This is a genomic window from Frankia alni ACN14a (assembly GCF_000058485.1).
GTDB lineage: Bacteria > Actinomycetota > Actinomycetes > Frankiales > Frankiaceae > Frankia > Frankia alni.
On the sequence record NC_008278.1, the window covers coordinates 5,339,165 to 5,396,835 of the forward strand.

A 57,671-nucleotide genomic window follows, 5' to 3' on the forward strand; every position below is an offset into this window, starting at 1 on the left:
ATAGCCTAGCGAGGCACCCGGACCAGACAGACCGCGGAAGCGACACGCAGGAAGTCGATGTGGCCGCGGATGACCAGAGCGGTCGACCGTCGCGCCGGATGAGGCATGGTCGGATTCTGGCGGTACTCTGATCGGATGTCAACATATTTAATACTGACTACCGTAATGTTTCCGTCGGCCGCCGGCGAGGCCCAGCTTGTCCGCCTGGGCCCCGCAGGATGACGATTCGATGTTCGAACGCGGCTCTGGCAGACGGCGAGACCGGCCTGGGGCACGCTGGCCCAGGTACCCGCAGGCCGGCGACGGACCCGCGGACAGGTCAGGCAGCGGCACCCGCCATCGCGTTGCAGCTGTCCAGGCAGGCCCGGCAGGCCCGGGCGAGACGGGCAAGCTGGGCGTCGCGCGGCATCTTCTCGCACATCTCGGCGCAGGCACGACAGACCCGTGCGCACATGGCACACATCTCGGCGTGGAACGGCGACATCCGGCACATCAGATCGGCGCAGGTCCTGGTGACCGCCGCACAGTCCATCATGAGCCGCATGTCCGCCGCGTCCATCATCGTGCCGGGCATATCCATGCAGTAGGAGATCGTCTCCTCACTCAGTGCCGAGCACGACATGCACTCCTCGATAGCTTTCCGCATGTTCTCGTTGATCGTTTCGACGTGCTGCATCGGACACCTCCGAGGTGTGGGCGACGGCTTTTCCGCCATACCGGGAAGCCCGCCGCAGACGATTGTTTCCGCCTGGCCGGGCTCCTCCGACGATAGCTTTCGCAAGCGGATCCGCATCTCGACGGACAGCCGCCGCCACATACTTCGGAAATACCGGAAAACACTCCGGGAAAACGCCTCCGAAGAGGGCCTGTCGGCCTGCCGACACCGGTGGGTGGAGGCACACCGCTACCGGCGTGCCGGCCTCGGCGCACACCGGTCAGCCGGCGGCGGGCCCCGACGGGAGCACCCGCGAAGCGGCGGCGGCGCGGTCCGCGCCGTCCGGCACCGGGCGCCCGGGCAGCGCGACCGAGGCCAGCATCGAGGCGGGCAGTCGCGGATGTGCCAGTACCGGGCGGCCGGCGAGGAAGACGCCGCTGACCGCGTCCGGGTGCTCGAAGATCCGCAGATCCGCCGGATCCTCGTCGAGCAGGATCGCGTCGAACGTGTAGCCGACGGCGATCCGTCCCAGCCGATCCCCCACCCCGCACAGCCTGGCCCCGGTGGCGGTCGCCGCGAGCAACGCCTCGGGGGCGGTGAGTCCCGCCCGTCGCAACTGGCTGATCTCGGCGAGGTTGGCGCCGTGGCGGGTGCGATGACGGGCGTCGCTGCCCAGCGCGATGGGAACCCCCGCCGCGCGGGCCACCGCGACCGTCTCGGCGAGCGAGGCGGCGGTCGCCTCGGCTCGGTCCACCGCCCAGCCCGGCAGCATGCCGGTGGTCGCCAGCGCGGCCAGGTCACGGTAGGGCGTCAGGGTCGGCACCAGTGTGACCCCGCGGGTGGCCATCGCCGCGGCCGCCCGCTCGCTGAGCCCGAGACCGTGTTCGACGGAACGTGCGCCGGCGGCGACCGCCGCCTCGACCGCCCGCTCGCCCAGAGCGTGCATCATCACCGGACGGCCGTAGCGGGCCGCCTCGGCGGCCGCGGCGGCCAGTTCCGACCGGCCGAACTGGAAGTCCGGGCTACCCGGGCGCGCGGACATCACCCCACCGCTGGCGTAGATCATCACCCAGTCGGCGCCGGCCCGCAGGACGCCACGCACCGCGGCGGGCAGGCCGCCGGCCTCGACGACCGAGTGCGGCGGGCGGCCCGGGTAGTCGGGTCCGAGGACGTCGTCGGCGGACTCCAGCCCGGGGCCGAGGATGCCGCCGTCGCCGTGGCGCCCGGAACGGCTCAGCGCGACGACGCAGATCGCGAGCCGTGGACCCGGCACGCTGCCCGCCACGAGTGCGTCGCGGACGCCCGCATCGGCGCCGCCGGCGTCGCGCAGATAGGTGACGCCCGCCTGCAACGAGGCCCGCAGCGCATCGGCGGTCTGCAGGTACCGCGCGGACAGCGGGGTCGTCACCAGCTCGAACTGGTCATAGGTCGCCTGGGTCACGTGCGCGTGGCAGTCGACGACGCCGGGCATCAGCCACAGCCCGCGGGCGTCGACGTCGACGACGTCCGGGTCGACTGCAAGCCGCGATCCCAGAGCCCGCACGATACCGTCACGCACCGTCACGTCACGCGGTTCGGTGAAGCGGCCGGTCGCGTCGAGGACGTGCGCCTCACGCAGCGTGAAGCTGGTCGCCGCGAGCCCTCGCGGCGAGGCGAGCCGCGCGGGTCCCGCAGTCCGGGCGACCGACACGCGTCCAGCGGGCCCGGGACGGCTCGCAGGCTCGGTCCGGCCCGGCGGATCCGGGTGTTCGGATGATGCAAGGGGATCGGTCATGACCAACGCCGTTCCTGCCGGTGTCGACGACCTCCCGCCGCCGGTTCACGGATCGGGGCCGAGTTCGGATCCGGCGACGCTGCGGCCCGAGGGGCAGGCGGCGCCGGCGGACCCGGGGCGCGGGAAGGCCAGGGAGGCTGGGGGACGTCAGCGGGGACAGGCGGCCGCGTTGACCCGACAGGTGTCGATGTGGCGACGGTGCGTGAGCTCGTGCATCCCACCACCGGATCGAGGACGCGGCGCCGCCGCGCTCCTGGACCAGTCGTCGGACACGATGCCTCCTCCGTCACCCGCGCGGGCCGGACAGCCGCCGACGGCGATCGCCGCCGGCCGTGTCACGCGCCGAGCTCCACGGTAACCAGCGGTCAGGAACGACGCAAAGCGATGCCGGCTCAGGCCCCGAGGCCGGCGGTTCTCCGGACGATCAGTGCCACACGCCGGCGAGGAGCTCGTACGAGCGCACCCGGTCCACGTGATCATGCGCGATCGTCGTGATGATCAACTCGTCGGCCCCGGTCACGTTCCGCAACGTCTCCAGCTTGCGCGCGACGGTGGCGGGGCCGCCGACGAACTGGGTCTCGACCCGGTCCGCGACGAGGGTGCGTTCCTCCTCGGTCCACGGGTGGGCCGCCGCCTGCGCCGGGCTCGGGAAGGGCCGGGCTCCCTGCCCGGACCGGATGCTCAGCACCCACAGTCCGTAGGGCGAGGCGAGCTCGGCGGCCGTGTCGTCGTCCGGACCGACCACCACGTCCGCCGAGACCATCACGTAGGGCCGGTCGAACGACTCCGACGGGACGAAGGCATCCCGGTAGGCCTGCACCGCCTCGAGCACCGAGGACGGCGAGACGTGGTAGTTCGCCACGAACGGCAGTCCCAGTTCGCCGGCCGTCCGGGCGCTTGCGCCCGGACTGGAGCCGAGGACCCAGATCTGCAGATCGGCCCCCTCGGCAGCAGGCACCGTCAGGTGCTCGCCCTCGGCGGTGCGGTAGTCGCCCCGCACGAACGCCTGGATGTCGCGGACCTGCTGGCCGTACTCGTCCCCGGCGCCCGGCCGGTAGCCGACGAGCGCGAACTGGCGACGCAGCCGGTCGGCGTTCAGCCGCATCCGGGGCGGCACCGGCAACAACAACCCGTCGACGACGGTCGCCGCACGGCCAGGAGCGGCGCCACCGGACGCGGCGACCGGCTGCTGCGACCCGGACGGCGGCCCACCGCCGTTCGCCGGGGCGAACAGCCGGTCGACGGCGGGACGCCCCAGCCCGAGGTCGATCCGGCCCGGATGGATCTGGGCGAGGGTGCCGAACTCCTCGGCGACGGTCACCGCCGTGTGATGACCCATCTGGACCGCTCCCGAGCCGACCCGGATCCGGGTCGTGGCGTCGGCCACGAGCGCGATGACGACCGCCGGCGCCGAGGAGACGACGCCGGGCACCAGATGGTGCTCGGCGAGCCAGTAGCGATGGAAGCCGAGCTCCTCGGTGCGACGGGCGAGGTCGAGAGTGTTACGCAACGCGTCGCCCGCGGACGCGCCCTCCGACCGGGGAGACAGATCGAGTACGGACAAGGGCACGCGATCGGCCTGGGACACACGATCGGCCTGGGACATGAGCACGCCACCTCCGCACGGCGACCCGGTCCCGACAGGGACGACCGACCGACGAGGCGGGACGCCACATGACAGTGAGTAGGAATGCGACGGACGCCGACCCGCTCACACCCGGCGCCCGGTCGCGGCTGGTTGGCGGCGCGGCGCCACGAACCAGCGAAGGGTCAGCGACAGAGGCGACTGGCCACCTGCATGAGGTCGACCGACCGACGGCGCACGAGCGGGATCCGGCGGCGCATCGTCACCACCGGCCGGCCGTGACCCGGGACGTCGGGTCGTCCGGGCTCGGCATGATCCCACTCTGGCATGACGGCCTCGGCGAGACAAGGCACGCCCACGGCCGGGCACTGTTGACGACGCCGCGGCGCCCGTGGTGGGATCACCGCGTGCAGCGCTCGGCCGTCCTCGTCACGCGTGGTCACGTCGACTTCGCCCTCGTGAGCTCCGCCATCTGTACCGCGCGCTGAGCCGCGCGGGGGTCTCCCCGCCCCGGGCGCTCCGGGCGGTGCACTCAGCGCGTTCCTGAGGTCCGTCGGCGCCCGGACGCCCCGCCGTTGCCACGCGGGATCGGTCACGCCATCACCTCTTCCTCGGCCAGCCCCGGCTGCACGTGAGCACCTCGCGCCGGGCCGTGGCCGGCCTGCGTGCCTCGCCTCGCCGGGGCCAGCCGGAGGCGTCACCCGGGGCGAGGTTCGCCGGGCTGTCCGTTCACCCGCACGGTCGGGCCGGCCGCCGGTTCCGTCGACGCGGCCCGGCCACGCTCCACCGATCTGCCCGAGGCGGGCCGGGCGGTCCACCGGTTCCGGCCCCAGCCACGGCCAACTCCTTCTTCCCGCGATGCATCGAAACGAGGTCCCACATGTCCCGCCGCCTGTTCACGTCGGAGTCCGTGACCGAGGGTCATCCCGACAAGCTGGCCGACCAGATCAGCGACGCCCTGCTCGATGCCTACCTGGCTGCCGATCCGAGCTCCCGGGTCGCGGTCGAGACCCTGCTGACCACGGGGCACGTCCACGTGGCCGGCGAGGTCACCAGCTCCGCCCACGTGGACGTGACCTCGGTGGTGCGGCGCACCCTCACCGAGATCGGCTACGACGCCGCGACGGGCTTCGACGGGGCCACGGTCGGCGTTCTGGTCTCGATCGGCGCGCAGTCCCCCGACATCGCCCAGGGAGTCGACCGGGCCTACGAGGCCCGGGTCGAGGGCGGCGAGGACGTCCTCGCCCAGCAGGGCGCCGGCGACCAGGGAATCATGTTCGGCTACGCCAGCGACGAGACGCCCGACCTGCTCCCGCTGCCGATCACCCTGGCGCACCGGCTCGCCCAGCGGCTGTCCCAGGTTCGTCACGAGGGTGTGCTGCCCTACCTGCGCCCGGACGGCAAGACCCAGGTGACGATCGAGTACGACGACGACCGGCCGGTGCGGCTGGACACCGTCGTCGTCTCGGCGCACCACGCCGCGGACGTCGACCTCGCGACCCGCCTCATCCCGGACATCCGCGACCAGGTCATCGCGCCGGAGCTCAAGCGGCTGGCCGAGGAGAACCTCGGCCTGGAGGTCGACGGCTACCGGCTGCTGGTCAACCCGACCGGCCGGTTCGAGATCGGCGGGCCGATCGGCGACGCCGGCCTGACCGGCCGAAAGATCATCATCGACACCTACGGCGGGTACGCCCGCCACGGCGGCGGCGCGTTCTCCGGCAAGGACCCGTCCAAGGTCGACCGGTCGGCCGCCTACGCGCTGCGCTGGGTGGCCAAGAACGTCGTCGCGGCGGGCCTGGCCCGCCGGGCCGAGCTGCAGGTCGCCTACGCGATCGGGAAGGCGGAGCCGGTGGGCCTGTTCGTCGAGACCTTCGGCACCGAGACGGTGCCGGTGGCCGAGATCACCCGGGCCGTCACCGAGGTGTTCGACCTGCGGCCCGCGGCGATCATCCGCGATCTCGACCTGCTGCGACCGATCTACCGCCAGACCGCGGCCTACGGTCACTTCGGCCGGCCGCTGCCCGAGTTCGCCTGGGAGCGCACCGACCGCGCCGACGCGCTGCGCGCCGCCGCCGGCCGCTGACGCCGAAACCGCGACCGAAACCGAGCGGCGGATCCGTCGCCGCCCGCACCCGCAACCCGGAGGGCAGCACCCCTCGTCCCGTAGGGCATCACCCCTCGTCGTGGCCCGTCCCGGCTCCCCCGCCGGGACGGGCCACGGCTGTGGCGGCACCGGGCGGACGCGTGGTGACCGCCACCCCGGACCATCGCGGGCGACAGAGTCCCCTCACCTGGTCACACTGACGAAGATGACCAGACCACGACGCCCCGGACCGGCGCCCGCCGGAGCAGACTCCACCGGGTCCACGCAGGAAGGGCCCCGCCCGACCGGACCAGACGGGTCCTCGGGCGAACGCGGCGGCGGTGCACCGCAACCACCGTCCACGCGATCCGCCGAGCGGCCCCGCGACGCTCTCGGCCGGCCCCTGCCGCGCGGAGCGGCCGGCGTGGCGCCCCTGAGTCTGCCGAGCCCGCTGCCCCCTGGCGCCGCGCTCGCCGCCGCCCAGCATCTCCTCGACACCGGCCACCCCTTTCAGGCTCATGAGGCTCTCGAGGCCGCCTGGAAGGCCGCCGCAGAAGACGAGCGCGGCCTGTGGCGCGGGCTGACCCAACTGGCCGTGGGGATCACTCATCTTGCCCGCGGCAACCTCAGAGGCGGCGTGGCCGTACTTGGCCGAGCGTCGGACAACCTGGCGCCCTACGCCGAGAACCCGCCGCACGACGTGGACGTCACCGGCCTGCGCGGGTGGATCGCCGATCGTGTCGCCGCCATCGAAGGTGCGCATCCCCAGCCACCCTGCGTCACAGCCGCCTCGGCCGCCTCGGCCGCCTCGGCCGACCGTCCCGCCGACGCGGACGCATGGCCCCGGACCGCCGCCGGTGGCCGTCCGCCGCGGCTGGTCCGCTGAAAGCTCACGCCGATGGCCGCGGGTGGGCCCGGCTCACGGCAGCCGACTCGGTGCGCCCGGCTCGCAGCACGCCCTCGGCTCACCGCATGCCCGCGGCCACAGCACGCCCGGCTCACAGCACGCCCGGCTCACAGCGCATCCGGCTCACAGCGCATCCGGCTCACCATGCGGCCCGGGCCGGTGCCCGGCGGCGGACCGGTCGCTCGCGCCGCGACCCCAGGTATGGAATTGTCACTCCAATCTGCTTGTTGACCCATCAAGAGCAGCCTCGTAGCGTCAACTCGAACGATCGCCAAGCGGAACACGGCACGACCCGACCGGCGCGATCCCGGCCCTGACGGCCGGATCGCGCATGTCAGGGCAGGCCGTGGCAGTGTCTACTTAGCGAGCGCTAGACAACCAAGCGAGCGCTGGACATCGGGTGGGCGACACGGGCAGCGTGGCGGATCGGTCCGCCACGCTGGTGACGAGGGAGATCCCATGGAAAACGCAGTCATCGTCGATGCGGTCCGGACGGCGTCGGGTCGCGGCAAGCCCGGCGGGGCACTGTCCGAGACCCACCCGGTGGAACTGCTGGCCACCGTGCTCAAGGCGCTGGTCACGCGCAACGACCTCGACCCGGCGCTGGTCGACGACGTGATCGCGGGCTGTGTCGGTCAGGTCGGCGAGCAGTCGCTGAACATCGGACGCACCGCGTTGCTGTCCGCGGGCTTCCCCGAGTCGGTGCCCGCCACGACCATCGACCGTCAGTGCGGGTCGAGCCAGCAGGCCGCCCACTTCGCCGCGCAGGGCGTCATCGCGGGGGCGTACGACATCGTCATCGCCGGCGGAGTGGAGTCGATGAGCCGGGTGCCGATGGGCTCCGCGGTCATCGGCCAGGACCCCAACGGCCCGGGCTTCCGCGCCCGCTACCCGGAGGGTCTGGCCAACCAGGGCATCGGCGCCGAACTGATCGCCGCACGCTGGAAGATCAGCCGCGAGGACCTGGACACCTTCTCCGCCCGTTCGCACCAGCTCGCCGCGGCCTCGGCGGCGGCCGGCGACTTCGCAAACGAGATCGTCCCGGTGGAGATCACCCTGCCGGATGGTACGAAGACCCAGCACCTCGCCGACCAGACCGTCCGGCCCACGACCACCTTCGAGGGCCTGCAGCAGCTCAAGCCGTCCTTCTACACCGAGCAGTGGGCGGCCCGCTTCCCGGAGATCGCGTGGAGCATCACGCCGGGTAACTCCTCGCCGCTGACCGACGGCGCCTCCGCCGTGCTGATCATGAGCGAGACGAAGGCCAACGAGCTCGGCCTGCGCCCGCGGGCCCGGTTCCACACCTTCGCCCTGGCCGGCGACGACCCGCTGCTCATGCTGACCGCCCCCATTCCGGCGACCCGCAAGGCCCTCCAGCGGTCCGGGCTGTCCATCGACGACATCGACGCCTTCGAGGTGAACGAGGCGTTCGCGCCGGTGCCCCTGGCCTGGGCTCGCGACACCGGGGCCGACCCGGCCAGGCTCAACCCGCGCGGCGGGGCGATCGCGCTCGGCCACGCCCTGGGCGGGTCCGGGACCCGGCTGCTGACCACCATGGTCAACTACCTGGAGGCGACCGGCGGTCGCTACGGCCTGCAGACGATGTGCGAGGGCGGCGGCATGGCCAACGCCACCATCATCGAGCGGCTCTGACGATCGAGACGGCTCTGACGATCGAGACGGCTCTGACGAGCGAGACGGCTCTGACGACCTGGTGATGCGGTGCCGTCGACGACCTGGCCCGTCGGCGGCACCGGCACGTCGATCGATCCGCCCGGAGCCCGCGGCCCGTGGCGGTTCGTCACCCTGAGCGTGGTCCGGATCCACGCGTGGGACGGCCGGTCCACACTGGGTCAGGACCAGCCACACCCGGGAGGCCATCGTGACGGCAGGACCCGCGCTGGCGGCGACGAACTGGCGCGAGTTCGCCCCGCCCCAGCTCACCCCGATCCTGCAGGGCGCGATGGAGGCCCTCTACGAGCACGGCTACCACGGCACGACGGTGCGGGACATCGCGCGCCGCGCCGGCGTCACCGTGCCCGCGCTCTACTACCACTACGCCAACAAGCAGGGCATCCTGGTGGCGCTGCTGGATCTTGGGATCGAGGATGCGCTCGGTCGGGCCCGCGCCGCCCTCGCCGAGGTGGGCGAGAGCGCCCCGGCCCGCGCCCGCTTCGTCGCGTTCGTCGAGTCGATGACGCTGTTCATGGCGCACCGTGTGCGGATGGCCGTCCTCGACTCCGAGCTGCGCTACCTGGAGCCGGCCAACCGCCGCGGATACGCCGCGAAGCGCAAGGAGCTCGAGACCCTGCTGCTCGACATCCTCGTCGACGGCACCAGCAGCGGGGTGTTCCAGATGACCAGCCCCGCCGACACCTCCCGAGCGCTGCTCGGCATGCTGCGATCGATCACCGGCTGGTACCAGCCGGCCGGGCCGCTCACGCCGACGGAGATCAGCAGGCGTTACGTCGGCATCGCCCTGAGCACCGTCGGAGCGGCCGACCCGGCCGCCGGCTGACCGCCGCCGCCGATCGGTGCGGCGCCGGTCGGCCGGTGAGGCGTCGGCCAGGGAGGTCAGCAGGTGAGGCGTCAGCGGGTGAGGCATCAGCGGGTGAAGGCGGTCACCGACAACTGCTGCACGGCCGGACTGCTGCACGCCGAGACATCGGACAACGCCAGCCGCAGGGCCGTCGTGTTCGCCGGGGGAAAGACCCGCAAGGAAGCGACCGGTGTGCTCTGCGCCGGCTCCTCGCAGCCCACCTGGATGCCGGGGTGCACGGTGCGCAGGGTCGCGCTGGCCGAGGCACCGGGGGCCAGCCGGACGGCCTGGCCAGCGGGACCCGACCGGACCGCGGCCGCGCCGACCTGACGGCCGGCGGCGTCGAGGTAGGAGACGCCGGGGAAGCCGCGCAACACGCAGGACGTGGTGCCGGTATTGGTCAACACCAGGTGTTCGTAGGTGCTGCCGGCCGCGCCCTCACCGTCGGCCGAGCGCACCGCCAGCCGAGCGGTGGGGCACAGCCCCCCGGCCGGCGCGGTGACAGTCCTGCCCGGGACGCTCGGCGTCGAGGCTGCCGTCCCCGGCGTTGCCAGGGCAGGCGCCGTCGAGGCGAGCGTCGTCGGGGCTAGCGTCGTCGGGGCGAGCGTCGTCGGGGCGGCCGACCATCCGGCGGGTGGGCCGCCGCGAGGCGCGGTCACCGTGGCGGGGGCCTTCCCACCCGCGGAGCTCGCAGCGCAGCCAGCGGCCAGCAGCAGGGTGGCCGCCGCCACGAGGAGCGCCGCCCGTGACGCGGGCGTCGGCGCCGGCCGCGAACCCGCTCCCACCGGGCGGGGAGGCCGGGACGCCATGGGGTCGACCGGGGGCGCGGGCGCCCGATCGGGCCAGACGGGTATCGGCACGGATCGTGTCTGAAGTCGATGCATGGCGACCTCCTCGTCCGACGGCTGGGCAGCGGCACCCGGCGACGACACCCACCTTCTTCCCGCTGTCACCCTCCGTGACACTCGAGCACTTCGTGCGTGTCGGACCCAAGGCGCTTCCTCCCATCCTGGCCCTCGCCCGGGCCCGCGACCGGCCTTCCGGGACCGTCGTCCGCGGTCGGCCGCGCGTGGATGTGACGACGATCGTCGCGGATCGTGGCCGGACGGTGAGGCGTCGGCCGACTCCCGGCCCGCGGGACCACACAGTGATCTTCTACCGAACGCCGCCCGAGGTCTGGACCGTCCGGCGACGACAGGTCATCGTGAAACGGACGGGCTGCCCGGCGCGTTGAACCCGCGTGACGCGGGTAAGGCCAGCGCACGGGCCGACCCGGACCGACCGGAAGGGATCATGAAGGACTCCGACGACGCCGGATGTAGTTCCGGCCGGCCCACGCGTGCAGAAGCGCCCGCGGGGGTCGACCGATGATCGAGGCGCTTCTCCTGGTACTGGGCCTGGCCCTCGTCGCCACCTGCGGGATCTTCGTGGCCGCCGAGTTCGCCCTCGTCACCGCCGACCGGCCGTCGGTGCAGCGGGCCGCCGACCGGGGTGAGCGGGGCGCCCGGGGCGTGCTCGCCGCGCTGCGCGGCCTGTCCACCCAGCTGTCCGGCGCCCAGCTCGGGATCACGGTGACGAACCTGGCGATCGGTTTCCTGACCGAGCCTGCCATCGCCGACCTGCTGCGCGGGCCGCTGACCTCGCTCGGCGCCTCCGACGGGCTGGCCGGCGCGCTGTCCGTGGTGGTCGCGATGGTGCTCGCCACCACCGTAACGATGGTGTTCGGCGAACTCGTCCCGAAGAACCTGGCGTTGGCCCATCCACTCGCCACGGCCAAGGCCGTGCAGGGGCCGCAGCGGATGTTCACCCGGGCCACGGGGCTGCTGATTCGCTTCCTGAACGCGACCGCGAACGCCGTGCTGCGCCGCCTCGGCATCGAACCGCAGGAGGAGCTGGCCTCGGCCCGCTCCGCCCAGGAACTGTTCTCGCTGGTGGGGCGGTCCGCGGAGCACGGCACCCTGTCGCAGGAGACGGCGACGCTGGTGCAGCGCTCGCTGCTGTTCGGGGACCGGACCGCCGAGGACGTCATGACTCCGCGGATGCGGATGCGCACGGTGCACGCCGACGAGCCGATCAGCGAGGTCATCACCCTCACCCGGCGAACCGGCCACTCCCGGTTCCCGGTGCTCGGCGCGGACAGCGACGACGTCGTGGGAGTGATCCACATCAAGAACGCGGTCGGCGTCCCCGAGGACGACCGCGAGCGCACCCCGGTGCGTGAGGCCATGGTCGCGCCGGTCACGGTCCCCTCCACGCTGTTGCTGGAGCCGCTGCTGGAGACGCTGCGGGCCGGCGGGCTGCAGATGGCCATCGTCGTCGACGAGTTCGGCGGCACGGACGGTCTGGTCACCGCCGAGGATCTGATCGAGGAGATCGTCGGCGACGTCGTCGACGAGCACGACCGGGTCTCCCCCCGGGCCCTGCGCCGGCACGACGGTAGCTGGCTGCTGTCCGGCCTGCTGCGTCCGGAGGAGGCGAGCAACGTCACCGGGATCGCGATCCCGACCGACGACACGTACCAGACGCTCGGCGGTCTGGTGGCCCGCGCGCTGGGCCGCATCCCCCGGGCGGGGGACGCGGCGGCGGTCGAGGGGGTCCGCTACACCGTCGAGCGGATGGACGGCCGGCGGGTGGACCGCATCCGGCTGGAGCCGGTGGCGCCGAGGGGGGTCACCATGGCGGACGACCCGGTCACGGCGCACCGGCCGGCCGGGACCCGGGATCGTGAGCGGTCCGGGGGGCAGCGCGAGCGGTCCACCGGCCCGCGCGAGCGTGGCGGCGGCTCCGGCTCTCGGACGCCCGGCGGCGGGCCACGCCAGCCGGCCGGGGGCGGCGCACCCGAGGCGGTCGGACGGACGGCGCAACGATGAACGGCCTGCTGGCGATCGCCGCCACGATCCTGCTGCTGGTGCTCAACGCGCTGTTCGTCGGCGCCGAGTTCGCACTGATCTCCGCCCGGAGGACGAGTATCGAGCCGATGGCGCAGGCCGGTTCCCGGCTGGCGAGGATCACCCTCGGCGCGATGGAGAACGTCTCGCTGATGCTCGCCGGCGCGCAGCTCGGTGTCACCGTCTGCACCCTCGGGCTGGGCGCACTCGGCGAACCGGCGATCGCGGACCTCCTGCACGGCCCCTTCTCGGCGGCCGGGCTGCCCTCGGCGCTGCTGCACCCGGTGTCCTTCGCGATCGCGCTCGCCCTCGTGACCTTCCTGCACGTGGTCGTCGGCGAGATGGTGCCCAAGAACATCGCGCTCGCCCTGCCGGATCGGGCCGTGCTGCTGCTGGCTCCGCTGCTGGTCGGCGTCGTCCGGCTGGGCAAGCCGGTGATCATGCTGCTGAACGCGGTGGCGGGCATGTCGCTGCGCGTCGTCGGCGTCGAGCCGAAGGACGAGGTGGCCAGCGTCTTCACCCGTGACGAGGTGGCCGGCCTCATCGAGGAGTCGCATCGGGAGGGCCTGCTCGCCGAGGACGAGCACGAGCTGCTGACGGGCGCCCTGTCGTTCGAGGAGCGCACGGCGCGCGCCGTGCTGCTCGCACCGGACGGACTGGTCACGGTTCCGCCGACGATCACTCCTCGTGAGGTCGAACGGCTCGCCGCGCGCACCGGGTTCACTCGTTTCCCCGTGCAGGACGGTGGCGGGATGACCGGCTACCTGCATCTGAAGGACGTGCTGGAGACCCGCCCCGAGCGGCGGTCGAGCCCGGTGGCGGCGAAGTGGATCCGGCCGCTCGCCCATGTCGGCGCCGAGGACAGCCTGCGCACGGCGCTCGCGACGATGCAGCAGTCGGGCGCCCATCTCGCCCGGGTCACCGACGCGCAGGGCTCGGTGCTGGGACTCGTCGCGCTGGAGGACATCCTCGAGGAACTGGTCGGCAAGATCCGCGACGACGCGGTCCGCGGCGGTCACCGGCCGGAACACCAGCCCGCCTGACGGCACGCGGCGCGGATCAGGACCGGCGCGGATCAGGACCGGCGCGGGCCACGGGCCACGATGACGGCCATCGAGGGCGCCCACCAGTAGCTGCAGTCCTCGGGTGGGCGCAGGCCGTCGACGATCTCGACCGCGAACGTGCGGAAGTGGCGCAGCAGCGCGCGCTGGTGTCGCCGGGAGACCGAGTCGATCTCGTTGGAGTAGTAGGTGAACGCGCCGCCGCCGGTCAGGGCCGACGCGGCCGGTGCGAAGAAGTGCTCGGCGAAGGTCGCGTCGCGCATGACGTACTCGTCGACCTCGGCCTCGTCCATGGGATAGGTGTCGAACAGGACGCCGTCGAACCGGCCGAGCTCGGCGAGGGCGTCCTGCCAGCGCCCGGTGACGATCTCCACGCCACGCCGGCCGGCGGCCCGCGCCCACTGCTCGGCGACCGCGGCGGTCTGCGGGTTCGCCTCCACGATGACGTGACGGGCGGGCCCGACCTCCTGCACGAACCCGGCGGACAGCCCGAGACCGAACCCGATCTCCAGCACCGTTCCCCCCGGCGTCGTGACCGCCTGGGCCAGCGCCCGCATCAGCGGTGCCTCCCAGGTCTGCATCACCTCCTGGCCGGAGACGAGCAGGGTGCCGTCGACCACCGCGGGCGCGGCCGCGTCGATGGCGGTGTCGATGCGCGGGCGGGCGGCGCCCGGCACCATGGCCTCGGCCGCCTCGTCCAGCGCGCCGAGGTCCGCGACGAACTCGTCCAGGGCCCGGTCCAGCAGGAACTGGCGAGGCTCGGCGGACATCGGAGCGAGCAGGGACTGCGCGGTGGGGTTCAGCGTCACCTCGAACTTCGCGGCACGGCGGAGCACGCGGCCTCCCGGGTCAGGGCGCGCCGGGCGCGGCCCGGCATCCAGTTCGTATCGTAGAGCGATCAGTCCCGTGCTACCGGCGATCCGCCGGGTGTGGACGGTTATGATCGTGCCACGCTTCGGCGCAGACGGGGGATTGGGCCGGGGTAAGCAGAACGGCACCTCGGGGGAACGCGTGCGATACCAGCTCGGCATCAGTCCCGGAGTCGACGTCTCGACGGCCGCCATCGCGGAGAACGGCTGGCCGTCCGCCCTCGCCCTCGAAGGCGAGCCGCAGATTCCGACCGTGCTCCATCTCGCCGCCGACGGCGCGGTGCGCGTGGGGCGCTCGGCCGTCCGGCTGCGGGCCGGCCAGCCGGAGCGGACCGCCGACGGCTTCGTGCACTGGCTCGGCGACTCGACGCCGATCCTCGTCGGCGGCATCGGCTACACCGCCGCTGCACTGCTCGCCCGCTTCCTCGATGCGGTGATCCGCACGGCCACCGCCCAGCGGGGTGAACCGCCGGAGCTGGTCGTCGTGACCAGCCCGGCGTCCTGGCCGGCGCGCCGGCAGGAGGGGCTCGCGGACGCGCTCGCCCGCCTGGAGACCACCGCGCCCGTCCTCGCCCGCAGCTCCACGGAGGCGACGGCCGCCCTGTTCTCCCAGACCACTCCCGTGGCCGACGGGCGCGGTGCGGCGACCTACCAGCTCGGCTCGCACTGGTTCGAGGCGGCGGTCTTCACCGCGACGGCCGGCGGCCACGTGGCCGTCGGTTCGCCGGTCGGGCTTGCCGACGTGTCGACCTCGATGCTCGACGATCTGCTCTACGCCCACGTCGCCCGGCTGGTCGGCGACGCGGGCGAGCGACTGCGCGGCGGCCCGCGGGCCTCGGCCGACGGCGCCCGCCTCGGCGCGGCCTGCGCCGAGGCCCGGGAGGTCCTGACCGAGGAGACGTTCGTCGACGTCTCCGTGCCCACCGGCGACACGACCACCGTCGTTCAGGTCAGTCGGGAGGAGTACGAGTCGCTCGTCCGGCCGTTGCTCGACGACTCGGTCCGCGCGCTGGCCCGGGCGGTGCGCGCCGCGACGAACGACGCCGGCCCGCTCGGCCTGCTCGCCGTCTACGGACCGGGGGCGCGCATCCCGCTGGTCGGCCGGTTGCTCGGCGAGCAGTTCCCGGACGTGGGCCGACTGGAGATCCGCCACGACGGCGAGTTCGCCCTCGGCGCGGCGCTGCTTGCCGCTCGCGACGCCGTGGCCGAGCCGGCGAGCTCGGAGACGGTCCTGCTCGGCCCGGCCGCCTTCGCGACGACCCCGCCGCCGAGCGTGCCGCCCGTCGGGCACACCCCGCCGCCGACGCTGGAGTCGTCGGGGCAGGCTGACTCGCGGGCCGTCGGCGATGGCGCGTCCCGCGGGTCGGTGCCCGGGGGTGCGTCGGTGCCCGGGGGTGCGTCGCTGGGCGGGGGTGCGTCGCTGGGTGGGGGTGCCGTCGTCGGGGGTGCGGCCGGGACTGCGAACGGTCCCGGTTCACCGGATCCGGCCACGCCGGGCGGCTGGGCGGGATCCGGCGGCCCGACGGCGTCGGCCGGCCCGCGCGGGATCGCGGCACCGGCGTCGGGCGAGGGCGCCGCCGCCTCCCCGGCCGGCGTGCGTCGGCGCTGGTCGGCGGGCGGCCGGCCGAGGCGACGACTCCTGGCGGGCGTGCTGGCGCTGGCCGTGTTCATCGCCGGAAGCGTCACGCTCGGCCTGGTGCTGACCGGCGGGGGCGACGACACCTCGGTGACCGCCGCCACGCTGCCCCGCTCGACGGTCGATCAACATCCCCACCTACCCGCCGACTCCATGCGCGCGGCCGAACGGGCAGCCGGAATCGTCGGCGGGAAGGGCTCCACCGGGGCAGGTGCCGGCGGGGCTCTTCCCGGCGGGACGGGCGCCGGCGGGACGGGCGCCGGCGGCGGAGCCGTCGACCCCAATGCGGTGATCACGACGGGGTCGGCGGAGGTGGCCGCGATCACCGGGACTGCGTACACCCTGTTCCGCGAGTCGACGAAGGGCGTCACCGTCCGCGTCGGCAGCACCGACACGGACGACGGGTTCCAGCAGGTCTGCGCCGGCCGGGCGGACATCGTCGGAGCCTCCTACGCGCTGCCCGACAAGGCCTGCGGGGCCCGGGTCGCCGGCTTCGAGATCGCCCACCACCTGCTGCCCATCGTGGTGAGCAGGCAGAACACCTGGGTGCAGTGCCTGACCACGGCGCAGGTCGGCCGCATCTGGGCGCGGGACTCGACGGTCACCAGCTGGAACCAGGTCGATCCCAGCTTCCCGAACGTCCCGCTGTCACCCATCGGTCCCGCGGCATCGACCGTCCATGCCAAGGTGTTCCTCGCCAGCATGACCGGCAGTTCGACGAACACCCGCGCCTACGAGACCCGGGAACTCGACGAGATCCCGGCCCGGGTCGACGGCGACCGCGGCGCCATCGCCTTCATGGACTACTCGAACTTCCTGACGACGAACCGGGCCGTGCGCGCCATCAAGCTCGACTCCGGCGGCGGCTGCGTCGAGCCGAACGCGCTCACCGCCGGCACCGGCATGTACATGCCGCTGTGCAAGCCGCTGTACCTCTACGCGAACAGGGCGTCGCTGCGCAAGCCGGCGGTGGCCGCCTTCCTGCGGTACTACCTGGAGAACCAGAAGGAGATCACGTCCCAGGCGCACTACATCGCCCGCGACGACGCCACGGTGCGTGACAACATCGCCATCGTGCAGAACCTGACAGCCGGCGTTCCGCCCGTGAAACCGGCCTAACCGTCCCGATCGCGGCCCGGCGTCGTGAAGACGCCAATGTTGGTCTGATCCGGAGACGCTGCACTTACATCATCACCTGGTATGAACATGGGGTCAGACGGACGCCGAGGCCGGCGTGCCGTGATTGCGGGGCGGGGCATGCGGGGCCGAGGCGGCCCCGCGGGAGTGGGGCACGGTGACGGGGACGACACCACCGCCGTTGTCCGGGAACACGGCGCGCCCGCTGCAGCCCGAGGATCCCCGCCGCCTCGGCACCTACCAGGTGGTCGGTCGGCTCGGCCAGGGTGGGATGGGCACGGTGTTCCTCGGCCGGGCCCCCGACGGAACCGCGGTGGCCATCAAGGTGATCCGGCCGGAACTCGCGCAGCGCCCCGAGTTCCGTGCCCGGTTCGCCCGGGAGGCCGAAAGCGCGCGCCGGGTGCGCCGGTTCACCACCGCGGCCGTGCTCGACGCCGACCCCCACGGCCCGCAGCCGTACCTCGTGACCGAGTTCGTCGAGGGCCCGACGCTGTCCCGGCACGTGTCGGTCCGGGGCCCGATGCGGCCCGCCGACCTCGAGCAGCTCGCCGTCAGCGTCACCACCGCGCTCAGCGCGATCCACGCCGCCGGAATCGTGCACAGGGACCTCACCCCCGGCAACGTGCTGCTGTCCCCGGTCGGCCCGAAGGTGATCGACTTCGGGCTGGCCCGCGAGTTCAACGCGGACACCGAGCTCAGCCGGAACGTGCGCCAGGCCATCGGTACGCCCGGATACATGTCGCCCGAGCAGATCCTCGACGCGCCGATCACCTCGGCCGTCGACATCTTCTCCTGGGGCGCGGTCATGGTCTTCGCCGCGACCGGGCAGCCGCCGTTCGGCACCGGCCGGATGGAGGCGATCCTCTACCGGATCATCAACGAGCCGCCCCGGCTCGACGGCGTCAGCGGGGAACTGCGCGGCCTCATCGAGGTCGCGATGGCGAAGGAGGCCGGCGCCCGACCGAGCGCCGAGGAGCTGCGCACGGCGCTGATCGGCGGCGGGGCGCTGCCCGCCCGGCCGACGCCGGTGACGACGCCGGACGAGCCGGCCGACGCCGCTGCCGCTCAGCCCCGACGGTGGGGCCGGCGTGGCCGGGACACCGCGACCTCCACGCCGCCGGTGCAGCCACCCGGCACCGCCGGTGCCGGCAGCGTGACCGGCTCCGAGGGCGCGGCGGGACGCAGCGCGCCGGGACGGTTCACCGGCTCTGCCGGCGCATCCGGATCTGGCAGGTCGGTCGCGCCCCACGCGGCACCGGGCGGGGCAGCCACGGATGCCCCGGCCGGCTCGTTCGGCGGACGACCCGCGACGGCGGTGCCGCCGCCCACTGCCGGCGGCGGTCCGCCGGCCGGGGCGATGCCGGCGACCCAGATGTCGCCGGCGCCGCTGGCCTCCCCGCCTCCGGTCCCGTCCCGCACCCCACCGCCCGGCAACCCACCGCCCGGTGGCCTACCCCCAGGCGCAGTGTCGCCCGGCGCAGTGTCGGGTTCGGTGCCGTCGGCGGCGCCGTCCGCCTCCTCGCCCGGGTCGGTTCCGCCTCGGGCGCAGGGGCCGGGCGACGCCTACGCGCCACCGGGGGGTGCGGCGGGTGACGCGCAGCCCGGTCCGCGCCGGCGCCGTCCCCGCACGCTCGTGCTCGCCGCCGCCTTCGTGGTCCTGCTCGCTGCGGCGGTCGCGATTCCGGTCCTCGTCCTGGGAGGCGGCGACGGGCCCGGCGCGCCGAACCCGGCCGAGCGGGCGGCCGCGTCGGCACGGCTGGCCACCGACGCCGCCGCGCGTCGCGCCCAGGATCCGCAACTCGCCGCCCGGCTCAGCCTCGCGGCGTACGCGGTCGCTCCGACTGCCGCCGCCCGTGACTCGCTGATCGCCTCGTTCGGCCAGTCGACCGCGGTGCGGGTACCCGCCGGCGCGGCGGCGTACTCCGATCTCGCCCTCAGCGCGGACGGCACGGCGCTCGCCGGTACCGACGACGCCGGCCGCCTGCACCTGTGGCGCCTCGACGGCGAGGGTCGGCCGACCGTCGCCGCGCAGGGCTCGGCCGACGACCACGCCAGCGGGGTGGTCTTCGACGGCGGCGGCCGGACACTGGCCACCGGAGGGGCCACCGACGCCGGCCGGCTGTGGGACGTCAGCGACCCGGCGAGGCCGCGCCCGCTCGGCGCGCTCGGTACCCAGTCAACGCCGGTGCACCGCCTGGCCCTGTCCACCAGGGCTCATCTGCTCGCCACGGCCGGCGTCGACTGGTCGGTCGGGCTGTGGGACGTCACCGACCCCTCCCGGCCCACCTCTCTGCAACTGCTGATCGGGCGGTCCGGGCCGGTCACCGGGGTGGCGCTGCGACCCGACGGGGCCGTGCTCGCCATCGCCGGAGTGGGTGGCACAGTCCAGCTGTGGAACGTGCGCGACCCGCGCAGTCCCACGCAGATGGGCTCGGTGCCGGGCCACACCGGGGCCGTCAACACGGTGGCGTTCAGCCCGGACGGCACGCTGCTGGCGACCGGGGGCGACGACCGGAACCTGCAGGTGTCGGACGTCACCGATCCGAACCGTCCGCGCGTCGTGCATCGCCTGCCCGGGCACGCCGCGCCCGTGACCACCGTCGCCTTCGCCACCGACGACCAGCTCCTGAGCGCGGACAGCGCCGGCAGCGTCGCCTACTCGAACCTCGCCGCCACCGGGCCCGCCCTGATCCCGGTGGGCACGCTGGACTCGCCGGTGCGGGCGATGAGCACGAGCACCACCGGGACCGTCGCGCTCACCACCGACAGGGGCACGATCCTGCTCGGGACGGTGGACCCGCAGCGGCTGCGGCAACGCGCCTGCGCGAAGCCGGGGGCAGCGCCGAGTCGGACCGAGTGGAGCCGGCTCGTCCCCGGCATCCCCTGGTCCGACGCCTGCGCGAGCTGATCACCTGCCGACCGCGGATCAGGAGGCAGACCGGCGTCGGCGCCACCGCCGCGCGAGCATGACCAACGTCCCGACGCCGACCAGCGACCCGCCGGTGACGATCGCGGAGGTGACCGCGACCTGGCGGGTGGAGGCGCCACTCACGCGGACCCGTTCGGAGGCGCCGCGACGGTCGGGAAAGCGGATCACCGCCGTGGCGGTCCGCTCGACCAGCCCGCTGTGCAGCTTCACCGTGGCGGTCCACGGCCCGGCCGGTATCTGCCCGTCGAGGGCGAACGAGACCGGGCTGACCTCCCCGGGGGCGATCGTCGTCCCGAGGTTCGCCGGGAACGGTCCGGCCCGCAGGCCGCCGGGACCCTTGGTCAACATGAGATCGCCGGACATGTCCAGGGCCCGACCACCGGTGTTGTGGATCTCGGTACCGACCGCCAGTCGCCCGTCGAGCAGGCGGCTCGCGGTGAGTGCGGCGATGGTGAAGCCGGCGGCGGGCGGCCCGCCGGGGCCGATGTCCAGGTACATCCGGATCCCGACCCGGTTGACCATCTGGAAGCCACTGCCCTCCGGCGCCCCGCTGCCCGCCTGCGCCCAGAGCACGCCGTAGTGCTCGCCCGGCGAGGCGTCGCGGGGGACGGCGACGGTGACCTCAGCCTTCTGCCGAGAGTGCGCGCCGACCTCGATCGCACTGCGGTCCAGGCTGACCCAGGTGGTCAGCTCGTTGGGCTTGCGCCCCTCGGCGAAGTGGAACGAGCTCCCGCCGAGGCTCGCGGCGCCCGGGTAGAGCTCGATCCGCATCGGCCCGTCAGTGTTGTTCACGACCTCCACCTGGCGGCGCATCGTGGCACCCGGGTTGAGGTGGTCGACGATGTACTGCCTGGCCCGGGGGTCCTTCCACAGCGACGCGGTGACCTCGCCCAGCCTGATCCCGAACGTCCCGTCGGAGTTGACGGTCCCACTGCGGGGCGCGGCTGACACGGCAGGAGCGGTGATGGTCGGAACGAGCATCCCGACCATCACCGCCATGGCACCGAGAAGGGTGCCTCTGTTCATCCCGAAGCCCCGATCACGGCACCGTGGAGTGGGTGATCGTGGCGGTGTAGTTGGTGCCGGCGACGGCGGTGGGCGGGATGTCCACCGTCAGCGTCGGGTTCCATGACGCCGAGTTGATGCCGGGACCGCCGGTGCCCGTCACCGTCTCCACCGGAGTGCCGGCGGTGACGAAGTCGACGTCGGTCGCGGTCCCCGCGTTGTTCACGCGGGTCACCGTTCCCGGCGCGTAGTGGATGTTCGTGACCGGGATCGCGGCGATGCCTCCCGCCGCGGTGAAGTCGGTGGCGGCGACACTAGCCACCCAGGAGGGCGCTTCGATGCCCTGGGTGTCGGTGACCGTGACGACCCCGAGGGATCCGGTGACAGGCGTCGTGCCGATCGTTCCGCTGAGGGTGGCGGTGGCCGGGGCCGTGATGTTCACGGCCCCTCCGGTGAGGGTCAGGGTCACCACAGTGTCGGCGGTCGCGGCACTGGCCGGTAGCGCGGTGCCGAGAAGCGCGGCCGCCGCGGCGGCTGCGCTCAGAAGAAACAGCGATGACTTACGCAATGGAACTACTCCCCTGGTGTGAGGCCGGAGCGCCCCAGCAGCGGAACCGCGACGGATGATCCGCGGGGGCACGTCGCGCAAGCTATCACTCTGAGTAGCTACTTAATGACGTACAGCAACGACAGCGTGTCTCGAGGGCCTACCCCGCGCACCGCTCGCCCGCCCCGACGGCCGGACTCGTCCCGGCAGGCCAGGGATCCAGCCCCACCCTCATCCCCCGTGGTATGAAGTCGGCCTCGCGCCGAGGGCCTGCTCAGGAGTCCCCGAGAGCGAGAAGTCGCCGAGATGCGGCGCAGCCTCCCGCCAGACCGCCCCAGGGCGTCGCCGACCTACTGGTCCGTCCTCGCCACCGCCGGTGATCGAAGGCCCTGGTTTCGAGGCGGACCGGACCACTGCCCCACCAAGGCTGGATTGCCACACAGCCGCAGCGCTCGGTCGGCTCGATCCGACACCGCACCACAGTCACGCAACGTGCTTGCCCTGCTCCTCGCCGCGCGATACCAAGACGGTGTTCGCGCCCTCCGTGGTCAGGAGCAATCGATGCGGCTCAGTCCTGGGGACTCTCACCATCACGAGCACCACGCTGACCGGAGGCTGACCGTCACCCACTCAGTCGCCTGACGCCGCCGGGCGCCGTCAGGCGGGCACCCTCAGGCGGGCACCGGTCCCACCCCCGTCGTCAGCTTCTCCAGCCTGGCGACGTTCTCCCCGACCGTGTCGTCGCTGCGGGGCACGTAGTGCGCGTCGAAGGCGATCTTGCGACCGTTCTCGAGGAAGTAGCGCAGGAAGGCGGCGGTCGCCGGCTGGCGCAGCGCGTCGGTGCGAGCGTAGACGAACAGCGGCTTGCACAGCGGCAGGTAAAGCCCCGTGCCGACGGCCACCGCGGTCGGCGCCACGCACCCCTCACCATTGTTGATCTCCACCCCGCGCAGCCTGGCGCCGAACGTCTCGTAGGTGGGGTAGTCCAGGAAACCGATGGCCGACCGGTCACCGGCCACGTCGTTGGCGACCCCGCTCAGGTCCGCCTGCTTGTAGGCGCGAGAGCGGTCGCTGGCGTCACTGATGGTCGCGTTGAAGACCTCCGCCTGCACCGAGTTGTGGGGCGGGCCGACGAACGCGATCGGTTCATCCGGGAACGAGCTGTCGATCTGGTTCCACCGGGTCACCGACGAGTCGGCGCCCCAGATCTGCTTGACCTGCTTGAGGTTGAGGCAGTGCAGCCAGGTGTTCTGCGGGTTGACCACGATCGGCAGGGTGTGGTGCGCGACCTCGAACCCGACGACCTTCTTCGCGCAGCCGGGATCCTTGGCGGTTTGCGGGGTGAGCTCGAAGGAGGCGTCGGCGAGTTCGGCCTTACCGCTGCACAGGGCCGCGAAACCGTCCTCGGTGCTGGTCGCCTCGATGCTGACGGTGACGTTGCGCTGGGTCTGACGGAACTCGTTGTAGGCGGTCTCGGTGATGGGAGCGACCTCGGAGGAGCCCGCGACCCGGACGAGGTTCGCGGCGGGCGGCGGCGCGGCGGAGGGGCTGGACGACGGCGGAATCGGATCCGTGGTCGGGAAGGCCCCGACCGCGGCGACGGAGGCCCCGCCCGAACCCGAGTCGCGCCCCGTGAGCACGACTCCGGCGGTCGTCCCGATGGCGACGAACAGGACGACGATGATCGCCGCGGCCACCATGACCCGACGGGACCCGAAGATCCCGCCGCCTCCCCCGGCAGCGCCGTCTCCCCCGCCGCCCCCGGCGGCACGGCCACCCCCGGCGGCACGGCCTCCCCCGGCGGCACGGTGCGACCCCCCGGCATCCGCGACGCCACCCGCGGGCGGACCTGCCGCGCCGGCGGGAAGCAGACCGATGTCGGCGGTGCTCGCGGCGGCGGCATAGGCACCGGGGTCATAGGCACCAGGGTCATAGGCATCGGGGGCATGGGCATCGGCGCCCGCCCGAGCCGGCGCACCGCTGCCGCCCGCGCCCAGCGGGCCGGCGGCGACCGTCACTCCGCTCACGTCGGGGGACCCGCCGCTCCCGGCGGCGGCTCCCGGCGGCGGCGTCCCGACCCCGGAGAGGAACGGCGGCAACGACGTGAGGCTGGACGCATCCGGCGGACGAATGACCGCGGTGACGTCGTACGGCTCCTCGACGGCCCCGGCTGCGGCAGCCGCGCCGAACAACGCCCCACCGGCCCGCGCGGAACGATCCGCCAGGTCGGCGGCGATCAGCGCCGCGCCCATCGCCACGTCCGCGTCCGAGCGGTGCTCGATCCGGCCGATCTCCGGGAAGGCGGCACGCAGCCGGCGCAGCACCAGCGGCAGGTGCGCCACCCCACCGGAGAGCAGGATGCGGGAGAGGTCGGCGGGACCCGCCGGCACCGAGCGCAACGCCCGACGGAAGGTCTCGACGGTGTCGTCGACGGTCGGGCCGGCGAGCGTCTCCAGCTCGCCGCGGGTCAGCGTGACCGTGGCGTCGATGCCGGGCAGCTCCACCGCCAGGTCGACCTCGTCCTCCTCGGCGAGGATCTCCTTGGCCTGCGCGGCCTCGCGGCGCAGGCGGGCGAGCGCGGTGCGGGTGGCGGCGTCGGCCCGGTCGAGGCGCGCGGGCGCGGCACCGGCCGCGGCGAGCACCCGGTCCACCAGCAGCTCGTCGAGGTCGAGCCCGGCGCCGTGACGCAGCCCCGCCGGCGCACCGACGACCTGGAACCCGAACGGGGAGAAGGAGAGGATCGCGGCGTCGAGGAAGCCCGCGCCGAGGTCGTACCAGCCGACGAGGTCGACCGTCTGGGTCACCGAACTGCGGGCGAGCAGCGTCCCCATCGCGTCGGCGGCGGGCAGGGCCACGACCGGCAGTTCCAGCCCGGAGAGCTGGGTGATCGCCTCGGTGAAGGTCTCCCGCCGGCCCGGGGACCAGAACGACGGGAAGGTCACCACCACCTGGTTCGGGGGCCCGCCGAGCTGATCGACCGCCAGGGCGACGAGATGGGCGACCAGGCGGGCGAGCAGACCCTCGCGGCTGTAGGCGGCGCCGCCGAGCAGGACCGGACCACCGTCACCGAGCCGGCGCAGCAGGTCGGTCGCGGACCGGTCCGGATCGCCCTGGGCGCGCCGGGCCGCCGCGCGGGCGAACTGCAGGCCGCCTCCCGGCGGCGCGAACACCACCGACGGCAACCGCCGCTGCCCGCCGAGTTCGAGCACGCGGGGCCAGCCGCCGTCCGCGACCGCAACGATCGTGTTCGCGGATCCAATATCGATGCCTAGCTGATAACCCACCGCGACTCCTGAAACCCACACGATCACCGAGGCGCTCCGGGACGCACGAGCCGCCCCCAACCGCCGGAGCTCTCGCCCTTCTAGCTGGTGCGATCATCGTAGACGCTTGACCAGGCAATTTTCGTGTCCGGTGCAAGACAGTCAAGACAATAAGGAACCGGGACCAAAGCGAACCGCGAGGCGGCGGGAGAATGCGGGAGGAGTTATTGCCCAGTGCCGGAGGGTGGCGCGGGTTCGCCGAAGGCGGTGAGGATCGCGTCGGCGGCGAGGGCGGGGGTGAGCGTGCCGTCGCGGACGCGGCGTTCGAGGTCAGGCGTGATCTCCCGGACGCGCGGGTGCGCCCGCAGCTCGGCGAGCAGCCGGTCGTGGACCATCGCCCAGGTCCAGTCCACCTGCTGGCGCCGGCGGCGGGCGGCGAGCTCACCGGAGGCGTCGAGGGTGTCCTGGTGCTTGACCACCTGCGCCCAGACGGTGTCCAGGCCGGTGCGCTCGGCGGCGCTGCAGGTGAGCACCGGGGTGTTCCAGTCGCGCGGCCCCGAGGAGCCCTGCAGCATCCGCAGCGCCCCGGCCAGCTCGCGGGCCGCGCGGCGGGCGTCGAGCTCGTGCGGGCCGTCGGCCTTGTTCACCGCGATGACGTCGGCGAGTTCCAGCACACCCTTCTTGATTCCCTGGAGCTGGTCGCCGGTGCGGGCCAGGGTCAGGAACAGGAAGGTGTCGACCATGTCGGCCACCGTCGTCTCCGACTGGCCGACGCCGACCGTCTCGACCATGACGACGTCGTAGCCGGCCGCCTCCATGACCACCATCGCCTCCCGGGTGGCCTTCGCGACCCCGCCGAGGGTGCCCGCGGTCGGCGACGGCCGGATGAACGCCGCCGGGTCCACCGACAGCGCGGCCATCCGGGTCTTGTCGCCGAGAATGCTGCCGCCCGTCCGCGTCGACGACGGGTCGACGGCGAGCACCGCCACCTGGTGGCCCCGCCCGGTCAGGGTGGTGCCCAGCGCGTCGATGAACGTCGACTTGCCGACACCCGGCACGCCGGTGATCCCGACGCGGCGCGCCTTGCCGGCGTGCGGGAGCAGCGTCACCAGCAGCTGCTGGGCGAGCTCCCGGTGGTCCGGCCGGCTGGACTCGACCAGCGTGATGGCCCGCGCGATCCAGGTCCGCGACGAGGCCAGCACGCCGTCCGCGTACTCGGTCAGATCAATGCGCCGGTTCACGATGCCGGCGATGCCGTTGCCTGGGATGCCACAGCTCGGGCCGCCTAGGCGGCGGAGTGGCCGAGCTGCGCCGACAGGGTGGCGAGCAGCTCCAGCGCCGCGTCCGCGATGACCGTCCCCGGCGGGAAGATCGCCGCCGCCCCGGCGGCCCGCAGCTCGTCGAAGTCGCCGGGGGGGATGACCCCGCCGACCACGATGAGGATGTCGGACCGGTCGAGCGCGGCGAGCTCCTCGCGCAGCGCCGGCACCAGGGTGAGGTGCCCGGCGGCCAGCGAGGACACGCCGACGATCTGGACGTCCGCCTCGATCGCCTGGCGGGCGACCTCGGCGGGCGTCTGGAACAGCGGGCCGACGTCGACGTCGAAGCCGATGTCGGCGAAGGCGCTGGCGATGACCTTCTGGCCGCGGTCGTGGCCGTCCTGGCCCATCTTCGCGACGAGGATGCGCGGACGGCGGCCCTCGGCACGCTCGAACTCGGCGGCGGCCTCGCGGGCGGCGGCGACGTTTCCGGCGGGTCCCGCCTCGTCCCGGTACACCCCGGAAATGGTACGGATCTGGCCGGAGTGGCGCCCGTAGACCTTCTCCAGGGCGTCGGAGATCTCGCCGACCGTCGCCTTGGCACGCGCCGCGTCGACGGCCAGCGCCAGCAGGTTCTGCTCCAGGCCCGGACCGCGACGACCGTCGCGGGCGGCGTCGGCGGCGGCGGTGAGCGCGTGCAGCGCCGCCTCGACCGCCGCCGGATCACGCTCGGCACGCAGCCGGCGCAGCTTGTCGATCTGCTCGGTGCGCACCGCCGAGTTGTCGACCTTGAGCACCTCGATCGCCTCGTCGGCGTCGACGCGGTACTTGTTCACCCCGATGAGCGGCTGGCGGCCGGCGTCGATGCGCGCCTGGGTGCGCGCGGCGGCCTCCTCGATGCGCATCTTGGGGATGCCGGCGTCGATGGCCTGCGCCATGCCACCGGAGGCCTCGACCTCGCTGATGTGCCCCCACGCCTTGCGGGCCAGATCGTAGGTGAGCCGCTCGACGTAGTGGCTGCCGCCCCACGGGTCGATCACCCGGGTGGTGCCGGACTCCTGCTGCAGCAGCAGCTGGGTGTTGCGGGCGATGCGGGCGGAGAAGTCGGTGGGCAGCGCGAGCGCCTCGTCGAGGGCGTTGGTGTGCAGCGACTGGGTGTGGCCCTGGGTGGCGGCCATCGCCTCGACGCAGGTGCGCACCACGTTGTTGAACACGTCCTGGGCGGTCAGCGACCAGCCGGAGGTCTGCGAGTGGGTGCGCAGCGACAGCGACTTCGCACTCGTCGGCGAGAACTGGTTGACCAGCCGCGCCCACAGCAGCCGGGCCGCCCGCAGCTTCGCGACCTCCATGAAGAAGTTCATGCCGATCGCCCAGAAGAACGACAGTCGCGGGGCGAACGCGTCGATCGCCAGGCCCGCGCCCAGGCCGGCGCGGATGTACTCGACGCCGTCGGCGAGGGTGTAGGCGAGCTCCAGGTCGGCCGTCGCGCCGGCCTCCTGCATGTGGTAGCCGGAGATGGAGATCGAGTTGAACTTCGGCATCTTCTGCGAGGTGTACGAGAAGATGTCCGAGATGATCTGCATCGACGGCTGCGGCGGGTAGATGTAGGTGTTGCGGACCATGAACTCCTTGAGGATGTCGTTCTGGATGGTCCCGGCGAGCTGCTCCGGGGCCACCCCCTGCTCCTCGGCCGCGACGATGTAGAGCGCGAGCACCGGCAGCACCGCGCCGTTCATGGTCATCGACACGCTCATCCGGTCCAGCGGGATGCCGTCGAACAGCTGGCGCATGTCGAGAATGGAGTCGATGGCCACGCCGGCCATGCCGACGTCGCCGGTGACCCGCGGGTGGTCGGAGTCGTAGCCGCGGTGGGTCGGCAGGTCGAAGGCGACCGACAGGCCCTTCTGGCCGGCGGCGAGGTTGCGCCGGTAGAACGCGTTCGACGCCGCCGCGGTGGAGAACCCGGCGTACTGGCGGATCGTCCACGGCTGGGTGACGTACATCGCCGGGTACGGCCCGCGCAGGAACGGCGCGATGCCCGGGTAGGTGCGCAGGAAGTCGAGCTGCGCGGTGTCGCCGGCGGTGTAGAGCGGCTTGACCGCGATGCCCTCGGGGGTGTCCCAGGTCAGGGCGTCGACGTCCTTGCCGGTCGCCGACTCCAGCGCGGTGCGCCACTCGGCCTCGGGCGTGTCCGCGCCGGCGGGCGGGTCGCCGAGCTCCACCTGGGAGAAGTCCGGGATGGCGCCGGCGCGCCGGTTCGAGCTGTCCACGGACATCAGCGCACTCCCGCCTCGGCCTGCGTCGCCTGCAGCACGGCGACCGCATTGCATCCTGTGAAGACGTACCCGTCGATCCCCGCCTCGGCGTCGGCCTGGGCGCGCGAGCCGGGCTGACCGGCGAGCCACACCTGGCGGGCGCCCGCGTCGCGCAGCGCCCGGGCCACCGGTGCGGCGTGCTCGGCGTACACCTTGTCGCCCGAGCAGAGGCAGGCCACCGCGGCGCCGGACGCGGCGAAGGCCGCCGCGATGGCGGCCGGGTCGGTGCCCGGGCCGGACGTCGGGGTCTCGAAGCCGCCCGCCTGGAACAGGTTCGCGGCGAACGTGGCGCGGGCGGTCGACGCCGCGGCGCTGCCGAGGGCGGCCAGGAACACCACCGGGCGGGCGGCCGCCTCGGCGTGGGTGTCGGCACGCGAGCGCAGCGCCTCGAAGTCGGCGTCGTAGTGGATTTCGGGCAGGCCGGGCGTCCCGTCGACGGTGGGACGCTCCTCGGCCGGGGCCGCGGCGCGCTCGGGCAGGATCTCGGCCAGGTTCGGGAACTCGCTGACGCCGGTGAGGGGGTCGCGCCGGTGGGCGATCGCCTCGGCGCGCTTCGCCCAGGTGGCCGCGATCCGCTCGGCGACGAGACCGGAGCCCAGGGCGGCGACGATCCCGCCGGCCCGCTCGATCTCGGTGAACCAGGCCCAGGCGGCCTCGGCGAGCTCGGCGGTCAGCGACTCCACGAACCACGAGCCGCCGGCCGGATCGATCACGCGGATCAGGCTCGACTCCTCCTGCAGGAGGGTCTGGGTGTTGCGGGCGATCCGCCGGGAGAAGTCGTCGGGCACGCCGAGGCGGGTGTCGAACGGCAGGACCGTCACCGCGTCCGCGCCGCCGACGCCGGCGCCGAAGCAGGCCAGGGTCGTGCGCAGCATGTTCACCCAGGGATCGCGGCGGGTCATCATCGCCGCCGAGGTGACCGCGTGCTGGCGCTGGGCGCGCTCGGCCGGCTCGGCCCCACACACCTGCGCGACCCGGGACCACAACCGGCGCGCCGCGCGCAGCTTCGCGATGGAGGAGAACTGGTCGGCGGTGACCGCGTAGCGGAACTCGAGCTGCCCGAGGGCCTCGGGCAGGCTCAGCCCCGCGTCGGTGAGCGCGCGCAGGTAGGCGACGCCGGTCGCCAGCGACGCGCCGAGCTCCTCGGCGTCACTGCCGCCCGCGCGGTGGTAGGGCTGGGCGTCGACGACGAGCGCGCGCACGTTCGGGAACTCGGCCACGCAGCGCGCCGCGAGGGCCGCCGCCTCGGCCAGCCCCGCCGGCCCGTCCGCCGGCAGGCCCGCCCGCGCGGCCAGGCCGATCGGATCGGCGCCGAGGCTGCCGGCGAGCTGCGAGCCGGGCACGCCGCGGGCGGCGGCGAGACGGAAGAGCTCCTCCGCCGCGGACCGGGTCTGCGCGCCGGCGTCGAGGACCACGGGGGCGAGGTCGAGGTAGACCTCGCCGAGCACCGTGGCCAGGGCGTCGATCGCCAGCCCGCCGGAGCCGAGGCGCAGCCACAGCGACGTGACGCCGTTCTCCAGGTCGGCGAGAACGGCGTCGGCGGCGGGCTTCGCGTCGGGACCGGCGTGCAGGGCGCGGACGTCCCAGCCGGTGGGGCCCGCACCCTGGGGCCGACCGCCCCGCACGAACGGCGCGAGGCCCGGCAGGCCCACCCCGCCGGCAGGCAGGTCGTCGGCGGTGTAGAGCGGGCGGATCAGCGGGCCGTCATAGGTCCGCGTGGCCAGTAGTTCCTCGACTTCGCCGGCGGCGCTCGACTCGGTCGCCACGCCGGACTTGCGCAGGACGCCCAGGACGAGCTGCTGCCACTCGGCGCGGGTGGCCTCCGGAAAGTCTGCGGCCAGCGACAGCCCGGCCGGGGGAACGCTCATGTTCCGGATCGTAGGCGTGGGAGGCCCGGACGGCTTGGAATGTACTTCCTGTCACAAGTCCTTGCACGCCTTTGTCCGGATGGTGGCGATGCTCACGAGGCGCGGCGTTGCTCCAGGTCCCACGCCGCGGGCGAGTCGAGGAACCGGTCGACGGCGGCGACGATCCGCTCCGGGTACCAGGCGACGTCCAGTTCACTGAACCGCAGCACCGCCCACCGCCGGGCGGCGAGCAGGTTGCCGCGCAGCCGCTCCAGGTGGAAAACCTCGGCGGAGCTCGCCGCGGTGGCGGTGTCGGCCTCGACGTCGAGCCGGTGCTCCGGCCAGGCGAGGTCGAGCTTCGCGATCGACTGGCCGCCGTCCTGGACCGGCCACTGCAGCTGGGGCGGCGCGAGCCCCGCGTCGGCGAGCAGCAGCCGCAGCCGGGTCTCGAGGGCCGACTCCGCCCTCCCGTCGGCCAGGTCCCACCAGCCCTGCGTCTGCCGGAAGCCCCGGCGCCCGGCCGCCGCCTCGCGGGCCGCCCGCAGGTTCCGCACGACCCCGCTGCGCAGGGCGGCGTCCATCTCGGTGACGGCGGCCTCCCGGTTGGGCGCGGCGAGCACGAGATCGGCGACGGTGCGCGCCGGCGAGGTGACGGGAATCCCGGCCACGTCGATCTGCTCACCGGCGCCGAGTTCGGTGAAATGCAGCCGGATTCCCCGCGGCTGCGCCCGCGTGAGCCGGGGCGGCAGCAGCAGGTGCACGGGCTCGGCGGGACTCTCCGGCTCCGCACCGGAAAGACCGAGCAGCCGGGCGGCGGTGATGTTGCAGACGACCGCGTGCGGACGGCCGACGAGTGCCGCCCGCACGCGCGCCGACAGCGGAAAGGGAGGCGGCGCGAACACCCCCGGGACCGCGCCGCCGGGCACCGGCTGCGGCACCCAACCCGAGCACGGCCGCTCGTCGCCGGGGCCGGCGACGTCCTCCCACAGGGGGGCGACCGGGACGACGAAGGCGCCGCGAACGGGGTGGCTCCACTGATCGGACTGGACGAGCTGGCGGAGCTGACCGCGGGTCAGGCCGGCGGACATCGCCTGCCGGAAGGTGATCACCCCGCCCTGCCGGCGGGCCAGCGCGACGGCGGGGTCGAGCCCGGCGTAGCGGCGGACGACGGGTCGGGTCGGCGGGGTCGAGGCCGAGTGGGAGAAGGTCATGAACCGAGAATCCAACAGAATCGACCCGCCAGCCAGTGTCACCAGGAAGGCTGTGGATAACCGCCGGGACGATGGACGGAGAGCAGATCACGAATCCCCCGAACGGCGACAACCATTTCCCATAATCGCCGCGGGGCGCTTCGAAGAAATGGTCGAAGAATGGCGTCCGGCGACGTGCGGCGCGCGATGATGTGCGGCGGTGTACAGCGGTGTAGGGCGGTGCACGGGTCAGCAGTTCCCGCGCGTCGGGAGGCCGGCGAAGCGGTCGGCGAGGAACCGCAGCGCGTCCTGCGTGCGCCCCACGCCGTCGATGTGGTCGCCGGGGAAGGGAGCCCAGGTCACCGCGACCCGCCGGGCGCAGTACTGCGTCCGCAGGCGCGCCGCCTGGTCGAACGCCACCAGGCTGTCCGAGGTGGCGTGGTAGAGGTAGGCCGGGACCCGGGGCGCCACCCGTCCCAGGGTGTTCTCGGCCAGCCGGGCCCGCCAGCGCGGCAGCGTCATCGGATCGGCGGTCGTCAGGTCGGCGATCCGCCTGCCGGCGAACCCGGTGACCAGGGCGAGCGAGCAGGCGGTGCGGACGGCGGCGAACACGCCGCGCCCGGACGCGGTCAGCAGCGCGTCCAGCCGCAGCTCCGGGTAGGCCGCGTCGAGGCCGACCGCGGCCGCGAGACCGAGCCCGGCGGCGCCCCGGCCGTCCAGGGCGCGTCCGACCGCCACCAGGTCGGCCGGCACGCCACCGGCGGCGACCCCGCGCAGGTCCAGGTCAGGCGCATAGGCGGGAGCGAGCTGCGCCGCCCACACCGCGGCTCCCCCGCCCTGCGAGTAGCCGGTCAGCCCGACGCGCCGGGGTACCGCGGCGGCGACCCCCACGACCCGGGGGGTGGCCCGCACGATGTCGAGCAGCGCGTGTCCCTCGGCCGGTCCGACGACGTAGGTGTGCTCGCCCGGGGTGCCGAGGCCCTCGTAGTCGGGCACGGCGACGATCCAGCCCCGGGCCAGTGCCTGGGTGATCGCCCCGACGGCGAGGTTGACGCCCACGGCGAGTCCCTTCGACGCCGCGCAGTCGTCGCCGAGCCCCTGGGTGCCGGGGGCGTAGCCGAGGATCGGCGCGTCACCGGCCGGGTGGGCGGGGACGAGCACGGTGCCGCTGACCGCGATCGGCCTGCCGAGCGCCCCGGCGGACAGGTACAGCACCTGGGTCACCCGCGCCCCGGCCGTGGCGAACGACCCCGCCGCCGGCACGGGACGCGACCACAGGACGTCCCCGGGGCGCCCGGCGGGCAGTGGCGCGGGCGGGCGGTAGAACCCCTCCCCCGCCGGCGCCGCCACCGGACCGACGTAGGGCGGCCGGCCGGCCGCGTCCTCGACGCCCGCCCTCGCCGCGCCTTCGGCGGCCGACGAGGAAGCCTGACCACCACCCGGCGCCCCGCCACCCGGGGCACAGCCGGCCAGCGCGAGCGCCAGACTCAGTGCCAGATTCAGTGCCAGTGCCACGAGCACGCTCGCTGGAGGCGGCCGACGGCCCGGACAGCGACGACGACTCCGGGACGCGCGCGCCCGAGTGCAGTCGGGCATGCGGGCCGCTCCCCTCGCCACCGTCGCGGGGCGCCGGGCGGTCGGGCCCCGCGCTCAGCTCTCTCCCGCGAGCAGCAGCGGGATGTCGTGGGCGTAGTCGGCGACGGCGGTGCCGGCGAGATAGCCGACTCGGGCGACGCCGTCCGGGCCGATCGCCGTGACCTGGCTGCCGTGCGGCACCACGATCGTGCCATCCGCGGCCGGCGTCGGCGTGCTGAAGGTGACGCCGGCCGTGTCGGCGAGTCGGGTCACCGCCGTCGCCGGCCCGGTCAGGCCGACGAACGACCGGTCGAACTGATCGAGCCAGTGGCGCAGGACCGGGCCCGTGTCGCGGGCCGGGTCGGTCGTCGCGACGACCACCCGGACCCGGTCGCGCTGCGCGGGGGTGAGCAGACCCACCGCGGCGGCGAGGTCGGCGACCGTCGTGGGGCAGATGTCCGGGCAGGAGGTGTAGCCGAAGAACAGCAGGGTGAGCCGGCCGTCGGCGGCAGCCGGCAGGGTCCACGGCCGGCCGGCGGTGTCGGTGAGGGTCGCGCCGGGCAGGCGTACCGGGGGGTCGAGGCGCACGCCGCGCACCCCGGTGGCGCCGCTGACGTCGTCGAGGTGCACCGGTCCCCCGGCCGGCGACCCCGAGCCGCCGGCGGGCCCGCAGGCGGCGAGCAGACCGAGCAGCGCGACGAGGCAACCGACCAGAACCGCCGCGCGGCCCCACCGCGGCGGCCTGCCGCGCAGGGTCACGCGGCCCTGCTCGCCAGGCCCAGGGCGTAGTCGAGCCACCATCCGCCGGCGGCCGGGCCGCCGTTGCACGCGCCGTCGGACTCGCCGGGCACCTTGATCCAGAGGTAGGCGTCGGCGCGCGGGTTGCCCGTCCGGCCGCTGGGAGCCACGCCCAGGCCTCGGCCGGGTGGGTTGCACCAGGCGTTGTCGGCCGCCGGCCCCCGACCGTTGCGGGAGGTGTCGACGACGTAGTGGGCGGTGCCGCCGAGGGCGGCGACGACCGCGTCGCCGTAGGCCGTCTCGTCGGCGGTCTCGTCGAAGTTCGACACGTTGAGGGCGAAGCCCCGGGCCCGGGCGACGCCGGCCTGGCGCAGCCGGGCGGCGGTGTCGGCGACCGAATGCCAGGAGGCGTTGCCGGCGTCGAGGTAAACCTCGGCCCCGACCGCGGCGAGCTGGTCGACGGCGTAGCCGAGCATGGCGTACCGGGCGGTGGCGGCGGCCGGCGCCAGGCAGTCGATCTGGGCCAGGGCGTCCGGCTCCAGGATGACCGCGGCGGGGCCGGAGCCGATGCCGGCGGCGAAGGCGGCGATCCAGGCCCGGTAGGCGGACTCGCCGCCGACCCCGCCCGCCGACTGGCCACCGCCGCAGTCGCGCTGCGGGATCGCGTAGGCGACGAGCACGGGCAGCGCGCCGGCCGCCCGCACCACCCGGACCCGGTCGGCGACGCGGGTGCGCACGGTGGCGGGATCCGGATCGCCGAACCAGTCCGCGTGGGAGCGGTCGGCCAGTCGGGACAGCGTCTGCGCGCCGGCGGGATCGCTCTGGCGCAATGTGCGCACCGCCTGGGCCGCGTCACCGGCGGGATCGACGTAGAGGGTCGCGGCGGCGAACGGGTCGCCGGCCGTCGCAGCGACGACCGCCGGCAGCGCCGCGGCGCCGGTCGGCGTGCCGGAACCCCCGGCGCCCGCGACGGTGGGCCCGACCACCGTGACCGCCGGGCTGGCCGACGCCACCGGCCGGGTGGCACGGGCGGCGGGCGCGAGGGCCACGCCGACCTTCGCCCCCGGGACCGGGCCCGACGAGGCGAGTGTCGGCTCCGCCGGCGCCGGGGCGGGGGTGAGGGTGATGATGCCGGGCTGCGCGGCGACCGTGCTCGATCCGCCCGAGGACCCGTAGGCCGGCTCGATGACGAGTTGTTCCAGCCCGAAGCCGGCGCACACCATGAGCGCCGCGAACGGCCAGAGCAACGCGAAGAACCGGCCGTGGTGACCTCGCGCGGCGCCCGCGGCCGCCGGGACCCGGCCCACCGCCGGGGTGGGACGACGATGACGGCGGTGCCCCGAGGCGTCCGACACACGACCTCCGAATGCACGCGACCGCGCGGCGTTGACGCGCAGTGCCCCGATGTCGGGAAAGAGCATATCGACCGCCACAATGGCGACACACCGGCGGGTACCGGGGAATCTGCCGTACCGGGAGACTTCCCTCCCCCGTCCGGGGGGCGCGGATAACCGGTCGGCGTTCAGCCGGGCGTTCAGTCGGGCGTTCAGTCGGACGTTCAGTCGGACGTTCAGTCGGACGTTCAGCCCGCGGCGTTGCGCACGAGCTCCGCGGCCTGTTGCGGCCACCATGCGCCCGCCGTCGGATCGCCCCGGCCGCATTCCCCGTCGCTGGCGCCGGGCGTCTTCACCCAGAGGAACGCGTCGGCATGCGGATATCCCGTGCTGGTCGTGGGTTTCTCGCCGAGGCCGCGACCCGGCGGGTTGCACCACGGGTTCGTCAGCCCCACCGCCGGTCCGCGGCCGTTGCGGGAGGTGTCGACGACGTAGTGCGCCCCCCCGACGAACCGGGAGAGGACCTCGGCGCGGGCGGCCTCGTCCTCGGTGCGGTAGTAGTTCGCCACGTTGACGGCGAAGCCGCGGGCGTGCGCGATCCCGGCCTGCGCCAACCGCCCGGCCATGACCGCCGGGGCGATCCAGCCGCAGTTCGCGCCGTCCAGGTAGACGCTGGTCGCCGGCAGCGCGCCGTACACGTCGACCGCGTCACGCAGCAGCGCGTAGCGTTCCGCCGCCTGGGCGGCGTCGAGCCGGTCGATCTGCCCGAGCGCGTCGGGTTCGAGCACGATGACCGCCGCCGCGCCGCCGATACCCGCGGCGACCTGACGGGTGAACTGGCGGTAGGCGGCGGCGTCGGGCAGCCCGCCGGCGGAGTAGACGCCCCCGGTGTCCCGGTGCGGGATGGCGTAGACCATGTACACGGCGGTGGCGCCGGTCGCCTCCGCCGCGGCGGCCCGGCTGTGGACCTCACCGACGACGTCGGTCACCCAGTCGCCGACCGGGAAGGCGCTCGAGGTCTGCACGAGCGGGGCGATGGCCGCGGCCTCGGCCGGGTGTGCCTGGGCCTGCTGCGCCGCCTGGCCGGCCGGGTCGACCAGGAACGGACCCCGGGGCGCGCGGCCCCGCGCGGCGGCGCCGTCGGCCGACCCGGCGGCGGCCTCGCCGCCGGCAAGGGACGGACCGCCCCCGGCACCGCCGCCCGCGGGGCAGCGGGTCGGGTCCGGGGCGGGCACCGCAGTCGTGGCACCGGCCGCGCCCACGGCCCCGCCGGCCCCGCCGGCGCCGCCGGCCGACTTCCCCCCGCCCGGGCCGCACCCGACCAGCGTGACGACCAGCGCCGCGACCAGGGCGAGGACGGCGGCGACCCCGCGGGGTCGCCCGCCGGCGCGCGGGCGCCAGGCCCGCCCTGCCCGGCCACGCGGGGCCGGGGCCCGGCGCGGCCAGGCCGGCCGCACCCGGTCGCCGCCCGGCGGCGTGGGCGCGGCGACCCGGGACCTGGACGTCGGCACGAAGTCACTCCTCTCGACGGTGGCCTCGCCGACCCCGGCGTCGGGCGGCCGTCAGGGGGTCACGTGCACCCAGGTCGCGACCGACGGCACGTTCGCACCGTTGTCGACGAAGAGCATGTACCAGTCACCCGGCAGGACGTTCGGATTGTCCGGCACGCTCACGGTGACCGTACCGTCCGCCTGTGCCGTGATCGGCAACGCTACCGACCGTTGCTCGGTGTCGGTCACGTGGGTGTAGGCACCGGGCCGCATCAGCCGGACCTTGCCGATCTTCTGTGAGGCGTGCAGGGTGATCGTCGTGCCTCGGGTGATCGTGCCCGGGGCGCCGCTGATCACCGGGCGTTCCCCGGCGTACAGGTAGGGCGGGGAGTAGACCTCGACGCGGGTGTCGAACGTGTTGTCGTCGCTGAGCGGGTTCGAGCCGAAGACCGCGACCCGGCCGTCGGGCAGCAGCAGGTACTCGGAGTGGTAGTCGCGGCCGACATGCGGGTCGGCCACCGGGCGGAACGCCTTCGTCGCCGGGTCGTAGATCTCGGCGGTGAGGGTGTCCTTCGCCCGGTAGCGCCGCGACCCGCCGGAGACCAGCACGGTGTCGTCGGGCAGCAGCACGGCGCCCGGGTACCGCTTCGGCGAGCTGAGGTCCGGACCGCGCTGCCAGGCGGGCTGCGGCGCGGCCAGGTCGACGATGGCGGTGCGGTCGGTCGCCACCTGGGTGTCGCCGACGCCCCCGCCGCCGATGAACATGACCTTCTGGTCCTGCGCCGGGGCGAGCAGCACGGTGCCGGCCGTCTCGTTGACCTCGGGCAGCGGCAGCCCGGGAACGGCCTGGAACTGGTTGTTCGTGAGATTCCACAGGCCCGACTGGCGCGCCTCCAGCGACGCCGGTCCGTAGCCGGAGTTGGCGCCGGAGAAGAACAGTCGCCCGTCGGCGGCGAGCAGCAGCGACGGGTAGGTCGGGAACTCCTTGACCAGCTCCGGATGCTCGATCCAGGCCGAGCTCGCGATGTCGTAGGACTCGGTGTTGCCCGGGTCGATGTCGCCGTTCTCGTTGAGCCCGGAGACGGCGACGACCGCGCCGTTGGCGAGCGTGACCAGCGTCGGATACCAGCGGGCGTGCTGCAGGAACCCGGTCTTGACGTACCGCTCGCTGATCGGATCGAACACGTAGGAGTCCTTCAGGCCCTCGTATTCCTTCTTCTTGCCGTCGGGGGCGTCCTGCGCCAGCACCTCGTAGGCCTTCGTCCCGCCGGCGATCAGCAGATCGCCGTTGGGCAGGAAGGCGTGACCGGCGCAGAAGACGTCCCACGGCGTGTAGATCTTCTGGAAGCTGTTCGCCGTCGGATCCCACAGGACGGTCTCGAACCGCTTGGCGTCGAAGTTGTTCTTGTCGTTGCCGGAACCGGACATCAACAGAACCTTGCCGGTGCGCAGCAGCGCGGCATGGATGGACCGCGAGCCGCTGTCCGCGACGATGTCCCAGCGCCCGTTGTCCCGCATGTACGCGGGCTGGTGGGAGCGCCACTCGTCGTACCGGTCGGACGCCCAGGAGTCCATGTACGGGAAGTTGCCGGCGAGGACGACGAGCACGATGACCGTCGCCTGCAGGAGCCGACGGCGCCGCCGGGAGGTCGTCGGCGCGGCGACGACGGGGGCCATCCGGGGGTCGTCGAGTGGCCGCGGTCCGCCCGGCGGCGGCAGGTCGGAGACGGTCGGCGGGTCGGGGTCCGGCGTCGGGCCGGAACGCCGGGGACGGTCGGCCATCAGTGCAGCTCCTCGAGCGTGCCATCGAGGGTGACGCGGCGGCGGCGCGGGGTGAGCCGCATCGTGACGTCCTCGACGTAGGCGGGCTGCTCGCCCGCGGCGGACACCCCGGCCAGGTCCTTGCCGCGCCGGGTCAGGACGGTCTGCTGTTCCGTGAACGCCGGTTCGACCTGGGCAGGCTCGTCGTCGGCGTAGGCGGGCTCGGCGTAGGGGAGCTCGGTGAAGGGGAGCTCGTCGTCGGCGTAGGCGGGCAGGTCGGCCGGCCGCTCGGCAGCCCGGCGCTCCCGGCGCCACTCGCGCCCGTCCGCGGCGGGCCGATCGCCTTCCCGCGGCGGCCGGCCCCCGCTGGAGGGCAGTGTGCGGGTGATGACGGTGTCCTGGTCGGCACCGCCCGCGCCGGCGATCCCACCACCACCACCACCACCACCACCACCGGCACCGCCGGCACCGCCACCGCCAGCGCCACCGGCTGCGGCTCGGGCCGCGGCCGCGGCCGCCGCGGGGGCGGACAGCAGGATGGTGGGCCCGTCCACGCCCGTGGAATCGCCCGCCCGGCCCGCGGACTTCGCCGACGCGGCGGCGGGAACCCTCGGTCCGACGATCGTCTCGGCGCCGGCACCGGACGCGCCGGCGCCGGCCAGCACCGCGGGAATCGGCACGTGCACGTGCTCCGTCGCCGGCTCGGCGAACGTCGCGACGACGGCGGCCGGCACCTCCTCGGTGACCGGGTCGAGGGCGGACGGGTACCCGGCCGCGGCCGCGCGGACGGGTGCGTGCCCGCCCGACCCGACGGTCCGCGGCGCGCTACGCGGCGCCGGCACGTGCGCGGCGGGCAGCGGGTTCGGCGCCGCCGCACGCCGCGGCGCGAGGATCGGCTCGAGGCCCCAGAGCCCGATCGGCAGCAGACAGGTCACCAGCGACAGCGAGACCCAGACCATGTTCGCCGGGTACAGGTGGCCGAGCGCGGCGGCGGCCGCGATCGACCCCGCCGACCAGGCCGCCCAGAACAGGTGCTTGCGGAAGGTCAGCAGCCGGTCCGGGCTCGCCTGGTCGCCCTTCGGCGTCACGACGAAACCGAGCTTGCGCCGGAAGATCGCCCCGACGAACGCCGTCGAGTAGAACGGCGTGCACAGCACCGACACGAAGATGCCGGACATCCCGGCGCTGCCCGCCTCCTCGTGCGGGCTGGTGTTGAACCGGCGCAGCCAGAAGTAGAGCAGCAGCCGGGCGGCGAACACGTCGATGTAGAGCGCCAGCCACGCCGAGACGTGCACGACCACCCCGGTGGAGCCCAGCGCCATGTACGTCGTGGTGAGGATCATGCCGAGGATCCAGGTCAGCGCGACCGTCGGGTAGTGCAGCATGAGCGTGGCGTAGTGCAGCCGCGGGCCCCAGCTGAGCTTGCGCATCCGGCCGGCGGCCTCGGTGACGAGGACCTCGTTGGCGCCCCGCGCCCAGCGCAGCTGCTGGCTGAAGAAGTCCGTCCAGGTGGCCGGGCCCTCACCGACGGCGATGACGTCCGGGGTGTAGACCGAGGTCCAGCGGTGGTTCGTTCGCGGGTTGCGGGCGCCGTGCACGGCGAACGACGTCGCGAGGTCCTCGGTGATCGAGTCCTGGAAGCCGCCGATCTGCCGCCAGGTCTCGACCCGGTAGGCGTGGTTCGTGCCCACGAACATGCCGGCGGCGAACCGGTTCGCGGCCCGCTGGATGACCGAATGGAACATGTAGTTCTGCGCCTCGGCGCCACGGGTCAGGTAATGGCGGAAGTTTCCGTAGACCTGCGGGCCGACGACGAAAGCGACGTTCGGATCCCGGAAATAGCCGAGCATGCGTTCCGCGAAGTTCGGCAGCGGGATATGGTCCGGGTCGACGGAGAGCACCACGTCGTAGGTGTCGCCGTGCGCGTCGAGCCACGAGTTGTGGTTGCCGTGCTTGGTCTTCGCCCGGAACCGGCCGCGGCCGGTGTTCCAGCGCTCCACACCCTTGCGGGAGAAGTGGTTGACCCCGATCTCGGCGCACATCGCACGCACCGCAGGGTCGTCACCCTCGTCGAGCAGCCAGACGTCGATCGTCGAGTCGTGGCGGATGTTGCGCGCCGCGATGAGGGTGTCCCGGACGACGTCGAGGGGCTCCTTCGCCGGCACGATCGTCGTCGTGAAGGCGACGCGCAGCCCCTTCGGTGGTCGCACGGGCACCGGATTGCGCATGATGTAGGCCGACCAGCACAGGGTGATCGAGTTCAGTAGCCGGATACCCTCCGTGACCACGATCAGCCAGAACATCACGGCGTTGCCGACCTGCACGGCGGTCGGCAGGTACTTCGCATGCGGGTAGTGCTGCGGCTGAAGCAGCCACACGAAGAACAACGACGACAGGCCTACCGTGGCGATGAGCTGCGGCAACACCTGGTAGAGCGCCCGCCCGACCATGATCTTGCGGTAGGCGACGTGGTACTCCCCGCGGGCGGGGGGCTCCTGGAGCGGTCCGGCGAGCGTCGAGAACGACGCATAGTCATAGGCCATGGTCGACTCCGCGTTCCGCGGCTCCGTCGCCGCCCTGGATCCCACCGCGCCCCGCCGACCCGGCACCCGACCCGGCCGCTCCTGACCCGACCGTTCCTGACCCAGCCGGCCCCGACACCCCGGCTCCGGACACCACGGCTCCGGACGCCACGGCTCCGGACGCCACGGCTCCCGGCGTCTCGGCGGGGGCGGGCCCGGCGACAGGAGCGAAGCCGGCCTGCGCCGCTCCGGCCGGGCCGGCCCATCCGCCGGCCGTCGACGCGTGGGACTCCGCCGCGGCGCGGCGGGAGAGCCGCAGCCAGCCCACGGCCGTCAGCACCATCACGATTCCGGCCACGACCGCGGTCCACAGGCCCGCGCCGGCGGTGCCCGCCGCGACCGGTTCGTCGGTCTGGAAGGTGCCGATACGCAGCCGGCCGATCGTGTGCACGAGCGGATCGGCGGCGTGCAGCCGGCTCAGCGCGAGGCCGGTGACGGCGGCGCCGAGCAGGGCCAGCAGCGCGCCGAACGCGGCCCGGCCGCGGCGGTGCGCCAGCGGGCAGACCAGGGCCGTGACCAGGCCGAACGCGACGACCAGCGGCCCGGCCGGCCGCAACTGCCAGCCCGATCGGGTGACCACCAGCAACGCCGAGCCGCGGTCCGACAGGGTCGCGCGCGCCCAGGTGCGCGTCACGGCGGCCGCGGCGATCAGCCCGGCCAACGCGCACAGCGCCAGCGCCCGGTCCGACCAGCGCGCGGCCCCCGCCGACGGGCGGCTCAGGCCCCGCCCGCCCGCCCGCTGCGCCCCCGGCCGCGCCGCGCCGGACCGCCCGTCTGCACTCGGTTCATCGTCGAACACAAGACCCCTCCCAGCGGACGGCCACGCGCGTCGGCACTCCGACCGACCGCACGGGCATGCCGCGATACCGCGCCACCCCCTGGCGCGACAGGACCCACCGACCCCGCGCGGATCACGCTGGCAGCAGCCCCGCTGATAGACGCTCAGCGGGGCGAGATTGTTGCGCCATCCGCACAGGATTACCGTTACGTGAGCGTTCCTCGGGAACACTGCGTACACAGATTATGCGGGCGCGCCGAATACGGCTCCGCCGGGCCCGGCTCGTCGGGCTGCCATTGTGACACTGACGTGAGCGTCATTCGAGGCGCGGACCGGCAAAATTACCCGACGTAGGTCGGAGCGTTGTCCGGCCGGTTGTCCCGCGATGAGATGGCCGGCCGCGCGATGGCCTCCGGTGAGATCGTCCTCGATGCGACGGCCCCTGGTGAGATGGCCCGCGCGGCGCCGATCAGTTCCGGATGATGAGCACGATCGCCACGACGACACCCAGCGTGATGACCGCCGCACGCAGGAGGGTCGGGCGCAGCCGCCGGGCGATCCGGGCGCCGAGCAGGCCGCCGAGCAGCGAGGCGACCACGAGGATGCCCGCGAATCCCCAGGAGACCTTCGCGGTGATGAGGAACACGGCGACGCCCACCGCGTTCACGCCGAAGGCAAGCAGCGTCTTGAGCGCATTCGTGCGTTGGAGGTCGTCGACGAGCAGGATCCCCAGCACGCCGAGCAACAGCACCCCGAGGCCGGCGCCGAAGTACGAGCCGTACACGCCGGCGACGAAGATCCCGATTCGGGTGGGCCAGGTGACCGCGGTCGGTGAGCCGCCGATCCCCGCCGCAGACGCAGCCGGAACCGTCGAGGCGACCGGAACCGTCGAGGCGACCGGAACCGCTGAGGCGACCGGAACCGACGGGGCGGCCGGAACCGACGGGGCGGCCGTTGCCACGGCGGCCGCGGCCCGACGGCGCGCCACGACCGCGGCCAGCCGGGTCTGCGCCGCCAGCAGCAGGCAGGAGACCAGGACGAGGTACGGGACCAGGGCCCGAAAGCTGTCCGACGGGGTGGCCAGCAGCACGACCGCGCCGACGATCCCGCCGAGCATCGCGGGCGGTCCGAGCGCCCGCAGCCGGTCGACCTGGTCGGCGAGCTCGCGGCGGTAGCCCAGCGCACCGCCGGCGTAGCCGGTGAGCAGGCCCACCGACGAGGTGATGTTCGCGGTCAGCGCGGGCATGCCCGTGGTGAGCAGAGCGGGGAAGGCGATCAGGGTCCCTCCGCCGGCGATGGCGTTGACCGCTCCCGCCAGCAGACCCGCCCCGGCCGTCAGCAGGGCATCGGCTGGACCCACGCGTCCTCCCTCGTCACACGCCGTCGCCGCGGGGATCCACCCGGACGGCCATGGGCGCCGCAGTCCGCACCCGCCTGCCGCCCGGCTCCCCCGGGCAACGCGTTGACCTGCAGGTCAACCCGTTCGGGCGATCTGCCCGAGCATCCAGCTCCGGCGGCGAACATGGGAGAAAGTGTGACGAGGTAGGCGCTCGGCGGCCACCGTACCCCGGAGCGGAGCTACAGATCGAACTCCTCGGGGCTGATCCCGACCGCGAAACACGCCTCGCGCACGACGGCCTGCTCGCTCTTGTCGAAGGTGCCGTCCGCCCCGCCGATGACGATGCCGATCTGGATGACGGCGCGCGCCTCAGCCGGCTTCTTCTTCGTCTTGCCGATGTCCTGCAGGACGGACACCTTGCCGAACTCGAAGTCCGCCTGGAGCTTGCCGACGTAGTCGTTGAAGCGTCGCTGGAGGTCGTCGGCCGGGAAGTTGTTGAGCACGTCATTCGAGATGATCAGTGACGCGACCCGCTGACGCTCGGCCGGGTCGATCGTCCCGTCCGCCGCCGCGACCAACGCGCAGATCGCCATGCTGGCATCGCGGAAGGCGCCGCTTTTGAGGTCGTTCTTCTTCGCGGCGAGCTGGCCCTGCATCGTCTGGGCGGACTGCCGAAGCTGGTTCCAGATGGGCACCTGGACTCCCTTGCGCGGGTGTGGGGTCGACGGAGGCGTCTTCTCGCTGGTTGCAACGCACGATGGCCGACCCATGCTCCCACCGGCTACCCCCGCCACCCCGTCAACCTCCGCCACCCCGTCGACCTCCGGCGCCGTCATCAGCCTCCGGTGGCGTCAGCAGCCTCCAGTGGCGTCATCAGCCTCCGGTAGCGGAGGCCGCCGATGCGGGGAGGCGGTTGAGGCGGTCGACCGCGGCCTGCGCCGAACCGATCGTCGAGAAGTCGACCGCGACGAACGTCGGCGTCCGGCCCTGCTCCGCACGGCAGCGCTCGGCTCTGCCGACGATGGTGTCGGCGGCGTTGGAGGTCAGCGCGGCCCGCCGGCTGGGCGCGGCGTCGGTCAGCCAGTGGTTCATCAGCAGCAGGCCCGCACCGGCCGCGCCCCGGTTGCGCACGCAGCCGCGCAGGTCCTCGGGCCGCTTTGCGGCGAACGGCGTGTCGGCGGCGTACCGGTAGAAGCCGCGCAGGAACGTGCCCGGCAGGTCCTGGCGCTCGGTGAAGACCACCAGCCGCCGACCCGAATCGATCATGGCGCGCAGCGTCGGCCAGCGTCCATGGGGATCGTCGGGCGGCGTCGCGACCATGCCGGCGAGCCCCGCCGCCGCAACCCCGCCGGCGATCTCGCTGGCCGGGACGTCGTCATCCTGAATGATCAGTGTCACCACCTCGGTCGGGTTGCGGGCCATCCAGTCCCGCACCCGGCCGAGCTCCGTGACGAGGTCCAGCGAGCCGAGCTGGCACAGGTTGTGGCACAGCCAGACGCCGGGCCGCGTCGACACGGCACCCCGGGTCAGCGGGGCCAGCGCCGCGCGGGTCGCCGGCGGCAGCGTGGCCAGGTACGCCTCGACCTGCGCGGGTGGCGTCCAGTGATGGACGTCGATCAGCAGCGTCCGCACCCCGGAGTCGAGCTGGTGGACGATCGTCGGGTCCTGGGACGGGCCGAGGAACCGGTCCTCGCTGTTCGCCATCGCGTTGTGGGTCGCGAGGTAGGTCACCTGGTCGTAGCGCCGATCGCACAGCGAGGGGCTGCTCTCGCACAGCTCGCGCGGCTCGGCGGCGGCGCCGGGGAACGCGGTCCAGGTCACGGTGACCATCACGGGCACGGCCAGGGCGAACGCGGTGGCGACCCGGCGGCGGCGACCCGTCCGGCTCCACCGCGCCGACACCGCGACCAGCAATGACAGCCCGGCGGCGGCCAGGCCGACGACGAGCGTCCAGGCCACGACCCGCAGGTAGTCGCCCTCCACCGTCCCGTAGGCGTGCCGGGAGAAGTCGACGAGCACCGCGCTCGCCCTGGGGGGCAACGGCGAGCGCGGCCCGGCGAGCGAGGTCAGCGGATTGGGCAGGGTCAGGCGCAGCACCGCCCCGAGCAGGGCCGCGCCGAGCCCGGCCGCGATCACCGCCCCGGCCGCCGCGCGGACCCGCGAGACCCCCCGCCGCCCGGCCAGCACGACGATGCCGGCCAGCGCGCCGGCCATGATCAGGCTCAGCAGCACGGTCACCCAGGTCAGGGTGGCGGCGACGTCGTGCAGGCGGTCGATCGCGGTGATCGCCGGGGAGTCGCGCAGGTCCGACAGGCGTAGGCCGAGGTCGAGGGTGGAGCCGTGCAGCGACGCCTGCAGCCGCGCGGTGGCCCGCTCGTCGCCCTGGAAGACCTGCGGCCCGATGAGGGCCAGCGCCCCGGCGACGTCGCCCGAGCGCAGCAACGCCCGCAGTTCGGGACCGACGCGCGCGCGGGTCGCCGGATCCACCCGGTCGAGCACGAGCGGCAGGATCCGGTCGGTGTCCTGCGGGGTCAGCTCGATGCTGGGCAGCGACGCCGGGGGGCGGCCCGCCGCGATGTCGTCCAGCGCGGTCAGCACGCCGTGGGTGAAGTCCTGCACGGACGCGACCCGGTAGCTGGTGCCGGCGCCGAGCTCGCCGGCGATGTAGCGGTTGGCCAGGCCGGAGATGTTGCCGAAGATGGGCCGCAGGTCGACGGCGAGCTCCACGTCGCCGGTGCGGGCGCGCAGGTAGTCGACGATCCGGGTGATCTGCTCGTCGGTCATCTCCTGCACCGTCGCCGGCGGCAGCACCGTACGCAGGTTCGCGGTGACCAGTGAGCTGTCGATCGGCAGACCGGCGAGCAGCGTGTCGACCGCCGGGTCGGGCAGGACCTCGGTGTAGATGCGGTCGTAGGCGTGCGCTCGGGCCAGCGACTGGGAGTAGAAGGCCGGGTTCAGCACGGTCCGCGACGCGGTGAGGATGACCACCAGCGGCAGCCAGCAGACCACGACGAGGGCAACCAGACCGAGGTGCGTGGCGCGCCGGCGGCCCGTGTGCGGCGGACCGGCGGCGGGCTGGGCGCCGCCCGTGGCCCGACCGGTCCGTACCGACGGCTCCCGCTCATCCGCGCCCTGGCTCACCGCGTTCAAGATATCGCGACTCGACGCGGTCCCACGCGGGCGGCAGCGACCGGGGACCCCTCGGGCTCCCCCGCCGCAGCGGTCAGCCGGGCAGGTGCAGCTCGGGGTGGGCGGTGTCCGCCAGCACGCGCTCGATGCGGGCGGCCACCTCGTCGGGGGTGCCCGCGCCGTCGACGGTGCGCAGCAGTCCGCTGCGGCGGTAGTAGCGGCGCAGCGGCGCGGTCTCCTCCGCGAAGACCTTCAGCCGGCGACGCGCGGTGTCGTCGCCGTCGTCGACGCGGTCCTCGGTGTGCGCACGGCGGCGGATACGGTCGAGCACCTCGTCGATGTCGACGTCGAGGTCGATGACCGCGTCGAGCGGGCCACAGCTCGCGGCGAGCATCCGGTCCAGCGCCTCCGCCTGCGGGTAGGTGCGGGGGAAGCCGTCGAGCAGGAAGCCGACGGCGCAGTCGACGCTGCCGTCGAGCCGCTCGGCGACCATGTCCAGGACGATCTCGTCGGGCACGAGCTCGCCGGCGCGGACATACCGCTCGGCGCGGCGGCCCAGGTCCGTCCCCGCGGCGATCTGCCGGTCGAAGAGCTGGCCGGTGGAGATCGCGGGAATGCCGTGGCGGGCGCTGATGCGCGCGCCCTGCGTTCCCTTGCCGGAGCCCGGGGGGCCGAGCAGCACGAGCCTCATAGGACAGGACGGTACCGCCACCAGCGCCGATGCCCCTAGCAGATCTCGGTCAATCGGGGCAGATCCGGCAGGGAGCAAGGCACATCACAGCGCTGTGTCACCGAACGCGAACAGCTGACCGTCGCGGCCGCACGCGGCCACACCGGTGACGCCGGCGGGGACCGGCCGTGACGGCCGCCCCTGCGGGAGGGCGGCCGTCATCGTCAGCGACGGGTCGGGGTGATCGGCTCGGGCAGGTCGGTGCGGCCCATGAGGTGGCGATCGACCGCGGCGGCCGCCGCGCGCCCCTCCGAGATCGCCCAGACGATCAGCGACTGGCCGCGGCCCATGTCCCCGGCGACGAACACGCCGGGCACCGACGACGACCAGCCGGCGTCGCGGGCGACGTTGCCCCGGGGGTCGAGGTCGACCCCGAGATCGGTCAGCAGGCCGGGCTTCTCCGGGCCGGTGAAGCCCATGGCCAGCAGCACCAGCTCGCAGGGCAGCTCGACGTCGGTGCCCTCGACCTTCTCGAACTTCCCGCCGACGAAGCGGACCTCGTGCATGCGCAGCGCCCGCACGTTGCCCTCGTCGTCACCGAGGAACCGCTCGGTGTTGACGGCGAAGACCCGCTCGCCGCCCTCCTCGTGCGCGCTGGACACCCGGTAGACGATCGGGTACGACGGCCACGGGTTGGCCGGCGCCCGCAGCTCCGGCGGCCGCGGCATGATCTCCAGCTGGTGCACCGACGCCGCGCCCTGGCGATGCGAGGTGCCCAGGCAGTCCGCGCCGGTGTCGCCGCCGCCGATGATGACGACCCGCTTACCCTTCGCCGAGATCGGCGAGGTCGCCAGGTCGCCCTGGGCGACCCGGTTCGCCGGCACCAGGAACTCCATGGCGAGGTGGATGCCGCCGAGCTCGCGGCCGGGGACCGGCAGGTCGCGACCGACCGTCGAGCCACCGGCGAGCACGACCGCGTCGTACGAGGAACGCAGCTCGTCGGCGGAGATGTCGACCCCGACGTTGCAGGAGGTCACGAACGAGGTGCCCTCGGCCTCCATCTGGGCGAGCCGCTGGTCGACGACCTTCTTCTCCATCTTGAACTCGGGGATGCCGTAGCGCAGCAGCCCGCCGATCCGATCCGCCCGCTCGTACACGACGACGTCGTGTCCGGCGCGGGTGAGCTGCTGGGCGGCGGCGAGCCCGGCCGGGCCGGAGCCGACCACGGCGACCCGCTTCCCGGTGCGGACCGTCGGCGGCACCGGCACGACGGTGCCGTCCGCCCAGGCCCGGTCGATGATGCTGACCTCGACCTGCTTGATGGTCACCGGGTCGTCCCCGATACCCAGCACGCAGGCCGCCTCGCACGGCGCGGGGCACAGCCGGCCGGTGAACTCGGGGAAGTTGTTCGTCGCGTGCAGGCGCTCGATCGCGTCGGTCCAGTCCCCGCGCCGGGTCAGGTCGTTCCACTCGGGGATGATGTTCCCCAGCGGGCAGCCGTTGTGGCAGAACGGGATGCCGCAGTCCATGCACCGGCCGGCCTGCTCGCGCAGGTGCTCCTCGGGGAAGGGCTGGTAGACCTCCCGCCAGTCCTGGAGGCGGAGGTCGACCGGCCGGCGCTTCGGCAGCTCCCGGCGGTGCTTGAGGAAGCCTGTCGGGTCAGCCATGACACTCCTGTCGGATCCGTCCGGGCCACCCGGCCCCATCGACGTTCAGCTTCTCCACGGCCGGCCGGCCGCCGCACGGGCGGCGCCGGTCAGACACGACTCGCCGCCATGATGACGTCCTCGGCGACGAGGCCCTGCTCCTCGGCCTGGCGGATCGCGGTGAGCACCCGCTTGTAGTCGCGCGGCATGACCTTGCGGAACGCGCCGCGCACGTTCTCCCAGTCGGCGTAGAGCCGCGCGGCCACCGTCGAACCGGTCTCCCGGCGGTGGCGGACGAGCAGGTCGCGCACGACCGCCTCGTCAGCGGCCTCCAGGTCCTCGACGTCGACCATCTCGGTGTTGATCCGGGCCTCGACCGGGTCGTACAGGTACGCCACGCCGCCGCTCATGCCGGCGGCGAAGTTCCGCCCGATCGCGCCGAGGACCAGCACCGTGCCGCCGGTCATGTACTCGCAGCCATGGTCGCCGACGCCCTCGACGACCGCGGTCGCCCCGGAGTTGCGCACGCAGAACCGCTCGCCGACGATCCCGCGGAAGAACGCCTCCCCCGCCGTCGCCCCGTAGAGCAGGACGTTGCCCGCGACGATGTTCTCCTCGGCGCGCAGCGGCGACTCCTTGGGCGGGAACACGAAGATCTTGCCGCCGGACAGGCCCTTGCCGGTGTAGTCGTTCACGTCGCCCTCGAGGGTCAGCGTCATGCCCCTGGGGGCGAAGGCGCCGAAGCTCTGCCCGGCGGACCCGGTGAAGCGCAGCTGGATCGTGTCGTCGGGCAGCCCGGCCGCGCCGTACCGCTTCGTCACCTCGTAGCCGAGCATCGTGCCCACGGTGCGGTTGACGTTGCGGATCGGCATCTCGAGCCAGACCGGCCGGCCGTCGTCGAGGGCCCCCTCGCAGAGCTGGATCAGCGAGTTGTCCAGCGCCTTGTCCAGCCCGTGGTCCTGGCTGGAGGTGCAGTTCAGCGAGCCGCCGAACGGCCGCTCGGGGGTGTGCAGCAGCGGCGTGATGTCGAGCCCGGAAGCCTTCCAGTGCTCGATCGCCGCGCGGGCGTCGAGCAGGTCGACGCGGCCGACGGCCTCCTGCAGGGTCCGGAAGCCCAGCGCCGCGAGGTAGGCGCGAACCTCCTCGGCGATGAAGGTGAAGAACGCCTCGACGAACTCCGGCCTGCCGGTGAACCGCTCCCGCAGCGCCGGGTTCTGGGTGGCCACTCCAACCGGACAGGTGTCCAGGTGACAGACGCGCATCATCACGCAGCCGGCGACGACGAGCGGCGCGGTGGCGAAGCCGAACTCCTCGGCGCCGAGCAGCGCGCCGACGACGACGTCGCGGCCGGTCTTGAGCTGGCCGTCGACCTGCACGACGATCCGGTCGCGCAGCCCGTTGAGCAGCAGCGTCTGCTGGGTCTCGGCCAGGCCCAGCTCCCAGGGGGCGCCGGCGTGCTTGAGCGAGGTCAGCGGGGACGCGCCGGTGCCGCCGTCGTGCCCGGAGATCAGCACCACGTCGGCGTGCGCCTTGGAGACGCCGGCGGCGACCGTGCCGACGCCGACCTCGGCGACGAGCTTGACGTGCACCCGCGCCTTCGGGTTGGCGTTCTTCAGGTCGTGGATGAGCTGGGCGAGGTCCTCGATCGAGTAGATGTCGTGGTGCGGCGGCGGGGAGATCAGCCCCACGCCGGGCGTCGAGTGCCGGGTCTTCGCGATCCACGGGTAGACCTTGTGGCCCGGGAGCTGGCCGCCCTCGCCGGGCTTCGCCCCCTGCGCCATCTTGATCTGGATGTCGTCGGCGTTGGCCAGGTACTCGCTGGTCACGCCGAACCGGCCGCTGGCGACCTGCTTGACCGCCGAGCGGCGCAGGTCCCCGTTGGCGTCGGGGACGAAACGGCGGGCGTCCTCGCCGCCCTCGCCGGTGTTCGACTTGCCGCCGAGCCGGTTCATCGCGATCGCCAGGGTCTCGTGCGCCTCCGCGCTGATCGACCCGTAGGACATGGCGCCGGTGGCGAACCGCTTGACGATCTCCGAAACCGGTTCGACCTCGTCGATCGGCACCGGTGGGCGTACCCCGGTGCGCAGCTCGAACAGCCCGCGCAGAGTCGAGTTCTCCCGGGACAGGCCGTCGACCTTGCCGGTGTACTCCTGGAAGACGTCGTACTGGCGGGTCCGGGTGGCGTGCTGGAGCAGGAAGACGGTCTCCGGGTTGAACAGGTGGATCTCGCCCTCGCGCCGCCACTGGTACTCGCCGCCGACCTCCAGGCCCCGGTGGGCGAGCTCGGAGGCGACCCGCGGGTGCGCACGGCGGTGCCGGGCGGCGACCTCGTCGGCGATGACGTCCAGCCCGATGCCGTCCAGGCGCGAGGGGGTGCCGACGAAGTAGGCGTCGACCAGCTCCTGGGACAGTCCGATCGCCTCGAAGACCTGGGCGCCGGTGTAGCTGGCGACGGTGGAGATGCCCATCTTCGACATCACCTTCAGCACGCCCTTGCCGAGCGCCTTGATCAGGTTCTTCTCGGCCTGCTCCCGGGACACGTCGGCGATCTCGCCCTCGGCGATCAGGGTGTCGATCGACTCGAACGCCAGGTACGGGTTGACCGCCGCGGCGCCGTAGCCGGTGAGCAGGGCGATGTGGTGCACCTCGCGGGCGTCGCCGCACTCGACGATGAGGCCGACCTTCGTCCGGGTCCGCTCCCGGATCAGGTGGTGGTGCACGGCCGCGGTGAGCAGCAGCGACGGGATCGGCGCCTTGCGCTCGTCGGAGTCACGGTCGGAGAGCACGACGATGCGCGCCCCGTCGGCGATGGCCTCGCTGACCCCGGCGCAGATCTCGTCGAGGCGGGCCGCGAGCGCCGCCCCGCCCCCGTCGACGTCGTAGAGGCCGCGCACGGTCACCGAGGCGAACCCGGGCATGTCCCCGTCGTCGTTGATGCCGATGATCTTCGAGAGCTGGCCGCTGGAGATCACCGGGTAGGGCAGGTGCACCATCCGGCACGACGCCGGCGACGGCGCGAGCAGGTTGCCCTCCGGGCCCAGGGTCCGCCCGAGGCTGGTGACCAGCTCCTCCCGGATCGCGTCCAACGGCGGGTTGGTGACCTGCGCGAACAGCTGGGTGAAGTAGTCGAACAGCAGCCGGGGACGGCTGGAGAGCACGGCGACGGGAGTGTCGGTGCCCATCGAGCCGATCGGCTCGGCGCCGGCACGCGCCATCGGCGCGACCAGGACGCGCAGCTCCTCCTCGGTGTAGCCGAACACCTGCTGGCGGCGCAGCACCGAGGAGTGGCCGTAGATGACCTGCTCGCGGTCGGGCAGGTCGTCCAGCGAGATCAGCCCGGCGTGCAGCCACTCGGCGTAGGGGGCGGCGCCTGCCAGCTCCGACTTGATCTCCTCGTCGCTGACGATGCGCTTCTGCGCGGTGTCGACGAGGAACATCCGGCCCGGCTGCAGCCGACCCTTCTGGACGATCTTGTGCGGCGGGATGTCGAGCACGCCGACCTCGGAGGCCATCACGACCAGCCCGTCGTCGGTCACCCAGTAGCGCGAGGGGCGCAGGCCGTTGCGGTCCAGCACCGCGCCGATCACCGTGCCGTCGGTGAACGCGATCGACGCCGGGCCGTCCCAGGGCTCCATCAGCGTGGAGTGGAACTCGTAGAAGGCTCGCAGCGCCGGATCCATCTCGGCGTGGTTCTCCCACGCCTCGGGGATCATCATCAGCACCGAGTGCGGCAGGCTGCGCCCGCCGAGGTGCAGCAGCTCCAGCACCTCGTCGAAGCTCGCCGAGTCGCTCGCGCCGTCCGCGCAGATCGGGAACAGCCGGGCCAGGTCGCCGGGGATGAGGTCGCTGGCCAGCAGCGCCTCGCGGGCCCGCATCCAGTTCCGGTTGCCACGGACCGTGTTGATCTCGCCGTTGTGCGCGACGAACCGGTAGGGGTGTGCCAGCGGCCAGCTCGGGAACGTGTTCGTCGAGAAGCGGCTGTGCACGAGCGCGATGGCGCTGGCGAACCGCGGATCGTCGAGGTCGGGGAAGTAGGCCGAGAGCTGATGCGTGGTCAGCATGCCCTTGTAGACCAGCGTCCGCGACGACAGCGAGGACAGGTAGACGCCGGTCTCCCGCCGGATCCGCTTGCGCACGCAGAACGCCCGGCGCTCCAGGTCACCCACGTCGAAGCCGTCGTCGGCGCCGTCCGCGGCGGCACCCTCGGCCGGCCCCTGCGCGTTCGCGACGCCCTTCGCCCCCGCGCCGGGCAGGCTGCCCGGCAGGGCGAGGAAGAGCTGGCGCATCCTCGGCTCCACCTCGCGGGCCGCGTGCCCGACGATGTGGCTGACCGTCGGCACCTCGCGCCAGCCGAGGACCCGCAGGCCCTCCTGGCGGACGATGCGGCTGATCGTGCGCACCGCGTCGTCGCGTTCCCCCGCGACCTGCGGCAGGAAGGCGATGCCGACCGCGTACCGCCCGGGCGCGGGCAGGGCGAAGTCGACCACGTCGCGCAGGAACAGATCGGGGACCTGGACCAGGATGCCGGCTCCGTCGCCGGTGTCCGGGTCACTGCCCGACGCACCTCGGTGATCGAGGTTGCGCAGCACGGTCAGGCCCTGGTCGACCAGTTCGTGGCTACGTCGGCCGCGCACGTCGACGACGAAGCCGACACCACAGGCGTCGTGTTCGAAGGTGGGGTCGTAAAGACCTTGCGCACTCGGCATCCGGCGAAGTCCTGTCCATCTTCAGGGGCTGAAGGAGGTGCGGACGACGCTGTCCGAGGTGAAACGAGACATGACAGCGCTGGCCCAGCGCCGGCTGCCTCCTGTCGAGTGTGCCACGCGCCGCGTCGATGCGCCGTGATCATATATGTCCAGGAGATCACGGCCGTATAACGTCACATTTCCGGGCATGACCACGGGTGGCCCGAGTAGTGCGGCGGCACCGTGCCGTGAGCCCGGGCGCGTCGCTCGGGCAGCGCCGTGAACGCTCAGGTCGCGGGCGGTCTTTCGACCCGCGTCCGCCCGGAGGACACCGCGGCCGCTCCGTTCTCGGCCCCCGCGACCGGCTGCTCCCCTGCCCCTGCCCCTGCGCCGTCGGCGTCGTTGACGTTGACGTTGACGGGATCGGCGCCGTTGACGTTGGCGCCGTTGACGTTGCTGGGATCGGCGCCGTCGACGTCGGCGCCGTTGACGTCGACCCCGTCCGTGGCGTCGTCGTGCCGGGTGGCCGTGCGGGTCTCGCCGGCGGTTTCGCCGGCGGCGTCCGTCGGCTGGCGCCGGGTCCGATCCTGGACCAGCCCCAGCGCCCGCTGCTCCTGCGGGGACACGTCCGGGTCCACCGGCCGGCGCACGACCAGCAGCGCCACCACCGCGCCGACGCACACGATCGCGGAGGTCCAGATGTTCACGCGCAGGCCGAGGATCTCGTCCGCGGTGTCGATGCGCAGCATCTCGATCCACAGCCGGCCGAACGTGTAGAGCGCGACGTACAGGGCGAACAGCCGGCCACGGCCGAGGCGGTGGCGCCGGTCGACCAACAGCAGGATGGCGGCCACGACGAGGTTCCACAGGAATTCGTAGAGGAACGTCGGCTGGTACGTCGCCACCCCCGGGTCGGCCCGGTGCGCGGGGTCGATGCGCACCGCCCAGGGCAGCGTGGTGGGCTTGCCATAGAGCTCCTGGTTGAACCAGTTGCCCCAGCGCCCGATGGCCTGGGCGAGGATGATCCCGGGCGCGGCGGCGTCGGCGAACAGGGCGAGGCTGATCCCGAGACGCCGGGCGGCGAGCCAGGCGCCCAGCGCGCCGCCGGCGATGGCCCCCCAGATCCCCAGCCCGCCGTTCCAGATCTTCACCACGTCGGCGACGTGCCCGTGCTCGCCGAAGTAGGCGTCCGGGGTGCTGAGCACGTGGTAGATCCGGGCACCGACGATCCCGAAGGGGACGGCCCAGTAGGCGATCTCCCCGGCGAGCGCCGGGTCCATGCCCCGGGCACGCAGCCTGCGTCCGGTGACGACGACGGCGACGACGATGCCGATGATGATCATCAGGGCGTAGGCGCGCAACGGCACCGGCCCGAGATGCACCACACCGCGGGAGGGGCTGGGGATGGCGGCGAATACCACGGTCGTCAGGCTATCCCGCGGGCCGCGGAGACCCGGCGGGGGGCCGCGGCGCCACTCCGGTCAGGCCGAGGCCGGGACGGGGGCACGCACCCCTTCGGCGAGCTCGGCGGCCAGCCGGCCGATGCCGGCGAGGGCGGCGGCGTCGCCGGTGCCCGAGCGCTGCGCGTCCACCAGCACCTTGACCAGCGCCGAACCGACGATCACCCCGTCGGCGAACCCGGCGACCTCGGCGGCCTGCGCGCCGGTGCTCACCCCGAGGCCGACCGCGACCGGCAGCTCGGTGGTGGCCCGCACCCGGGCAACCAGATCGGCGGCCTGGCTGCCGACCGCGGCGCGGGTGCCGGTGACGCCCATCAGCGAGGCGGCGTAGACGAACCCGCGGGAGATCCCGGTGACCCGCCGGATCCTGGCGTCCGAGGAGCTCGGCGCGACGAGGAACACCGGGTCCAGCCCGTGCTCCGCGCTCGCCGCGAGCCAGGGGTCCGCCTCCTCGGGCGGCAGGTCCGGGGTGATCGTCCCCGCTCCGCCGGCCGCGGCGAGGTCGGCGGCGAACCGCGCCGGGCCGTAACGGTCGATCGGGTTCCAGTAGGTCATGACCACGGTCGGCGCACCGGTGGCGGCGACCGCCTCGACGGTGCGCAGCACGTCCACGGTCGTCACCCCGCCACGCAGCGCCGCGTCGGCGGCGTCCTGGATCACCGGCCCGTCCATGGTCGGGTCCGAGTAGGGCAGGCCCACCTCGACGACGTCGACGCCCGCCGCGACCATCGCCCGCATGGCCGCGACCGCGCCGTCGACCGTCGGGTAGCCTGCCGGCAGGTAGCCGACCAGCAGGGATCGACCCTCCTCGCGGGCGGCCGTGAAACGCTCGTCCAACCGACTCTGCACCGTGCTGCGTCCGTTCCGTCGGGCCCGAGGGCTGCCTGTGCGCCGGCGTCAGCCGCGCGGATCCGCGTCGGCGGCGGCGCCGCCCGCGTCGTCGAGCAGGCCGAACCAGCGGGCGGCCGTGTCGACGTCCTTGTCACCGCGCCCGGAGCAGTTCACCACGACGGTCGCGTCCGGACCGAGCTCGCGGGCGACGTCGAACGCGCCGGCGAAGGCATGCGCGCTCTCGATCGCGACCAGGATGCCCTCGGTGCGGGCGACCAGCGCGAGCGCCGCCATCGCCGCCGCGTCGTCGACGACGCGGTAGCTTGCCCGGCCGGTCTCGTGCAGCAGCGCGTGCTCGGGGCCGATGCCCGGGTAGTCCAGGCCGGCGGAGATCGAGTGGGACACCTGCGTCTGGCCGAACTCGTCCTGCAGCAGGAAGGTCCGCATGCCGTGCAGCACGCCCGAGGAGCCGCCGGCGATCGCCGCGGCGTGCCGCCCGGTGGCCACCCCGTCCCCGCCGGCCTCGCAGCCGATCAGTGCCACGCCGGTGTCGGGGATGAACGGGTGGAAGATGCCCATCGCGTTGGAGCCGCCGCCGACGCAGGCGACGACCGCGTCGGGCAGCCGGCCGGTGCGCTCGAGCACCTGGGCCCGGGCCTCCACGCCGATGATGCGCTGGAAGTCCCGCACCATCATCGGGAACGGGTGCGGGCCCATCACCGAACCGATGCAGTAATGGGTGTGCTCGACGGTGGCGACCCAGTCGCGCATCGCCTCGTTGATCGCGTCCTTGAGGGTGCGGCTGCCGGAGGCGACCGGGACGACCTCGGCGCCGAGCAGGCGCATCCGGGCGACGTTGAGCGCCTGCCGGCGGGTGTCCTCCTCGCCCATGTAGACCACGCACTCCAGGCCGAGCAGGGCGCACGCGGTGGCGGTGGCCACCCCGTGCTGGCCGGCGCCGGTCTCGGCGATGACCCGGGTCTTGCCCATCCGCCTGGTCAGCAGGCACTGCCCGAGCACATTGTTGATCTTGTGGGAGCCGGTGTGGGCGAGATCCTCGCGCTTGAGCAGGATGCGGGCGCCGCCGACGTGCTCGGTGAGCCGGTGCGCGTCGGTCAGCGGCGTGGGCCGCCCGGCGTAGGTGGCGAGCAGGTCGTCGAGCTCGGCGACGAAGCCCTCGTCGGCCCGGGCCTGGTCGTAGGCCTCGGTCAGCTCGTCGAGGGCCGCCATGAGCGCCTCGGGCACGAACCGCCCGCCGAACCGGCCGAAGTGCCCCGCGGGATCGGGAAACACCTGCCAGTTCTCCGCCTGCGCCCGGACGGCCTCGGCGGACGGCGTCGAGGTCGCGGTCTCGGCGGGAGCTGGCTGGGCAGCAGTTCGGGTAGCCACGGTGCGACTGTATCGGTCCGCACCGACAGTCCGGACGGACCCGCCGACCGCCGGGCCCGCTAGCGGCCGACCCTGGCCGCCGGATGCGCCCCGGCGGCCACGAGGTCGGCGACGGTCTGGCGGGGATCGCCGGTGACCGCCGCCTCGCCGACCAGCACCGCGTCGGCCCCGGCGGCCGCGTAGGCGAGCAGGTCGTGCGGGCCGCGCACCCCGGACTCGGCGACGGTGATCACGCCGGGGGGGACCATGGGCGCCAGCCGGGCGAACGTGGCCCGGTCGACCTCCAGAGTGCGCAGGTCACGGGCGTTGATGCCGATCAGCCGGGCATCGGCGTCCAGCGCGCGGCCGAGCTCCGCCTCGTCGTGCACCTCGACGAGCGCGGTCATGCCCAGCGACTCGATCCGCTCGCGCAGGCCGACCAGCCGGGGCTGGTCGAGCGCCGCGACGATGAGCAGCACGAGGTCCGCCCCGTGCGCACGCGCCTCGAAGACCTGGTAGGGCGAGACGATGAAGTCCTTGCGCAGCAGCGGGACGTCCACCGCGCGGCGCACCGCGTCGAGGTCGGCGAGCGACCCGCCGAAGCGGCGCCCCTCGGTGAGGACGCTGATGGCGGCGGCGCCGCCGGCCTCGTAGTCGAGGGCGAGGGCCGCGGGATCGGCGATGGCCGCCAGCTTCCCCTTCGACGGGGAACTGCGCTTGACCTCGGCGATCACCGATACCGGGGAGTTACGGAACACGGTGAGCGCGTCCCTGGGGTCGGGGACGCGCTCCA

At 73.6% G+C, this 57,671-nt stretch carries 37 protein-coding genes (1 of these 37 cut by a window edge); 8 read left to right on the plus strand and 29 right to left on the minus strand.

Annotated features, from left to right (window positions below):
* Positions 1-319: 319 nt before the first annotated feature.
* The 3 genes from FRAAL_RS21500 to FRAAL_RS21510 form a co-directional block, all read right to left on the minus strand.
* A complete protein-coding gene (locus tag FRAAL_RS21500; RefSeq protein ID WP_041939591.1) occupies positions 320-676 on the minus strand; it encodes a four-helix bundle copper-binding protein in 357 nt (118 codons plus the stop codon).
* A 259-nt stretch (positions 677-935) separates the two neighbouring features.
* Positions 936-2,345 carry an amidohydrolase family protein gene (locus FRAAL_RS21505; protein ID WP_011606043.1) on the minus strand — a complete coding sequence of 470 codons (1,410 nt, stop codon included), beginning with the start codon at positions 2,343-2,345 and terminating at the stop codon, positions 936-938.
* A 508-nt stretch (positions 2,346-2,853) separates the two neighbouring features.
* Positions 2,854-4,035, minus strand: a complete 1,182-nt coding sequence (locus tag FRAAL_RS21510; RefSeq protein WP_050997428.1) for an LLM class flavin-dependent oxidoreductase — start codon at positions 4,033-4,035, stop codon at positions 2,854-2,856.
* An 859-nt stretch (positions 4,036-4,894) separates the two neighbouring features.
* On the opposite strand from FRAAL_RS21510, the gene metK reads away from it, so the two are divergent.
* The 4 genes from metK (at position 4,895) to FRAAL_RS21535 (ending at position 9,525) form a co-directional block, all read left to right on the plus strand.
* Positions 4,895-6,100 (plus strand): methionine adenosyltransferase, encoded by a 1,206-nt coding sequence (gene metK, locus FRAAL_RS21520; protein ID WP_011606046.1) that lies wholly within the window; start codon positions 4,895-4,897, stop codon positions 6,098-6,100.
* Positions 6,101-6,524: 424 nt separating this feature from the next.
* Positions 6,525-6,986: a DUF309 domain-containing protein gene (locus FRAAL_RS21525; RefSeq protein ID WP_041939593.1), complete on the plus strand. Its 462-nt coding sequence runs from the start codon at positions 6,525-6,527 to the stop codon at positions 6,984-6,986.
* 480 nt (positions 6,987-7,466) lie between these two features.
* On the plus strand, positions 7,467-8,660 hold the full coding sequence (locus FRAAL_RS21530) for a thiolase family protein (RefSeq protein ID WP_011606048.1): 1,194 nt from the start codon (positions 7,467-7,469) through the stop codon (positions 8,658-8,660).
* A gap of 229 nt (positions 8,661-8,889) precedes the next feature.
* Positions 8,890-9,525, plus strand: a complete 636-nt coding sequence (locus FRAAL_RS21535) for a TetR/AcrR family transcriptional regulator (RefSeq protein ID WP_011606049.1) — start codon at positions 8,890-8,892, stop codon at positions 9,523-9,525.
* A gap of 86 nt (positions 9,526-9,611) precedes the next feature.
* Here FRAAL_RS21535 and FRAAL_RS21540 read toward each other — a convergent pair whose 3' ends face one another.
* The gene (locus FRAAL_RS21540) at positions 9,612-10,331 is read right to left on the minus strand and encodes a DUF4232 domain-containing protein (RefSeq protein ID WP_231861176.1); all 720 of its coding nucleotides are present in this window, start codon (positions 10,329-10,331) and stop codon (positions 9,612-9,614) included.
* A 582-nt stretch (positions 10,332-10,913) separates the two neighbouring features.
* On the opposite strand from FRAAL_RS21540, the gene FRAAL_RS21545 reads away from it, so the two are divergent.
* Entirely contained in the window at positions 10,914-12,416 is a 1,503-nt protein-coding gene (locus FRAAL_RS21545; RefSeq protein ID WP_011606053.1) for a hemolysin family protein, read from the plus strand.
* Positions 12,413-13,477 (plus strand): hemolysin family protein, encoded by a 1,065-nt coding sequence (locus FRAAL_RS21550; RefSeq protein WP_011606054.1) that lies wholly within the window; start codon positions 12,413-12,415, stop codon positions 13,475-13,477. The genes FRAAL_RS21545 and FRAAL_RS21550 overlap by 4 nt, the downstream gene beginning before the upstream one ends.
* Before the next feature lie 32 nt (positions 13,478-13,509).
* On the opposite strand, the gene FRAAL_RS21555 is transcribed toward FRAAL_RS21550, so the two are convergent.
* Positions 13,510-14,331, minus strand: coding sequence for a class I SAM-dependent methyltransferase (locus tag FRAAL_RS21555; RefSeq protein ID WP_041939595.1), 822 nt, complete (start codon positions 14,329-14,331; stop codon positions 13,510-13,512).
* A gap of 109 nt (positions 14,332-14,440) precedes the next feature.
* Between FRAAL_RS21555 and FRAAL_RS21560 the strand changes: the two genes are divergently transcribed.
* Positions 14,441-17,119, plus strand: a complete 2,679-nt coding sequence (locus tag FRAAL_RS21560) for a substrate-binding domain-containing protein (RefSeq protein WP_231861178.1) — start codon at positions 14,441-14,443, stop codon at positions 17,117-17,119.
* A 175-nt stretch (positions 17,120-17,294) separates the two neighbouring features.
* Positions 17,295-20,045 (plus strand): WD40 repeat domain-containing serine/threonine protein kinase, encoded by a 2,751-nt coding sequence (locus FRAAL_RS21565; RefSeq protein WP_041939596.1) that lies wholly within the window; start codon positions 17,295-17,297, stop codon positions 20,043-20,045.
* 18 nt (positions 20,046-20,063) lie between these two features.
* Here the strand turns inward: FRAAL_RS21565 and FRAAL_RS21570 are convergent, their stop codons facing one another.
* The 24 genes from FRAAL_RS21570 to trpC all read right to left on the minus strand — a co-directional run.
* A complete protein-coding gene (locus FRAAL_RS21570) occupies positions 20,064-21,092 on the minus strand; it encodes a hypothetical protein (protein ID WP_011606058.1) in 1,029 nt (342 codons plus the stop codon).
* Between the two features lie 13 nt (positions 21,093-21,105).
* Positions 21,106-21,639, minus strand: a complete 534-nt coding sequence (locus tag FRAAL_RS21575) for a hypothetical protein (protein ID WP_011606059.1) — start codon at positions 21,637-21,639, stop codon at positions 21,106-21,108.
* A gap of 650 nt (positions 21,640-22,289) precedes the next feature.
* Positions 22,290-24,902, minus strand: a complete 2,613-nt coding sequence (locus FRAAL_RS21580) for an Hsp70 family protein (protein ID WP_041939597.1) — start codon at positions 24,900-24,902, stop codon at positions 22,290-22,292.
* Between the two features lie 203 nt (positions 24,903-25,105).
* Complete coding sequence (gene meaB, locus FRAAL_RS21585) at positions 25,106-26,125, minus strand: methylmalonyl Co-A mutase-associated GTPase MeaB (protein ID WP_041939598.1); 1,020 nt, start codon at positions 26,123-26,125, stop codon at positions 25,106-25,108.
* A 41-nt stretch (positions 26,126-26,166) separates the two neighbouring features.
* Positions 26,167-28,416 carry a methylmalonyl-CoA mutase gene (scpA, locus tag FRAAL_RS21590; protein WP_041939599.1) on the minus strand — a complete coding sequence of 750 codons (2,250 nt, stop codon included), beginning with the start codon at positions 28,414-28,416 and terminating at the stop codon, positions 26,167-26,169.
* The gene (locus tag FRAAL_RS21595; RefSeq protein ID WP_011606065.1) at positions 28,416-30,323 is read right to left on the minus strand and encodes a methylmalonyl-CoA mutase subunit beta; all 1,908 of its coding nucleotides are present in this window, start codon (positions 30,321-30,323) and stop codon (positions 28,416-28,418) included. The genes scpA and FRAAL_RS21595 overlap by 1 nt, the downstream gene beginning before the upstream one ends.
* Positions 30,324-30,415: 92 nt before the next feature.
* Positions 30,416-31,513 (minus strand): type IV toxin-antitoxin system AbiEi family antitoxin domain-containing protein, encoded by a 1,098-nt coding sequence (locus tag FRAAL_RS21600; RefSeq protein WP_041939600.1) that lies wholly within the window; start codon positions 31,511-31,513, stop codon positions 30,416-30,418.
* 228 nt (positions 31,514-31,741) lie between these two features.
* Positions 31,742-33,007 (minus strand): lipase family protein, encoded by a 1,266-nt coding sequence (locus FRAAL_RS21605; protein ID WP_011606067.1) that lies wholly within the window; start codon positions 33,005-33,007, stop codon positions 31,742-31,744.
* Positions 33,008-33,142: 135 nt separating this feature from the next.
* Positions 33,143-33,826 carry an SCO family protein gene (locus FRAAL_RS21610; protein ID WP_011606068.1) on the minus strand — a complete coding sequence of 228 codons (684 nt, stop codon included), beginning with the start codon at positions 33,824-33,826 and terminating at the stop codon, positions 33,143-33,145.
* A complete protein-coding gene (locus FRAAL_RS21615) occupies positions 33,823-35,160 on the minus strand; it encodes a glycoside hydrolase family 6 protein (protein ID WP_231861182.1) in 1,338 nt (445 codons plus the stop codon). The genes FRAAL_RS21610 and FRAAL_RS21615 overlap by 4 nt, the downstream gene beginning before the upstream one ends.
* Positions 35,161-35,387: 227 nt before the next feature.
* Positions 35,388-36,650, minus strand: a complete 1,263-nt coding sequence (locus FRAAL_RS35170; protein ID WP_011606070.1) for a glycoside hydrolase family 6 protein — start codon at positions 36,648-36,650, stop codon at positions 35,388-35,390.
* 51 nt (positions 36,651-36,701) lie between these two features.
* A complete protein-coding gene (locus FRAAL_RS21625; protein ID WP_231861186.1) occupies positions 36,702-38,411 on the minus strand; it encodes a kelch motif-containing protein in 1,710 nt (569 codons plus the stop codon).
* Positions 38,411-40,933 carry a glycosyltransferase family 2 protein gene (locus FRAAL_RS21630; protein WP_041940855.1) on the minus strand — a complete coding sequence of 841 codons (2,523 nt, stop codon included), beginning with the start codon at positions 40,931-40,933 and terminating at the stop codon, positions 38,411-38,413. The genes FRAAL_RS21625 and FRAAL_RS21630 overlap by 1 nt, the downstream gene beginning before the upstream one ends.
* Positions 40,923-41,771, minus strand: coding sequence for a Trp biosynthesis-associated membrane protein (locus FRAAL_RS21635; RefSeq protein WP_011606073.1), 849 nt, complete (start codon positions 41,769-41,771; stop codon positions 40,923-40,925). Before FRAAL_RS21635 ends, FRAAL_RS21630 begins: the two co-directional genes overlap by 11 nt.
* A gap of 448 nt (positions 41,772-42,219) precedes the next feature.
* Positions 42,220-43,110 (minus strand): sulfite exporter TauE/SafE family protein, encoded by an 891-nt coding sequence (locus FRAAL_RS21640; protein WP_011606074.1) that lies wholly within the window; start codon positions 43,108-43,110, stop codon positions 42,220-42,222.
* Between the two features lie 218 nt (positions 43,111-43,328).
* On the minus strand, positions 43,329-43,784 hold the full coding sequence (locus FRAAL_RS21645; RefSeq protein ID WP_011606075.1) for a tellurite resistance TerB family protein: 456 nt from the start codon (positions 43,782-43,784) through the stop codon (positions 43,329-43,331).
* A gap of 178 nt (positions 43,785-43,962) precedes the next feature.
* Positions 43,963-46,230, minus strand: a complete 2,268-nt coding sequence (locus tag FRAAL_RS21650) for a phosphoinositide-specific phospholipase C-related protein (protein ID WP_308204179.1) — start codon at positions 46,228-46,230, stop codon at positions 43,963-43,965.
* Between the two features lie 82 nt (positions 46,231-46,312).
* Positions 46,313-46,909 (minus strand): adenylate kinase, encoded by a 597-nt coding sequence (locus tag FRAAL_RS21655; RefSeq protein WP_011606077.1) that lies wholly within the window; start codon positions 46,907-46,909, stop codon positions 46,313-46,315.
* Positions 46,910-47,112: 203 nt separating this feature from the next.
* Positions 47,113-48,555, minus strand: coding sequence for a glutamate synthase subunit beta (locus FRAAL_RS21660; protein ID WP_011606078.1), 1,443 nt, complete (start codon positions 48,553-48,555; stop codon positions 47,113-47,115).
* Positions 48,556-48,644: 89 nt separating this feature from the next.
* Positions 48,645-53,240, minus strand: a complete 4,596-nt coding sequence (gene gltB, locus FRAAL_RS21665; RefSeq protein WP_011606079.1) for a glutamate synthase large subunit — start codon at positions 53,238-53,240, stop codon at positions 48,645-48,647.
* A gap of 266 nt (positions 53,241-53,506) precedes the next feature.
* Positions 53,507-54,640 carry a prolipoprotein diacylglyceryl transferase gene (lgt, locus tag FRAAL_RS21670; RefSeq protein ID WP_011606080.1) on the minus strand — a complete coding sequence of 378 codons (1,134 nt, stop codon included), beginning with the start codon at positions 54,638-54,640 and terminating at the stop codon, positions 53,507-53,509.
* Between the two features lie 60 nt (positions 54,641-54,700).
* Positions 54,701-55,528, minus strand: coding sequence for a tryptophan synthase subunit alpha (trpA, locus tag FRAAL_RS21675; RefSeq protein ID WP_011606081.1), 828 nt, complete (start codon positions 55,526-55,528; stop codon positions 54,701-54,703).
* 48 nt (positions 55,529-55,576) lie between these two features.
* On the minus strand, positions 55,577-56,899 hold the full coding sequence (trpB, locus tag FRAAL_RS21680) for a tryptophan synthase subunit beta (RefSeq protein WP_011606082.1): 1,323 nt from the start codon (positions 56,897-56,899) through the stop codon (positions 55,577-55,579).
* 59 nt (positions 56,900-56,958) lie between these two features.
* A protein-coding gene (trpC, locus tag FRAAL_RS21685) for an indole-3-glycerol phosphate synthase TrpC (RefSeq protein WP_011606083.1) crosses the window boundary here: on the minus strand, positions 56,959-57,671 show its 3' portion. 91 nt of this gene lie beyond the right edge of the window; 713 of the gene's 804 nt are visible here — the last part of the coding sequence; its start codon lies off the right edge, out of view — the gene reads right to left on this strand; its stop codon occupies positions 56,959-56,961.

Coding starts and splice junctions, on each gene's coding strand:
- FRAAL_RS21500 (WP_041939591.1), bottom strand. CDS start 676: ATGCAGCACGTCGAAACGATCAACGAGAACATGCGGAAAGCTATCGAG.
- FRAAL_RS21510 (WP_050997428.1), bottom strand. CDS start 4,035: ATGTCCCAGGCCGATCGTGTGTCCCAGGCCGATCGCGTGCCCTTGTCC.
- metK (WP_011606046.1), top strand. CDS start 4,895: ATGTCCCGCCGCCTGTTCACGTCGGAGTCCGTGACCGAGGGTCATCCC.
- FRAAL_RS21530 (WP_011606048.1), top strand. CDS start 7,467: ATGGAAAACGCAGTCATCGTCGATGCGGTCCGGACGGCGTCGGGTCGC.
- FRAAL_RS21545 (WP_011606053.1), top strand. CDS start 10,914: ATGATCGAGGCGCTTCTCCTGGTACTGGGCCTGGCCCTCGTCGCCACC.
- FRAAL_RS21550 (WP_011606054.1), top strand. CDS start 12,413: ATGAACGGCCTGCTGGCGATCGCCGCCACGATCCTGCTGCTGGTGCTC.
- FRAAL_RS21570 (WP_011606058.1), bottom strand. CDS start 21,092: ATGAACAGAGGCACCCTTCTCGGTGCCATGGCGGTGATGGTCGGGATG.
- scpA (WP_041939599.1), bottom strand. CDS start 28,416: ATGTCCGTGGACAGCTCGAACCGGCGCGCCGGCGCCATCCCGGACTTC.
- FRAAL_RS21595 (WP_011606065.1), bottom strand. CDS start 30,323: ATGAGCGTTCCCCCGGCCGGGCTGTCGCTGGCCGCAGACTTTCCGGAG.
- FRAAL_RS21600 (WP_041939600.1), bottom strand. CDS start 31,513: ATGACCTTCTCCCACTCGGCCTCGACCCCGCCGACCCGACCCGTCGTC.
- FRAAL_RS21625 (WP_231861186.1), bottom strand. CDS start 38,411: ATGGCCGACCGTCCCCGGCGTTCCGGCCCGACGCCGGACCCCGACCCG.
- FRAAL_RS21630 (WP_041940855.1), bottom strand. CDS start 40,933: ATGGCCTATGACTATGCGTCGTTCTCGACGCTCGCCGGACCGCTCCAG.
- FRAAL_RS21655 (WP_011606077.1), bottom strand. CDS start 46,909: ATGAGGCTCGTGCTGCTCGGCCCCCCGGGCTCCGGCAAGGGAACGCAG.
- FRAAL_RS21660 (WP_011606078.1), bottom strand. CDS start 48,555: ATGGCTGACCCGACAGGCTTCCTCAAGCACCGCCGGGAGCTGCCGAAG.
- gltB (WP_011606079.1), bottom strand. CDS start 53,240: ATGCCGAGTGCGCAAGGTCTTTACGACCCCACCTTCGAACACGACGCC.